Annotated in this window: 47 protein-coding genes and 1 pseudogene (2 of these 48 only partly in view); 24 read left to right on the top strand and 24 right to left on the bottom strand. The window is 63.0% G+C overall.

All coding sequences use genetic code 11. From position 1 onward, the window contains the following. The 8 genes in view from RE429_RS26110 to RE429_RS26075 are tightly spaced (at most 52 nt apart) and all read right to left on the bottom strand, a layout consistent with a single transcriptional unit that may run on beyond the window. On the bottom strand, nucleotides 1-628 hold the 5' portion of the coding sequence (locus RE429_RS26110; protein WP_414474632.1) for a response regulator. The gene continues 80 nt to the left of window position 1, outside the view; only the first 628 of its 708 coding nucleotides appear in the window; its start codon is at nucleotides 626-628; its stop codon lies off the left edge, out of view. Continuing rightward, nucleotides 625-3345, bottom strand: coding sequence for a DUF4118 domain-containing protein (locus RE429_RS26105; RefSeq protein ID WP_414474631.1), 2721 nt, complete (start codon nucleotides 3343-3345; stop codon nucleotides 625-627). Before RE429_RS26105 ends, RE429_RS26110 begins: the two co-directional genes overlap by 4 nt. 52 nt (nucleotides 3346-3397) lie before the next feature. Continuing rightward, nucleotides 3398-4009, bottom strand: a complete 612-nt coding sequence (locus RE429_RS26100) for a K(+)-transporting ATPase subunit C (RefSeq protein WP_414474630.1) — start codon at nucleotides 4007-4009, stop codon at nucleotides 3398-3400. Between the two features lie 11 nt (nucleotides 4010-4020). Further along, a complete protein-coding gene (kdpB, locus tag RE429_RS26095; protein ID WP_414474629.1) occupies nucleotides 4021-6126 on the bottom strand; it encodes a potassium-transporting ATPase subunit KdpB in 2106 nt (701 codons plus the stop codon). A gap of 37 nt (nucleotides 6127-6163) precedes the next feature. Further along, nucleotides 6164-6367: a hypothetical protein gene (locus tag RE429_RS26090; protein ID WP_414474628.1), complete on the bottom strand. Its 204-nt coding sequence runs from the start codon at nucleotides 6365-6367 to the stop codon at nucleotides 6164-6166. A gap of 2 nt (nucleotides 6368-6369) precedes the next feature. Further along, nucleotides 6370-8085 (bottom strand): potassium-transporting ATPase subunit KdpA, encoded by a 1716-nt coding sequence (gene kdpA, locus RE429_RS26085; protein WP_414474627.1) that lies wholly within the window; start codon nucleotides 8083-8085, stop codon nucleotides 6370-6372. Between the two features lie 11 nt (nucleotides 8086-8096). After that, a complete protein-coding gene (locus tag RE429_RS26080) occupies nucleotides 8097-8186 on the bottom strand; it encodes a K(+)-transporting ATPase subunit F (RefSeq protein WP_414474626.1) in 90 nt (29 codons plus the stop codon). A gap of 12 nt (nucleotides 8187-8198) precedes the next feature. Further along, nucleotides 8199-8336, bottom strand: coding sequence for a hypothetical protein (locus RE429_RS26075; protein ID WP_414474625.1), 138 nt, complete (start codon nucleotides 8334-8336; stop codon nucleotides 8199-8201). A gap of 165 nt (nucleotides 8337-8501) precedes the next feature. Here RE429_RS26075 and RE429_RS26070 point away from each other — a divergent pair, with 165 nt between their 5' ends. Next, complete coding sequence (locus tag RE429_RS26070; RefSeq protein ID WP_414474624.1) at nucleotides 8502-9275, top strand: 2-keto-4-pentenoate hydratase; 774 nt, start codon at nucleotides 8502-8504, stop codon at nucleotides 9273-9275. Nucleotides 9276-9335: 60 nt separating this feature from the next. Next, nucleotides 9336-12074 (top strand): UPF0182 family protein, encoded by a 2739-nt coding sequence (locus RE429_RS26065; protein WP_414474623.1) that lies wholly within the window; start codon nucleotides 9336-9338, stop codon nucleotides 12072-12074. A gap of 24 nt (nucleotides 12075-12098) precedes the next feature. Here RE429_RS26065 and RE429_RS26060 read toward each other — a convergent pair whose 3' ends face one another. Beyond that, entirely contained in the window at nucleotides 12099-13949 is a 1851-nt protein-coding gene (locus RE429_RS26060) for a potassium transporter Kup (protein ID WP_414475940.1), read from the bottom strand. Nucleotides 13950-14345: 396 nt separating this feature from the next. Between RE429_RS26060 and RE429_RS26055 the strand changes: the two genes are divergently transcribed. After that, the gene (locus RE429_RS26055; RefSeq protein ID WP_414474622.1) at nucleotides 14346-15017 is read left to right on the top strand and encodes a VWA domain-containing protein; all 672 of its coding nucleotides are present in this window, start codon (nucleotides 14346-14348) and stop codon (nucleotides 15015-15017) included. Then, a complete protein-coding gene (locus RE429_RS26050) occupies nucleotides 15017-15727 on the top strand; it encodes a DnaJ domain-containing protein (protein WP_414475939.1) in 711 nt (236 codons plus the stop codon). The genes RE429_RS26055 and RE429_RS26050 overlap by 1 nt, the downstream gene beginning before the upstream one ends. Before the next feature lie 152 nt (nucleotides 15728-15879). Here the strand turns inward: RE429_RS26050 and RE429_RS26045 are convergent, their stop codons facing one another. Then, nucleotides 15880-16791: a LysR family transcriptional regulator gene (locus RE429_RS26045; RefSeq protein ID WP_414474621.1), complete on the bottom strand. Its 912-nt coding sequence runs from the start codon at nucleotides 16789-16791 to the stop codon at nucleotides 15880-15882. A gap of 173 nt (nucleotides 16792-16964) precedes the next feature. On the opposite strand from RE429_RS26045, the gene RE429_RS26040 reads away from it, so the two are divergent. The 7 genes from RE429_RS26040 to RE429_RS26010 all read left to right on the top strand — a co-directional run bounded on the left by RE429_RS26040 (nucleotide 16965) and on the right by RE429_RS26010 (nucleotide 25262). Then, nucleotides 16965-18497: an ABC transporter substrate-binding protein gene (locus RE429_RS26040; protein ID WP_414474620.1), complete on the top strand. Its 1533-nt coding sequence runs from the start codon at nucleotides 16965-16967 to the stop codon at nucleotides 18495-18497. Nucleotides 18498-18686: 189 nt separating this feature from the next. Next, a complete protein-coding gene (locus tag RE429_RS26035) occupies nucleotides 18687-19604 on the top strand; it encodes an ABC transporter permease (RefSeq protein WP_414474619.1) in 918 nt (305 codons plus the stop codon). A 1-nt stretch (nucleotide 19605) separates the two neighbouring features. Then, nucleotides 19606-20502: an ABC transporter permease gene (locus RE429_RS26030; protein ID WP_414474618.1), complete on the top strand. Its 897-nt coding sequence runs from the start codon at nucleotides 19606-19608 to the stop codon at nucleotides 20500-20502. 3 nt (nucleotides 20503-20505) lie between these two features. Continuing rightward, nucleotides 20506-21480 carry an ABC transporter ATP-binding protein gene (locus RE429_RS26025; protein WP_414474617.1) on the top strand — a complete coding sequence of 325 codons (975 nt, stop codon included), beginning with the start codon at nucleotides 20506-20508 and terminating at the stop codon, nucleotides 21478-21480. Further along, nucleotides 21477-22454 (top strand): ABC transporter ATP-binding protein, encoded by a 978-nt coding sequence (locus tag RE429_RS26020; RefSeq protein WP_414474616.1) that lies wholly within the window; start codon nucleotides 21477-21479, stop codon nucleotides 22452-22454. Before RE429_RS26025 ends, RE429_RS26020 begins: the two co-directional genes overlap by 4 nt. A 37-nt stretch (nucleotides 22455-22491) precedes the next feature. After that, the gene (locus RE429_RS26015) at nucleotides 22492-23892 is read left to right on the top strand and encodes a M20 family metallopeptidase (RefSeq protein WP_414474615.1); all 1401 of its coding nucleotides are present in this window, start codon (nucleotides 22492-22494) and stop codon (nucleotides 23890-23892) included. Between the two features lie 95 nt (nucleotides 23893-23987). Beyond that, the gene (locus tag RE429_RS26010; protein WP_414474614.1) at nucleotides 23988-25262 is read left to right on the top strand and encodes an amidase; all 1275 of its coding nucleotides are present in this window, start codon (nucleotides 23988-23990) and stop codon (nucleotides 25260-25262) included. Between the two features lie 60 nt (nucleotides 25263-25322). Here RE429_RS26010 and RE429_RS26005 read toward each other — a convergent pair whose 3' ends face one another. Both RE429_RS26005 and RE429_RS26000 read right to left on the bottom strand, forming a co-directional pair. Continuing rightward, entirely contained in the window at nucleotides 25323-25853 is a 531-nt protein-coding gene (locus RE429_RS26005) for a gamma carbonic anhydrase family protein (RefSeq protein ID WP_414474613.1), read from the bottom strand. 63 nt (nucleotides 25854-25916) lie between these two features. Beyond that, a complete protein-coding gene (locus RE429_RS26000; RefSeq protein WP_414474612.1) occupies nucleotides 25917-26603 on the bottom strand; it encodes a GntR family transcriptional regulator in 687 nt (228 codons plus the stop codon). A 263-nt stretch (nucleotides 26604-26866) separates the two neighbouring features. Here RE429_RS26000 and RE429_RS25995 point away from each other — a divergent pair, with 263 nt between their 5' ends. From RE429_RS25995 to RE429_RS25985, 3 genes are all read left to right on the top strand, one after another. After that, the gene (locus tag RE429_RS25995; protein ID WP_414475938.1) at nucleotides 26867-27664 is read left to right on the top strand and encodes an enoyl-CoA hydratase/isomerase family protein; all 798 of its coding nucleotides are present in this window, start codon (nucleotides 26867-26869) and stop codon (nucleotides 27662-27664) included. 86 nt (nucleotides 27665-27750) lie between these two features. Continuing rightward, nucleotides 27751-29277 (top strand): malonate--CoA ligase, encoded by a 1527-nt coding sequence (locus RE429_RS25990; RefSeq protein WP_414474611.1) that lies wholly within the window; start codon nucleotides 27751-27753, stop codon nucleotides 29275-29277. Nucleotides 29278-29327: 50 nt separating this feature from the next. After that, nucleotides 29328-30560 carry a CaiB/BaiF CoA transferase family protein gene (locus tag RE429_RS25985; protein ID WP_414474610.1) on the top strand — a complete coding sequence of 411 codons (1233 nt, stop codon included), beginning with the start codon at nucleotides 29328-29330 and terminating at the stop codon, nucleotides 30558-30560. 315 nt (nucleotides 30561-30875) lie between these two features. On the opposite strand, the gene RE429_RS25980 is transcribed toward RE429_RS25985, so the two are convergent. The 3 genes from RE429_RS25980 to RE429_RS25970 all read right to left on the bottom strand — a co-directional run bounded on the left by RE429_RS25980 (nucleotide 30876) and on the right by RE429_RS25970 (nucleotide 34016). After that, nucleotides 30876-32396 carry a tripartite tricarboxylate transporter permease gene (locus RE429_RS25980; RefSeq protein WP_414474609.1) on the bottom strand — a complete coding sequence of 507 codons (1521 nt, stop codon included), beginning with the start codon at nucleotides 32394-32396 and terminating at the stop codon, nucleotides 30876-30878. 8 nt (nucleotides 32397-32404) lie between these two features. Continuing rightward, a complete protein-coding gene (locus RE429_RS25975) occupies nucleotides 32405-32899 on the bottom strand; it encodes a tripartite tricarboxylate transporter TctB family protein (protein WP_414475937.1) in 495 nt (164 codons plus the stop codon). 73 nt (nucleotides 32900-32972) lie between these two features. Next, nucleotides 32973-34016, bottom strand: coding sequence for a Bug family tripartite tricarboxylate transporter substrate binding protein (locus RE429_RS25970; protein WP_414474608.1), 1044 nt, complete (start codon nucleotides 34014-34016; stop codon nucleotides 32973-32975). Nucleotides 34017-34901: 885 nt separating this feature from the next. On the opposite strand from RE429_RS25970, the gene RE429_RS25965 reads away from it, so the two are divergent. From RE429_RS25965 to RE429_RS25950, 4 genes are all read left to right on the top strand, one after another. After that, nucleotides 34902-36095: a pyridoxal-phosphate-dependent aminotransferase family protein gene (locus RE429_RS25965; protein WP_414474607.1), complete on the top strand. Its 1194-nt coding sequence runs from the start codon at nucleotides 34902-34904 to the stop codon at nucleotides 36093-36095. Nucleotides 36096-36196: 101 nt separating this feature from the next. Further along, nucleotides 36197-36628 carry a GlcG/HbpS family heme-binding protein gene (locus RE429_RS25960; protein ID WP_414475936.1) on the top strand — a complete coding sequence of 144 codons (432 nt, stop codon included), beginning with the start codon at nucleotides 36197-36199 and terminating at the stop codon, nucleotides 36626-36628. A 172-nt stretch (nucleotides 36629-36800) separates the two neighbouring features. Continuing rightward, nucleotides 36801-39746, top strand: a complete 2946-nt coding sequence (locus tag RE429_RS25955; protein WP_414475935.1) for an FAD-binding and (Fe-S)-binding domain-containing protein — start codon at nucleotides 36801-36803, stop codon at nucleotides 39744-39746. A 39-nt stretch (nucleotides 39747-39785) separates the two neighbouring features. Next, nucleotides 39786-40451, top strand: a complete 666-nt coding sequence (locus RE429_RS25950; protein WP_414474606.1) for a GntR family transcriptional regulator — start codon at nucleotides 39786-39788, stop codon at nucleotides 40449-40451. A gap of 2 nt (nucleotides 40452-40453) precedes the next feature. Here the strand turns inward: RE429_RS25950 and RE429_RS25945 are convergent, their stop codons facing one another. The 4 genes and pseudogenes from RE429_RS25945 to RE429_RS25930 all read right to left on the bottom strand — a co-directional run bounded on the left by RE429_RS25945 (nucleotide 40454) and on the right by RE429_RS25930 (nucleotide 43823). Continuing rightward, complete coding sequence (locus RE429_RS25945; RefSeq protein WP_414474605.1) at nucleotides 40454-41338, bottom strand: AEC family transporter; 885 nt, start codon at nucleotides 41336-41338, stop codon at nucleotides 40454-40456. A 594-nt stretch (nucleotides 41339-41932) separates the two neighbouring features. Then, nucleotides 41933-42025: pseudogene (locus tag RE429_RS25940) on the bottom strand (hypothetical protein); the annotation flags it as partial. 78 nt (nucleotides 42026-42103) lie between these two features. Further along, the gene (locus tag RE429_RS25935; RefSeq protein ID WP_414474604.1) at nucleotides 42104-43366 is read right to left on the bottom strand and encodes a cytochrome-c peroxidase; all 1263 of its coding nucleotides are present in this window, start codon (nucleotides 43364-43366) and stop codon (nucleotides 42104-42106) included. 10 nt (nucleotides 43367-43376) lie between these two features. Beyond that, nucleotides 43377-43823, bottom strand: a complete 447-nt coding sequence (locus RE429_RS25930) for a FixH family protein (RefSeq protein WP_414474603.1) — start codon at nucleotides 43821-43823, stop codon at nucleotides 43377-43379. A 179-nt stretch (nucleotides 43824-44002) separates the two neighbouring features. Between RE429_RS25930 and RE429_RS25925 the strand changes: the two genes are divergently transcribed. Next, the gene (locus tag RE429_RS25925; protein WP_414474602.1) at nucleotides 44003-44746 is read left to right on the top strand and encodes a helix-turn-helix transcriptional regulator; all 744 of its coding nucleotides are present in this window, start codon (nucleotides 44003-44005) and stop codon (nucleotides 44744-44746) included. A 131-nt stretch (nucleotides 44747-44877) separates the two neighbouring features. On the opposite strand, the gene RE429_RS25920 is transcribed toward RE429_RS25925, so the two are convergent. From RE429_RS25920 to RE429_RS25905, 4 genes are all read right to left on the bottom strand, one after another. Beyond that, nucleotides 44878-45459, bottom strand: coding sequence for a Dps family protein (locus RE429_RS25920; protein WP_414474601.1), 582 nt, complete (start codon nucleotides 45457-45459; stop codon nucleotides 44878-44880). Nucleotides 45460-45687: 228 nt separating this feature from the next. Continuing rightward, a complete protein-coding gene (locus RE429_RS25915) occupies nucleotides 45688-46629 on the bottom strand; it encodes a D-alanyl-D-alanine carboxypeptidase family protein (protein ID WP_414474600.1) in 942 nt (313 codons plus the stop codon). A 286-nt stretch (nucleotides 46630-46915) separates the two neighbouring features. Next, nucleotides 46916-47896: an aldo/keto reductase gene (locus tag RE429_RS25910; protein ID WP_414475934.1), complete on the bottom strand. Its 981-nt coding sequence runs from the start codon at nucleotides 47894-47896 to the stop codon at nucleotides 46916-46918. A gap of 204 nt (nucleotides 47897-48100) precedes the next feature. After that, nucleotides 48101-48910: a Crp/Fnr family transcriptional regulator gene (locus tag RE429_RS25905; protein WP_414474599.1), complete on the bottom strand. Its 810-nt coding sequence runs from the start codon at nucleotides 48908-48910 to the stop codon at nucleotides 48101-48103. 262 nt (nucleotides 48911-49172) lie between these two features. On the opposite strand from RE429_RS25905, the gene RE429_RS25900 reads away from it, so the two are divergent. The 4 genes from RE429_RS25900 (at nucleotide 49173) to RE429_RS25885 (ending at nucleotide 53927) form a co-directional block, all read left to right on the top strand. Beyond that, nucleotides 49173-50690 (top strand): ATPase domain-containing protein, encoded by a 1518-nt coding sequence (locus tag RE429_RS25900; protein ID WP_414474598.1) that lies wholly within the window; start codon nucleotides 49173-49175, stop codon nucleotides 50688-50690. Then, nucleotides 50674-51717 carry a sensor histidine kinase gene (locus tag RE429_RS25895; protein WP_414474597.1) on the top strand — a complete coding sequence of 348 codons (1044 nt, stop codon included), beginning with the start codon at nucleotides 50674-50676 and terminating at the stop codon, nucleotides 51715-51717. The genes RE429_RS25900 and RE429_RS25895 overlap by 17 nt, the downstream gene beginning before the upstream one ends. A 328-nt stretch (nucleotides 51718-52045) precedes the next feature. Continuing rightward, a complete protein-coding gene (locus tag RE429_RS25890; RefSeq protein ID WP_414474596.1) occupies nucleotides 52046-53182 on the top strand; it encodes a DUF1236 domain-containing protein in 1137 nt (378 codons plus the stop codon). Nucleotides 53183-53519: 337 nt separating this feature from the next. Continuing rightward, nucleotides 53520-53927 carry a DUF1236 domain-containing protein gene (locus RE429_RS25885; protein ID WP_414474595.1) on the top strand — a complete coding sequence of 136 codons (408 nt, stop codon included), beginning with the start codon at nucleotides 53520-53522 and terminating at the stop codon, nucleotides 53925-53927. A 1609-nt stretch (nucleotides 53928-55536) separates the two neighbouring features. On the opposite strand, the gene RE429_RS25880 is transcribed toward RE429_RS25885, so the two are convergent. Further along, on the bottom strand, nucleotides 55537-56400 hold the full coding sequence (locus RE429_RS25880) for an IclR family transcriptional regulator (RefSeq protein ID WP_414474594.1): 864 nt from the start codon (nucleotides 56398-56400) through the stop codon (nucleotides 55537-55539). A 184-nt stretch (nucleotides 56401-56584) separates the two neighbouring features. On the opposite strand from RE429_RS25880, the gene RE429_RS25875 reads away from it, so the two are divergent. After that, nucleotides 56585-57671, top strand: partial view of an ABC transporter substrate-binding protein gene (locus tag RE429_RS25875; RefSeq protein ID WP_414474593.1) — the 5' portion only. Its footprint extends 512 nt past the window's final position; 1087 of the gene's 1599 nt are visible here — the first part of the coding sequence; the start codon lies at nucleotides 56585-56587; the stop codon falls past the right edge of the window.

Below are 57671 nucleotides of genomic sequence, written 5' to 3'. Positions count from 1 at the left end.
CGGGATTGGGTTCGATCTTCTGGCGCAGGGCCCGGATATAGACCCGCAGATACTGAGGATCCGAGATGTCCCCCCAAACCTCCCGCAGCATGAACCGGTGCGTCAGCACCTTGCCCGCATGCTGAACGAGCAGCCGGAGCAGGTCGTATTCCTTGGGCGAGAGCTTCACCTCCGCGTCACGGAGTTTCACGATGCGACGCACGAGATCGACGGAAAGATCTCTCGCACGGAACACCGGATGCTCGCCTTGGCTCTGGAGCCGATGGCGCATGGCGGCCCGCATCCGGGCCAGGAGCTCGTTCAAGCCGAAGGGTTTGGTCACATAATCGTCGGCACCGAGATCAAGCGCCTGCACCTTACCGGCTTCATCACCACGGCTCGACAGCACAATGATGGGTGCGGTCACTCCCTGGTCCCGGAATCGCCGGAGCAGATCGAGCCCCTGCATGTCGGGCAGGCCGAGATCCAGAATGATCAGGTCGGGCTTGTCGTCGAGCCTTTCCAAGGCGGCCTGGCCGTCTGGCGCCTCGACCACTTGGTATCCCTGGGTGCCGAGCCCCATCCGCAACAGCTTTCGGATGGGCGGCTCGTCGTCGATGACCAGAACGCGGACAGGAGCGGCACTCATGCGGCAGTATCCATCTGTTGTGTCTCAATCGGCACAGGCAGGCTGATCGTGAACACCGCACCGGAATGGTCGGCGCGGTTTCCCGCCGTGATCGTTCCCCCCATGGCCTCGACGAATCCACGGGAGATGGCAAGCCCCAATCCCGTCCCGGCCCGGACCTGATCCCCCTTCTGGGCGCGGTAGAACTTGTCGAAGATCCGCTCGACATCGTTGGGCGCGATGCCCAGACCTTCATCGAGAATCTGGAGGCGGATCGTGTCCCGGTTCCGCCAGGCGCGCAGGACAACGGTCGTGCCCTCAGGTGCGTACTTGGCGGCATTGTCGAGAAGGTTGAACAGGACCTGCTCGAACAGAATCGCGTCGAGCCTGAGCATGGGAAGGTCGGCCGCGATCTCCGCCTCCACGCGATGCTGCGCCAGGACCTTGCCGGCCCGCTGAAGGGCGGTCCCGACGATCTCGCCCACGTCGTGCAGGGCAAGGTTGGGCCTAACGGCACCGGCTTCGAGACGCGTCATGTCGAGCAGGTTGGCGATGAAGCGGTTCAGCCGCTCCGATTCATCCATGATGGTGGCCAGCAACTCCCCCTTTGCCTCGTCGCCCAACGCATTCGAGAAATCCCGCAGGGTCCCGGCCGAGCCGAAGATCGCCGCGAGCGGCGTCTTCAGATCATGCGAGATCGACGTCAGGAGCGCCTGGCGCAGGCGGTCAGTCTCTGCCGCGAGCTTCGCACGGTCGAGATCCTCGACGAGAAGCACCCGCTCGATGGCGAGCGCGGCATGATCCGAGAGGGCATCGAACAGCCGGCGCTGGTCCGGCGTCAGCAGCGCGCCCGGCTTATCGCTGTCCAACCCGATCACGCCGATGGTGCCGCGCCCCGTGCGCATGGGCAGAAACAGCCGCTTGGCGCCCGGCAGACTATCGGCTCCACGTCCGGCCGGGCGGCTGCTCTCGAAGGCCCACTTGGCAGCCGCCAGGTCAGCCTCGTCCAGCGTGTCCTCCGGGGGATATCCCGACAGGACGGTCAGCACGCCCTTCTCCGGAAGGAGGAGCACCACCCGCAGCTTCAGCATCAGGGCGATCTGGTACGACGTCGCCCACAGCACGTCGTCGAGTGCTCCCGCACCCGCGAGCTTGCGACTGAAGGCATAAAGCGCCTCCGTGGTGCGGGCCCGCGCCTGGGCCGTAACCGCTTGCGCCCTCACGCGGGCCGCAAGGTTGGACACGAGAACCGCGACCACGGCGAAGAAGACCAGCGCTGCGACATTCGCCGGATCCCCGATGGTGAGCGTATAGAGTGGGGGCAGGAAGAAGAAATTGTAGCTGAGAGCCGAAACGACGACCGCAAGCAGCGATGGCCAGAGGCCGAGACGCACAGCGACTGCCACCACAGCCGTCATGAACACCAAGTCGACATTCTGAGCCCCGACAAACGGCTCGATCAATTTGCCGATGCCAAGGGCCGCCCCAACGGTCAGCAGGGTCACGCCGTAGGGAACAGGCTCGAAGGGCCGGCTGGTCTTCTCGGTCCGAACTGTCTTCCTGTCGATGCGATCCTGCGCGACATCGCTGCCACTGATCACGTGGACGCTGATGTCGCCCGACCACCTGACGAGCTCATGGACCACGGATCCGTGCAGGATCTCGAACCAGCGCGAGCGGGCCGATTTTCCGATGACGATCTGCGTGATGTTGTTTTCCCGCGCGAAGGCGATCACGTCGTCGGCGATTCCGTGCACTCCACCCGGCACGGTCATGGCCTCGCCGTCGAGCCGCTCGGCCAGGCGGAGCGTATCGGCAATGCGGTCGCGCTCCTCCTCGGACAGCTGTGCACTCCTGCGGCTCTCGATGTAGAGCGCCGTCCAGTGGGCATGGAGGCGGTCCGCGAGGCGCTTGGTATAGCGCACGAGGCCTGCGCATTGAGGGTCTTCGCTGATGCAGACCAGCACCCGCTCGCCGGCGGCCCACGGCCCCGGAATCGCGTGGGCCTTCATATGCGTCAGCAACTGCTCGTCCACGCGCTGGGCGGTGCGCCTCAGGGCCAGTTCCCGCAGAGCCGTCAGGTTTCCGGACGAAAAGTAGTGATCGAGAGCCTTCGCGGCGGTTTCCGGAACGTAGACCTTGCCTTCCTTCAGGCGCCGGATCAGGTCATCCGGGGTCAGGTCGATCACCTCGATGTCATCGGCGCGGTCGATGATCGAATCGGGAACCGTCTCCCGAACCCGGATCCGGGTGATCTGTGCGACGACGTCGTTCAGGCTCTCCAGGTGCTGGATGTTGACCGTGGTGTAGACGTCGATCCCGGCGCTGAGGAGTTCCTCGACATCGAGATAGCGCTTGGGATGGCGGGTTCCGGGCGCATTGGTATGGGCCAGCTCGTCGACGAGGACGAGTTGGGGCTTTCGCGCCAGGATGGCATCGAGGTCCATCTCCTCGAGTTCGTGGCCCATGTAAGGGATCCGCCGGCGGGGGATGACCTCCAGCCCTTCCAAGAGGGCCTTGGTCTCCTTGCGCCCATGGGTTTCAACAACCCCGACCACCACGTCCATGCCCTCGCTGCGCCGCGCCTGGGCCGTGACGAGCATCTCGTAGGTCTTGCCGACGCCGGGAGCGGCGCCGAGAAAGACCTTGAGGCGGCCACGGCGGCCCTCCTCGCGACGGGCGGCCTCCAGCAACGCTTCCGGCGACGGCCTTTGTTCCTCACGCCATGGCTCAGGCATCGATCACAGCTCCTGTCCGGATTATCCTCCTGTCACGGATCCGCCGACTATTCTAGCGGGGCTGCGCCGCCATGCGGTCGAGCGCCAGGTTCAGGGCCAAGACATTGAGCCGGGGCTCCCCGATGAGCCCGAGCTGCCGCCCTTCGACCAGCCCGTTCACCACCTGGCGCAATGGCTCCTCCGGCAAGCCCCTGGCCCTGGCGACGCGTGGGACCTGGACCAATGCCGCCTCGGGCGAAATGTGAGGGTCGAGGCCGCTGGCACTGGTGGTCAGGAGGTCGGCCGGCACAGGAGCCGAACCGTTCTCGGCCTGCAGCCTTTCGAGGGCGCCCTGAACCCGCTCCACAAGTGCCTTATTGGTGGGGCCGAGGTTCGAGCCGCCGGAGTTCGCGGCATTGTAGGGGGCAGGCACGGTCTTGCTCGGGTCGTTCGGATCCGCTCCCAGCGTTGCGGACGGCCGCCCATGGAAATAGCGGTCGCTCGTGAAGGCCTGGCCGATCAGGTCGGATCCTATCACCTTGCCATCCCGCTCGATCAGGCTCCCTTCAGCCTGTCTCGCGAACAGCACCTGAGCGAGCCCGGTCACGGCAAGGGGATAGGCCAATCCGGTGATGGCCGTCAGCAGCACCACGAGAACGATAGCGGGACGAACTTCTTTCAGCATCGCTGTTCTCCTCACGCGAGGCGCAGGGCGGTCACGATCAGATCGATCGCCTTGATGCCGATGAACGGCACGGCGATGCCGCCGAACCCGTAGATGAGCAGGTTACGCCTCAGGAGCGCCGCCGCTCCCACGGCGCGGAAGCGCACCCCCCGCAGCGCCAACGGGATCAGAGCCATAATGATCAGCGCATTGAAGATGATCGCCGACAGGATCGCGCTCTGCGGGTTCGCCAGGCGCATGACGTTCAGGGCCTGGAGCTGCGGATAGATGATCACGAACATCGCCGGGATGATGGCGAAGTACTTGGCCACGTCGTTGGCGATCGAGAACGTGGTCAGCGCGCCGCGAGTGATGAGAAGCTGTTTGCCGATCTCGACGATCTCGATGAGCTTGGTCGGATCGGAGTCGAGGTCGACCATGTTGCCGGCTTCGCGGGCCGCAACTGTGCCGGTGTTCATGGCCACCCCGACATCCGCCTGGGCCAGCGCCGGGGCGTCGTTGGTGCCGTCGCCGCACATGGCCACCAGCTTGCCCTTGGCCTGCTCGTCCCGGATGAGCTGGAGCTTGTTCTCGGGGGTGGCCTGGGCGAGGAAATCATCCACGCCGGCCTCGGCCGCGATAGCGGCTGCCGTCATGGGATTGTCGCCCGTGATCATGACGGTGCGAATGCCCATGCGGCGCAGCTCGACGAAGCGCTCCCGGATCCCGCCTTTCACGATGTCCTTCAGGTGAATGACGCCGAGCAGGCGCCCATCGCGGGCCACGGCCAGCGGGGTCCCGCCGGTTTTGGCAATCTCATCCGCGATCGCCTGGATCTCACGGATCGCCTCGCTGCTGACGAGAGGCTGGAGGGCCTGAACGGCGGCGCCTCCCGTCGCGGCAATGGGTGGTCTCGATGCACCGACATGATTCAGGATCGCATCGACCGCCCCTTTTCGGATCGAAGAGCCCTCCACATCGACCCCGCTCATGCGGGTCTGGGCCGTGAATGGGACGAAATGCGCGTGGAGTTCGTTCATCTCACGACCGCGGATGCCGTACTTTTCCTTCGCCAGCACCACGATGGAGCGGCCTTCGGGCGTCTCGTCCGCAAGGGATGCGAGCTGGGCGGCATCCGCCAGGTCCCGCTCGGAGACGCCGCTCACCGGCCGGAACTCCGCGGCCTGCCGGTTGCCGAGCGTGATCGTGCCAGTTTTGTCGAGCAGGAGCGTATCGACATCTCCGGCGGCCTCGACCGCCCGACCCGACATGGCCAGCACGTTGAAGCGTACCAGCCGGTCCATGCCGGCGATGCCGATGGCCGAGAGCAGCGCGCCGATGGTTGTGGGAATAAGGGTCACGAACAGTGCGACCAGTACGATCACCGGGATCGAGCCGCCGGCATAGGCGGCGAAGCTCGGGATCGTGACCGTCGCGAAGACGAAGATGATCGTCATGCCGGCGAGCAGAATGTTCAATGCGATCTCGTTGGGCGTCTTCTGCCGCTCGGCACCCTCGACGAGACGGATCATGTGATCGAGGAAGGTGTGGCCTTGCGCCGCCGTTATCCGCACCTTGATCCAGTCCGAAAGCACCTGCGTACCGCCCGTCACGGCCGAGCGGTCTCCTCCGGACTCGCGGATGACCGGAGCAGATTCGCCGGTGATCGCGGCCTCGTTGACCGAGGCGACGCCTTCGATCACCTCGCCGTCCGACGGAATGATGTCGCCCGCCTCCACGAGCACGATGTCGCCGGGCCTCAAGCGCGGCCCGGGCACGAGCCTGTAAGGATCGGCGCCGGTGGCTTCGATCAGCTTGGCCTGGGTTTCCGTGCGCGTCCGGCGCAGGGACTCGGCCTGGGCCTTGCCTCGCCCTTCGGCAACGGCCTCGGCGAAGTTTGCGAACAGAAGCGTGAACCAGAGCCACAGGATGATCTGGAACGCGAAGCCGAGGTTAGCACCGCCCCCCGTCGCCAGATCGCGGATGAAGAGAACCGTCACAAGGGCACTGACGACCTCGACCACGAACATGACCGGGTTCCTGATCATGAGCCGTGGGTCGAGCTTCTGGAAGGACGCGCCAATCGCCGGAAGGAGAATGCGGCGGTCGAAGAGCGATGTCTGCGTTGCTTTAGCCATCGGAGAGTGTCTCCAGAGCCTGTCGGTCGAGGAAGTTCTATTGGGCGCCGCCGAGATGCGGCGCGATCATCGAAAGGATAAGCCCTGCAAGCATGGCCGCCGCGGTCAGGGCGAGGACGAGCGTTGAGGCTCGTGGCGCCGACCCGAGGCCCGGGCGGAGGCGCTCGATGAGCGCTCTCCGGAGCCGCCGCGTATGGTCGCTTCGGGCCCGCCGGGCATGTTTCGGAGTGATCGCGACCATGATCAGCTCCCCGATGCGAAGGTCTGACCGGCGATCATCGCGAGATGCTCGACGATGGGCCCGAGCGCGAGGGCCGGGAAGAACGTCAGCCCACCCACGATCAGGATGACCCCGACCAGAAGACCGACGAACAGCCCGCCATCGGTCGGGAAGGTACCGGCCGAGGCCGGAACGGTCTTTTTCGCCGCGAGCGATCCGGCGATCGCCATGGCCGGGATGATCACGAAGAAGCGCCCCACCAGCATCGCGGCGGCGCCGCTCAGGTTGTACCAGAGCGTGTTCCCGGTCAGGCCCGCGAACGCCGAGCCGTTGTTGGCGGTCTGCGACGTGTACGCGTACAGAATCTCGGAGAACCCATGCGGCCCTGGATTGGCGATCGACGCGACGGCCGAGGGCAGCACCGTTGCGACGGCCGTCCCGCCGAGCATCATCAGCGGCAGGCACAGGATGGCGAGCATCGCCATCTTGACCTCCCTGGCTTCGAGCTTCTTGCCGAGATATTCTGGCGTGCGGCCGACCATGAGGCCGGCGACGAACATCGCCACGATGACGAAGATCAGGATTCCGTAGAGGCCTGCGCCCACGCCCCCGACGATGATCTCGCCCAGTTGCATGTTGATGAGGGGGATCATGCCGCCGAGTGCCGTGAAGCTGTCGTGCATGGCGTTCACGGCGCCGCACGACGCCGCCGTCGTGACGGTGGCGAAGAGCGCCGACAGAGCAATGCCGAAGCGGACCTCCTTGCCCTCCATGTTGCCGCCATCGAGCCCCAGAGCAGCAAGGCCCGGGTTGCCGGCCGCTTCCGACCAGTACGCCACCGTCACGCCGGCGACGAACAGCACGCCCATGGCGGCCAGGATCGCCCAGCCCTGACGCTCATTGCCGACCATTCGGCCGAACACGTTGGTGAGTGCTGCTCCGATGGCGAAGATCGACACCATCTGGACCAGGTTCGACAGAGCCGTCGGATTCTCGAACGGATGCGCCGCGTTGGCATTGAAGAAACCGCCGCCGTTGGTGCCCAGCATCTTGATGGCGACCTGCGAGGCCACCGGACCGACCGCGATGGTCTGCTTGGCGCCTTCCAGCGTCGTCGCATCGACATAGGCTCCAAGGGTCTGGGGAATCCCCTGCCAGACCAGGAACCAGGCATAGGGGACGCAGATCGGCAGGAGCACATAGAGGGTGCAGCGGGTGATATCGACCCAGAAGTTGCCGATGGTGCGGAACGAGGCCCGCGCGAAGCCCCGGATCAGGGCGATGGCCAGCACGATGCCGGTGGCTGCCGACAGAAAATTCTGATGCGTCAGCCCGAGCATCTGCACCAGGTAGGACAGCGTGCTTTCGCCGCCGTAGTTCTGCCAGTTGGTATTGGTGACGAAGCTCGATGCGGTGTTGAAGGCGAGAGCCTCAGGCACTGCGGTCATCCCCTGAGGATTGAACGGCAGGAAGCCCTGGAGGCGCAGGAGGCCGTAGAGGATCAGGAATCCTCCGACATGGAAGAACAGCATCGCGACCGTGTAGGTGAACCAGTGCTGCTCCAGGTCCTCCCGGATGCCCGCCAGCGCATACAGGCCGCGTTCGACCGGCCTCAGGATGGGGGACATAAAGGTGCGTTCTCCGGCGAAAACGCGCGTCATGTACCAGCCGAGCGGTTTCACGAGCGCGGTCACGATCAGGATGAAAAGCAGGATCTGCAGCCATCCATTGAGGGTCATGGCTTTCTCCGTCAGAAGCGTTCAGGCCGCAGCAGAGCGGATGCGAGATAGACGAGAAGGCCGGCGGTCACGATGCCGCCGAGGGCATAGTCGATCAGCATGGCGCCAATCCCTTAGAGCCGTCCGCAGGCCACGGCGTAACCCACGGACAGAGCAAAGAACCCAAGACCGAGCAGCAGCATGGCGATATCGAGCATGAGAGCCCTCCTGGCCAGTAAAATTCCGGCGCGCATCAAGCAGTGCGCGCTCATTCGCCCTGCGCATCGTTCATGAGCGAAAGGCGTTGCTTCGAACCATTGTATGAAATCATGATTGGGCGTAAAAATTCGAGACGGAATGACTTTCGTCAAAATAAAAAAATCATAAAAAATCGGGGCGCATCGCTGAGTCCAGGCTGTATGTAAAGGTGCCAGACCATGTCGCCGGATCAGGTTGAGGAGTTGGGCGCTGCCCTGGCCCGATGCCGTCAGAGCGGGACCGTGTCTCCGTTGCGGCTGGACCGGATCGCCTCCGCGGAGGACGCGGAAGCGGTTCAGGCGGCGGCTGTCGAAGCCTATGGCGGCGTCCAGCGAGGTTATGCCCTTCGCGCAACGACAGCCCTGTCCCGACGCCTGCTGCGCTGCGACGAGCCGTTCTTCGGCCCCCTCCTTGATTCCGACCTGGCGCTGAGCGGAGGCTCGTTGCGCCTTCCGTACGGCGTTCTTGGCGCCGGATGCACCCTGACGTTTGCCATTGGCGAGCCATATCCTCTGGACGACGGCGAGATTTCCCGGGAGACAGCCTCACGAGCCGTCGCGGGCTGCCGGCTGGCGATCGAAGTTCTCGGCCGGCGCGTCCCCGGATCCGTGCCGTTGAACGCCAATACGGCGACTGCCGATTTCGGCCTGGAGGTCCTGCACGTGCAGGGGCCGTTCATCGGGCGCCGCGGCAGTCTGGATCTGGCGTCCAAGCGAGGCTCGGTCCGGCTCAATGGCGAGCTGGTCGCCAACGGCTGCCTCAGGGATGTCCTCGGACACCCGCTGGAGGCGATCGCTTGGCTCGCTCGCCTCCTCAAGGCCCGCGGCCAGGGGCTCGATGCGGGAGACTTCGTGTCGACGGGGACCTGTACCGGTCTCCTCCAGGTCGTGCCGGGACAGACCTTCGAGGCCGAGTTTGGTGGGCTGGGGTCGGTCAAGGTCAGCTTCGAGTAAGGCCGTGCACGGCGATTGGAGGGGGCCTCAGTGGCATCGTGGAAGCAGCAGAGGTGGGCTATGTCGTGGAGGAGCACGGCGGTCGCGGCAATCGCCATCGTGGCCGGCTTGGCGGTCTCGAACCTTGCCGTCGGGTATCTGGTCGACTGGCTCTGGTTCTCCTCGCTCGGATACGGACAGGTTTTCTGGACTGTCTTCGGAACGAGGCTCATTCTCTTCCTGACCGCCCTCGGGGTAACGGCGCTCGTCGTAGGCATGAACGGATGGCTGGCATCACGGCTGGCTCCGCAAAAGACAAGCCGGCAACTCATCTACCCCGCGGGAGAAGGAGCGCCGCCTTCGACCCCACCCGGCCCGCATGATTTCCTGCGAAAGGGTCCGGCACTCCTGGTCGCCGGCTCTGCGCTTGTCGCCGGCACCTTGATCGCCGCATTCGAAATGACCAACTGGGCGGTGCTTCTCCGGTTCTTCTATCAGGCTCCCTACGGGCAAAGCGATCCCATCTACGGCAAGGACATCGGGTTCTACCTGTTCTCCCTTCCCGCCTACCTTGCCCTCAACAACTGGATGTTGGTAACGGCCAGTCTCAGCTTCGTCGTCATGGCGGCGATGTACTGGTCCCGCGGTCATATCGTCGTGGACGGCCGGAATTGGTCGATCCACCCGACGGCCATCCGTCATGGCTCCATCCTGCTCGGAATCGTCTTCATCGTGCAGGCGTGGTCTTACGGGCTGGATCGCTTTCTGCTGCTCTACCAGGACAACGGCGTGGTGGTCGGCGCCGGCTACACCGATCTCCATGTGCGGCTGCCTGTTCTCTGGCTCCTGATCGGTCTCTCGATCGTGGCCGCCCTGGTCTGTTGGTTCAATATTTGGCAACGCACCTATCGATTGCCGCTGATTGCGATCGCGTTGGTTCTCGCAAGCTCCTGGGCTTTCGACGGCATCTACCCTGCTCTGTTCGAGCGGGTGTATGTGAGACCCAACGAACTCCAGCTCCAGAAACCCTATATCGAGCGGAATATCGTGTTCACGCGGCAGGCTTACGGACTGAACAGGTTCATCCCCAAGCCTTTCCCGGCCGAGTCCAACCTGACGTTTTCGTCGCTGCAAGCGAACCAGGCCACCATCGACAACATCCGCCTGTGGGACTGGCAGCCGGCGATGGACACCTATGCCCAGCTGCAGGAGATCCGGACCTACTACAAGTTCCACGATGTGGATGTGGACCGCTACTGGCTCGATGGCGCCTACCGGCAAGTGATGCTGTCGGCCCGCGAACTTCAAACCGCGCTCCTCCCACCGAATGCCCAGACCTGGGTCAACCGGCACCTGCTGTTCACCCACGGCTCGGGGGCGGTCATGAGCCCGGTCACCCGCAAAAGCCCGGAAGGATTGCCCGTCTTCTATCTCCAGGACGTTCCACCCATTGCGACCGGCGGGCCTTCGATCGAGGAGCCTCGGATCTATTTCGGGGAATTGAGCGACAGCTATGTGGTCGTGAAGGCGAGCACACCGGAATTTGACTATCCCAAGGGGAAGGACAACGTCTACGCATCCTATGCCGGCGCGGATGGAATTGCCGTCGGCGGGTCCGTCAGGCGCGCTTTGTTCGCCTGGTATTTCAACGACCTGAACTTGATGTTGACGGACTATATCACCCGCGACAGCCGGATCCTCTTTCGCCGAAACATCCAGGATCGCGTTCAGGTAATCGCACCGTTTCTCCGCCTGGACCGAGACCCTTATCTCGTGATCAGCGGCGGGCGTCTCTTCTGGATCCAGGATGCCTACACGACGAGCGACTATTTCCCTTATTCCTTCACCTCCATTCCGCCGCTCCCGGACGCGGAGTTCAATTACATCCGCAACGCGATCAAGGTCGTGATCGACGCTTACAACGGCTCGGTCGATTTCTATGTCGCCGATCCGTCCGATCCGATCGCGAATACATATCAGCGGATATTTCCCGGCCTCTTCAAGCCGATTTCCGCCATGCCGCAGGATCTGCAACGGCACATCCGCTACCCCGAGGATCTCTTCCAGGTTCAGGCTCGGGTCTATCGATCCTACCACATGGAAAACCCGGAGGTGTTTTATAACCGGGAGGATCTCTGGCAGTTTCCGCGCCAAGCGGCAGACGGAACGACAGCTCCGATGGATCCGTCCTATATGATCATGCGTCTGCCCGGCGAACCGCAGGCGGAGTATATTCTCATGCTGCCGATGGCGCCGAGCCAGCGCGAGAACATGATCGCCTGGTTGGCGGCACGCTGCGATCCGCCTCACTACGGCGAACTGATCGTCTATGAGTTTCCGAAGGACAAGCTGGTCTTCGGGCCCTTTCAGATCGAGGCTCGCCTCAACCAGAACACGGCCATCTCACAACAGCTGTCTCTTTGGAACCAGATGGGCTCCCGTGTCATCCGAGGGAGCCTGCATGTCATCCCGGTCGAGACCTCGCTCCTGTACGTCTCGCCTCTGTATCTGCGCGCGGAGAAGGGACAGATTCCCGAACTCAAGCGGGTCATCGCCGCCTACGGCGATCAAGTGGTGATGGAGGAAACGCTCCCTGACGCCTTGGCAGCCCTGTTCAAGCCAACGGCGAACCTATCCCCGCTCCCGGAGCCGGAGACGGGATCCACATCGGCGGGTCTCAGCCGGGCCCAGGAGGCTCTTGACCATTATAATAAGGCGCTGGAGCGGCTAAGGGCCGGGGATTGGGGTGGCTTCGGGGCCGAATTGACCAGGTTGAAGGTCATTCTTGAGGAGGCCGCGCGGCCCGCTGACACCCGGTAACGAGTTCCGGATCGAGAGGGTCTCTCAAATCTCGATTTCCGTTCCCACCTCGACAACCTGCCGGGCAGGAATCTGGAAATAGGCGGCCGAGCGCTCCGCGTTGCGCTGCATGAAAGCGAACAGCGCCTCCCGCCATACGGCCATGCCGCGGACCCGCTCCGTCGGAATGATCGTCTCCCGCCCGATGTAGTAGGAAAGATCGTCTGCATCGATCCCGGCGATGAGCCCGCGTTCGATCGCCTGGCGCACGCCATCCGGGATGCAGGGGCTTTCCATGAAACCGTAACGCAGGACGACCCGGCAGACATTCGGGGCAATCTCCGTCACCTCGACGCGATGCTCGTCCGAGACGCGCGGCACCTCCTCGACCAACGCGGTGACCAGCAGCAGGCGTTCGTGAAGGGCATGGTTGTGCCGGACGAAATTCGTCAGCGGCAGCGGGATGCCGCGCGGCGACGCCGTCAGATAGACGGCCGTTCCGGGCAGGCGGATCGGTGGGTTGCGGGCCAGCGCGTCAAGAAACTCCGCCTCCGGCTGGCGCATATGGGCGCGGGCCGCCTGGACGAGGTTCTGGCCCCTGCGCCACGTCAGCATCAGGAACGCCACCGCGGCGGCCAGCAGCAGCGGGAACCAGCCGCCCTCGAAGAGTTTCGTCGTGTTCGCGGCAAAGAAGATCAGATCGACGAGCAGGAAGAATCCGTTGACGGCAATGACCAGCAACGGATTGTAACCCCAGCGCAATGCGATCATGGCGGCAAGCAGGGTCGTGATCGCCATGAGCATGGAAACCGCAATGCCGTAAGCCCCGGCAAGGGCATCGGACGAGCGGAAGAAGAAAACGGCTCCCAGGGTCGCCACGGCGAGCAGCCAGTTCACCATCGGTACGAAGATCTGGCCGATCTCGTGGCTTGCCGTATGCTGGATGTGGAGCCCGGGGCAGAGACCGAGCTGGATCGCCTGCTGCGTCAGTGAGAAGGCCCCCGAAATAATCGCCTGCGAGGCGATCACGGTCGCCACGGTCGCGAAGGCGACAAGCGGGTAATGGGCCCAATCAGGCGCAAGCTGGTAGAAGGGGCTCTCGGCGAATTCCGGATGGTTGATCAGGAGAGCCGCCTGGCCGAAGTAGTTGAGCACGAGCGCCGGCAGCACGAGGCAGAACCACGACAGCCGGATCGGCACCCGGCCGAAATGGCCCATGTCGGCATACATCGCTTCACCGCCCGTGACGGCCAGGAAGGCAGCACCAAGAATGGCGAAGCTGACGCCGGGCCCGGCCGAGAGCAGGAAATCGAGGGCCATGAGAGGATTGATCGCGGCCAGAACGGAGGGCGAAAGCAGGATCCCGCGAATGCCGAGCAGGGCAAGCACCGCGAACCACCCCAGCATGATCGGTCCGAAGATTCCGCCGATGTAGCCTGTGCCCTTGCGCTGCATCAGGAACAGTCCGATCAGCACCGCGGCGGTCAGGGGGAGCACGAGAGGAGCAAGGCCTGGCGCATCGACCTTCAGGCCCTCGATGGCGCTGAGCACGGAAATGGCCGGGGTGATCGCCCCATCGCCGTAGAGCAACGCAGCCCCGACAAGCCCCACAACCAGCAACATGGCGCGCCATGTGCCCGGCCGGGCCCGGCGGGCATGCAGCAGGGCCAGCATGGCAACGATGCCGCCTTCGCCGCGGTTGTCGGCGCGCAGGATCAGAATCGCGTATTTCAGGGAGATGATGAGGATCAGGGCCCACAGGATCAGGGAGACGACGCCGAGGACGGCATTGGGCGGGAGCATGCCGTCCGGACTGGCCGCTCGCACAGCCTCTCTCAACGCGTAGAGCGGGCTCGTTCCGATGTCGCCATAGACCACTCCCAAGGCCCCGAGCATGGCGGCTGCGGGAAGAGCCGCGCCTGTCCCGGAAGCAGGGTTTGCTTTCGCTTGCCCCATGGCCGTCCCTCTCATGAGCTTTGCCTCCTCCATCCCTGCGGAGAGAGGCTGCTCCCAAGCCAAGCCGGATTTGGGACAAGAGTTCCAACCTCGTCGTGGGAGAGAAAGTCATGCCCGGCACATTCCATGCCCGCTCATGAAGTGCAGCTTGGACATGACCGCGACGTGACCTGTTCTCCCCGTCCTCGCGGATCTCCAGGCCAAGCCATCCCAAGCTGTGCCGTTGTTCCAGGGATTTACAGCCGCTCCTTCAAGCCCCACATCCATAGGGAGGGACATACAATGACCGACGAGAAGGATCTCACACGAACGTCTGCTGCTGGAAGCCCGGCTTCGATGATTGATTCCTTCCTGGCGAGGGCAAAGCGTCTGGGACCGCTGACGAGCAACGCGCCCCGCGCGCGGCTCGTGTTCGCTCTCGACGCCACGATGAGCCGACAGCCGACTTGGGATCTCGCCTGTCGTGTTCAGGGCGAGATGTTCGCTGCAGCGAGCGATGCCGGAGGCCTCTCGGTGCAACTGGTCTACTTCCGAGGCTTCGGGGAGTGCCGCTTTTCCCGCTGGGTCGCCGATCCGCGGGCTCTCACCGATCTCATGACAAAGATCAGCTGCCGCGGTGGGCAAACCCAGATTGGGCGGGTGCTCCGCCACGTCCGGACAGAGGCGCGCCGAGCCCCGCTGAAGGTGCTCGTCTATGTCGGCGATGCCATGGAGGAGCCGATCGACGATCTCTGCGCCGTCGCGGGCGAACTCGGCCTGATCGGGGTCAAGGCCTTCATGTTCCACGAGGGGCATGACCCGGAGGCGGCGCGGGCCTTCCGGGAGATCGCCCGTTTGAGCGGCGGCGCTTATGCCCAATTCGACGCAGGGGCGCCCCGGATCCTGTCCGAGCTCCTGCGTGCCGCCGCTACTTACGCGACCAGTGGGGTTGAGGGTCTCGCCCGGTTGACCGCCAGCAGCGCGCAAGCCCGTGGCCTGCTCACCGCCATGACCGGACACAAGCCGTGATGCTTCTGTATGGCATCGCGGCCGTTGCGGTGCTGTGGTTCATCCTGAGCAACTTTGCACATGCGAACCCTGCCGCCCTTGCAAAGGTCCTCAAGGTCATCGGCGCCATTGTGGCTCTCGGCATTGCCGGGCTGGTCGCCGTGCGAGGCCGGATCGACCTCGCCCTGCTGGCCGGAGGTCTCGGGGCCTGGCTTCTCGGGTGGAGCCGCCTACCTTTTCCAAATTTTCCTGGGCGAGCGCAGCGGACCTCCGGCGGCGCTTCGCGCGTCCGCTCGCGATTGCTCGAAATGACGCTCGATCATGACACCGGCGCCATTGAAGGCTGCGTGCTTGCCGGTGCTTTCGCAGGCAAGCAGCTCGCCTCTCTCGATGCTGCACATTTGCGGGACCTTCTCACGGAGTGCCATACCGGCGATCCGGACGGCGCTCGCCTTCTCGCGGCCTATCTCGACCGTCGGTTTCCTCATTGGAGTGAAGATTCACGGGATCAGGATCAGCCACGGTCGGACACCCGGTCCGCATCAGGCGTCATGACACCGGAGGAGGCCTACCAGATCCTGAACCTGCATCCGGGCGCGACCCGAGATGAAATTCGGCGGGCGCACCGGAGCCTGATGAAGAAGCTCCACCCCGATCAGGGCGGTTCGACCTATCTCGCGGCTCGCGTGAACCAAGCCAAGGACATTCTGATGAGCCGTCACGGAAAGTGATCGATCGCTCCCTATTGCCGGCCATCCGAGGATCTGCGTCTCCAGGCTGACGCCCAAGGGGTTGCCTCCTGTCCGGTGTTGTTCCGATCGAAGCGTCCCATTTGATGCGGCAACGAGCGGCGCCGGGTCGATTTCGTTGCCCACCTTTTGCGTTACGAAGGCTGTATTGCGCCAGGCGTCTCCAGCTCCGCAATGAGAAATCCGATGAAGTCCTGCGTCGTCTGCGGCAGGGTGCGCCCCAGCATGGTCTGGATCTGCATGTTCCGCTCAAGAAAGCTCGCCTCTTCGAAGGGAACGATCGATAGATGGCCGTCGCGTACCGCCCTGCGGGCCGAAAGATAGGTTGAGAAGGTTATGGCGCCGCCAAGTTGGCAGAGAGTAAATAGGCTGGCGACGTTTGTGGAACTGACGACAGGTTCGAGGGAGATGCCCTTGGTCGCACAGAAGATATCGAACACCCTCCTGATGGTTGCGGCATCGTCCAGTATCGCGATGGGATATTCGAACAGCTCGGCAATCGAGACACGCCCCCGTCCGATCAGGGGGTGATCCGTGCTTGCCAACGCATAGGCCGGCATGGCCCGCTGCCACTGAATGCGCACCCCGCCCTCGGGAGACAATGAAAACGTGATGCCGATATCCACCTCCCCCTCCTGAACGCTGGCCACCACGTTGGCTGGGCCTAGAACCTTGGTGTCGAACAGGACATGCGGACGCTCCTTGCGAAAGGTGTGGATCATTTCCGGAACGAAGCTCACCGCGAACCCCTCGGTCACGCCGAGGCGGATGAGGCCGCGCGTTGCGCTCTTGAGTTCTCTGATCTCCTTTTGGATCTGATCGCTCTCGAGCGCGGCGCGTTGCGCGTAGGATGCCAGAAGACGTCCTGCATGGGTCAGGACCATACCTCGTGAGCGTCGCTCGAACAGGGGTGTCTCGTATTCCTCCTCGAGCTTCGCCACCTGCCGACTGATGGCCGATGCAGCGACCCGCAGCCGTTCGGCCGCCGCACTGATGGACCCGGTCCGAGCAACTTCAAGGAAATAGCGCAAGGCTGACTGCTGCATGGTTGGACTCACTGTATTGCCGCTTCAGCAACGATCCTTTCTAATCATTCTAATTGAAGCAAGCCCCTATTCTTGGCAGGTTTGGAATGGTTCCGCGCTGGTTTTTGATCGGAAACGATCGCTGGCGCGGGTGATGAGAAACACAATAACAAGCAGCATTCCAGAGGATTAAGATGAGTTTGATACGTAAGGCGGCCCTGCTCAGCCTGGCTTCCACCGCGCTCCTGACCAGCGTCTTCGCAGCCCCTGCCCTCGCGGGCAAAGCCGACAATACCATCCGGTTCGCCTATGATCAGGCGCCGGAGAGCGTGGATCCGTTCTTCAACAATGTCCGCATCGGCGTCATCATCGGTCAGCACGTCTGGGACACGCTCGTCTACCGCGATCCGAACACCAACGAATACAAGGGCCAACTCGCGACCGCCTGGCGTCAGATCGATGACCGTACGCTCGAGTTCGACCTGCGACAGGGTGTGAAGTTCCACAACGGCGAGGAGTTCGATGCGGACGATGTCGTCTACACGATGAACTTCATCTCCAAGCCTGAGAACAAGGTCGTCACCCAGGCCAACGTCAGCTGGATCGAGAAGGCCGAGAAGATCGACAAATACAAGGTCCGCATCACGACCAAGCAGGTCTTCCCGGCCGCCATCGAGTATCTCGCCGGTCCGGTCGTCATCCACCCGAACGAGTATTACGAGAAGGTTGGCCCAAAGGGGCAGAACGACAAGCCCGTCGGCTCCGGACCCTACAAGGTGACGAACTACGTTCCGGGCAAATCGATCACGCTCGAAAAGAACACCGACTATTTCAAGGACTCGCCGAAGCCCCAGCCGAAGATCGCCAAAATCGAGATCCGCTTCATTCCGGACCGTCAGACCCAGATGGCGGAAGCTCTCTCCAACGGCCTCGACTTCATCATGAGCGTGCCGAAGGATCAGGCGGAACAGCTGGAAACCGTTCCCACCCTCCAGGTTGTCTCCGGCGAAACCATGCGCATCGTGTTTATGCAGATGAACACGCTTGAGGGCACGCCGGCTCCGGCCCTGAAGGATGAGCGCGTGCGCAAGGCCATCGTCCATGCCATCGATCGTGAAAGCATGGTGAAGCAGATCGTCGGCGCAGGCTCGCGCGTTATCCACACCATCTGCTTCCCAAGCCAGTTCGGCTGCACCGACGACGGCGCCGCGCGCTATCCGTACGATCCTGCCAAGGCGAAGCAGCTCCTTGCCGAGGCCGGCTATCCGAATGGCCTCGATCTCGATATCGTGGCCTACCGTGAGCGCAACCAGACCGAAGCCCTGATCGGCTATCTTCAGGCGGTCGGTATCAAGACCAACCTGCGCTTCCTGCAATATGCCGCCATGCGCGAGCAGGTCGCCGGCAACAAGGCGATGCTCACCCATCAGACCTGGGGCTCGTTCTCGGTCAATGACGTGTCCGCGGCGACGTCGAACTATTTCGCTTTCCGGACCGAGGACATCACCCGCGACCCGCAGGTACGCGATCTTCTGACCAAGGGTGACACATCGGTCGATCCGGAGATCCGCAAAACGTCCTATCGGGAAGCCCTGAAGATCATCGCCGACAAGGCGTACGCCGTGCCGCTCTACTCGCTGCCGGTTTACTACGTCGCCACATCGGACTTGAACTTCAAGGCCTATCCGGACGAGATGCCCCGCTTCTGGGAAATGAGCTGGAAGTAAGCCGAAGAAGCCGGGGCGGCCCTCAGGGATCGCCCCGGCAATCCGCTGGCGAAAACGCGGGCACGCGTCCCTCTTGCGGCGGCGCGCCCGAAATCCTCGGCTTGAGCGGATTGCATTCCGGCTCCATGTGCCGCTGTTGCGGCCATACGGGCGATTTGTCCCATTCTTTAGGCCTCTACGGAGAATGCCGTGATCGGCTACATCCTCAAACGCTTGGGTCTGGCGCTCCTGGTCGCGCTGGCGGTCTCGGCGATCGCCTTCTTTCTCCTGCGATTGTCGGGCGATATTGCGGTGGCCATTGCGGGCGAAGGTGCGCAGAAGGCGGATCTCGATATCATCCGCAAGACCTACGGCCTCGACCGGCCGGTCATCGTGCAATACCTCGATTGGCTCTGGCAGACGATCAGGGGCGATTTTGGAACGTCCCTGTACTTCAAGACCGAGGTGAGCAAGCTCGTTCTCGACAAGCTGCCGACGACCCTCATTCTCGGCTTCACGTCGCTCGGGTTCGCGCTCCTCATATCCGTTCCCCTGGGCGTGCTGGCCGCCGTGTACGCGAACAGCTGGATCGACCGGGTGGCGCTGGCTGTCGCCGTGGTCGGTCAGGCGCTTCCGAACTTCTTCTTCGCCCTGATCCTCGTGATGATCTTCTCCATCACGCTGCGCTGGCTGCCTGTCTCGGGTTCCGGCACGTGGCTGCACTTCATCATGCCGACAATTGCTCTCGGCTACTACGTCGCTCCGGCCTTCATGCGGCTCATCCGCGCCGGAATGATCGAGGTTCTATCCTCCGATTACATCCGGACCGCCCGGGCCAAGGGCCTGCCGGCCTACAAGGTCATCTTCAAGCATGCCCTGCGGAACGCCGTCGTGCCGGTTGTGGCGCTCACCGCCGTGCAGCTCGGCTTCCTGCTTGGCGGGTCGGTCGTCATCGAGACGATCTTTGCCCTCGATGGTCTCGGCTATCTGGCCTACCAGAGCATCACCTACAAGGACTTCCCTGTCATGCAGGTCGTCGTCCTGCTGCTCTCGGTGGTCTATGTCCTTCTGACGCTTGCCTCCGACATCGCCAACGCGTGGCTCGATCCCCGCATCCGGGTGGCCTGACATGACCGACACTCCGCTCTCCATCCCCGCCATCGCGGAACCCTCGCCCGGCATGCGCCTCGTGCGCCGCTTCCTCGGCCAGAAGGCCTTCGTGATCGGCACCGGGATCCTGGCGGTCATCGTTGCGCTGGCTCTGCTTGCGCCCCTGATCTCGCCGCACGATCCCTATGTGCAGAACCTCGCGCTCCGCAACGTCCCCCCTGTCTGGTACGCCAAGGGATCGTGGCTGCATCCGCTCGGCACCGACCAGCTCGGGCGCGACTATCTGTCCCGCGTGCTCTACGGCGCGCGCATCTCCCTGCTGATCGGCGTCAGCGTGGTTCTGATTTCCGGCATCATCGGAACGGCGATGGGCTTGGCGGCCGGCTATTTCGGCGGCAAGGTCGACCTTCTGATGACCTTCATCGTGACGACGCGTCTCTCGATGCCGGTCATCCTTGTGGCACTTGCCGTGGTGGCGATGGTCGGTGGCTCCCTGTGGGTCGTCATTCTGGTGCTCGGCTTCCTCAAATGGGACCGCTTCGCCGTGGTGATGCGCAGCGCGACCCAGCAGGTCCGCTCCCTCGACTACGTGGCGGCCGCACAGGCGGCCGGAGCGTCGACCACGCGTATCGTTCTCCAGGAGGTCCTGCCGAACATCGCTCCTCATCTGATCGTCATTGCGACTCTCGAGGCTGCGAGCGCAATCCTGCTCGAGGCAGCCCTCTCCTTCCTGGGCCTTGGCGTGCAGCCTCCCCTGCCCTCCTGGGGGCTCATGATTGCGGAGGCAAAAGCCTACATGTTCTTTTCGTTCTGGCTCATTGCAATCCCGGGATCGGCGCTGGCGCTGCTGATCTTCGCCATCAACCTGGCGGGGGACGGCCTGCGTGACGTGATCTCACCGGAAGGACGGGCCTGACCCATGAGCGACGTTATTCTCGAAGTCGACGGTCTGAACGTCGACATCGCCACTCCCCGCGGCGCCCTCCACGCCGTTCGCGACATCTCGTTTTCCGTGAAGCGCGGCGAGACGCTCTGCCTCGTGGGCGAGTCCGGCTGCGGCAAGTCCATGACCTCGCTCGCGATCATGGACCTTTTGCCCAAGGCAGCCACCCGGAAGGCCCGGCGCATCGCCTTTGCGGGCGAAGATCTCGGCAAGGCGGGCCGGAAGCGAATCAACGCCCTGCGTGGCGACCGCATGGCGATGATCTTTCAGGAACCCATGACGGCGCTGAACCCGGCCTATACGATCGGCAATCAGCTCGTGGAAGCCTACCGCCAGCACCGCAATGTGAGCGAGGCGGAGGCGCGGGAACGGGCGGTCCATCTGCTCGGCAAGGTCGGCATCGCTTCGGCGGCCCAGCGTCTCGGACAATACCCTCACCAGCTCTCGGGCGGCCTGCGCCAGCGCATCATGATCGCCATGGCCCTGATGTGCGGCCCCGACCTGCTGATCGCGGACGAGCCGACGACAGCCCTTGATGTGACGATCCAGGCACAGATCCTGCACCTTCTGGCCGACCTGCAGCGCGAGCTCGGCATCGCCATGGTCCTGATCACTCACGATCTCGGCATCGTGGCACGCATCGCCGATCGGGTGGCCGTCATGTATGCCGGGCAGATCGTTGAACAAGGGCCGACCGCATCGCTTTTCGCCAATCCGCAGCATCCCTACACGAAGGGGCTGATCGACTGCATTCCCGTGCCGGGCCGCACGGTTCGAGGCGGAAAGCTCGGCGTCATTCCCGGGGTCGTACCCTCTCTGGTGGGTGAGATTCGCGGCTGCAGCTTCCGCGACCGCTGCAGCCATGCCCGCGACATCTGCGCCATGGCACCGCCCGTGAACGAAGCTGCGGAGGGCCATCAATGGCGTTGCATTCTGGAGAACGCAGCATGACGGCGATCCTCGAAGCCCGAGATCTCACCCGCTCCTTCGAGGTCAGTCAGGGCATGTTCAAGTCCCGGCGAACCCTTCATGCGGTCAACGGCATCAGCCTCGATATCCGCAAAGGGGAAGTGCTGGGAATTGTGGGCGAATCCGGCTGCGGCAAGTCCACGCTTGCCCGCATGCTGCTCGGCCTCCTGCCGCCCACGGGCGGCGGCATCACGCTGGATGGAACGGATATCCGCTCGCTCAGCCGCAAAGGCATGGCCCGGCGCGTGCAGCCTGTTTTTCAGGATCCCTATTCCTCGCTCAACCCACGCCGCACCATCGCGTCCATCGTGGCCCTGCCGCTGGAAGTGCACGGCATCGGCACGGCGGCGGAGCGGCGCAGGCGCACGCTCGAGACCCTCGACAAGGTGGGGCTGCCACAGCGTTTCGCCGACCGCTATCCCCGCGAACTTTCAGGTGGTCAGCGTCAGCGCGTCGCCATTGCGCGGGCGCTTGTCATGAATCCGGAGCTTGTGGTCTGCGACGAGCCGACCTCCGCCCTGGACGTCTCGGTTCAGTCGCAGATTCTGAACCTGCTCATGGATCTGCGCCGTGAACTCGGCCTGACCTACGTGTTCATCAGCCACAACCTCGCCGTGGTCGAGCACATCGCGACACGGGTGGCGGTGATGTATCTCGGCCGCGTCGTCGAATTGGCCGAAACGGAAACCCTCTTCAGAGCGCCCCGGCACCCTTACACCAAGGCGCTCTTGGCATCCGTCCTGACACCTGAGCCTGGACAAGGCATTCCGGAAACCGGGCTCGGCCTCGCGTTTCCAGATCCGCTCAACCCGCCCCCGGGATGTCCCTTCCATCCGCGCTGTCCGGCGCGGATGGCTCAGTGCAGCACATCTGAACCGCGCCTCGTCCGGTTCGAGCGGGATATGGTTGCCTGCCATCTCCATGATCCCGGACAGGACACTCCCGCCAACCTGTGACCCTGCCGATCGGATTGTCAACAAAAGGAATAACCCAATGACTCGCGAGACAGCCATCGCAAAGGCTGAGAACTATTTCGACTCGGGCGCCCTCAAGACCGATCTGGCCCGCCTCGTCGCGATGCCGACAGAGAGCCAAAATCCAGAACGGGCTGAAACGCTCACGGCCTATATCGAAACCGAGATGCGCCCCCTGCTCGAGAGCCTCGGCTTCACCTGCAGGACGCTCCATCATCCCAAGGCGAAGGGGCCGTTCCTCTATGCCGAGCGCATCGAGAGCCCTGATGTCCCGACGATCCTCGGCTACGGCCATGGCGATGTGATCCGGGGTCTCGACAAAGACTGGAACCAGGGCCTTTCCCCCTGGGCGCTCACGGAAGTCGGAGACCGCTGGTATGGCCGCGGCGTCGTCGACAACAAGGGTCAGCACGTCATCAATATCGCCGGCCTGAAAGCCGTCCTGGAGACCCGCGGCAAGCTCGGCTTCAATGCCAAGTATCTGATCGAGATGGGCGAGGAGATGGGCTCTCCCGGCCTGCGCGAGCTGTGCGCAGAGCAGAAAGACCTGCTGAAGGCCGATGTTCTCATCGCGTCCGATGGGCCGCGTCTCAATGCCGAGCGGCCGACGATCTTTCTCGGCTCGCGTGGCGGCGTCACCTTCGATCTCTCGATCAACGCACGCGACGGAGGGCATCATTCAGGCAATTGGGGAGGCATTCTCTCGGACCCGGCGATCCAGCTCGCCCATGCGATCGCCAGCATCGCCTCGCCGACAGGCCAGATTCGCATCCACGAATGGGTTCCGAAGGAACTCCCCGCGGCAGTGCGCCGGGCGCTCGCGGATTGCGAGATCGATGGCGGCCCCGATGGCCCGACCATCGACCCGGAATGGGGTGAGCAGGGGCTGACACCGGCTGAGCAGGTCTTCGGCTGGTGCTCCTTCGATGTGCTCGCCATGAAATCCGGCGTACCGGAAACTCCCGTCAACGCCGTGCCGCCGAGCGCCTGGGCACGCTGCCAACTGCGTTTCGTGGTCGGCATCGACCCGGACGAGGTTCTGCCGGCCCTGCGTCGTCACCTCGATCGTCACGGCTTCACGATGGTTCAGATTGCAAAGAGCCGCGAAGAGATCTTCCACGCGACGCGCCTCGATCCCGAGGACCCTTGGGTGACCTGGGCCCTCGCTTCTCTTGCCAGGACGACCGGCAAGAAGCCTGCGCTTCTGCCCAATCTCGGCGGATCGCTCCCGAACGACATCTTCTCGGAGATCCTGAACCTGCGCACCATCTGGGTCCCGCATTCCTACCCCGGCTGTTCCCAGCATGCCCCCAACGAGCATCTGCCCGTCGCCATCGCCCGCGAGGGTCTGTCCGTGATGGCGGGGTTGTATTGGGATCTCGGCACCGGCGACACGCCTCCTCTCGACCGAGAGGCATAGGAGCCAGGGACGGGGCAGGAGCGGCCTGCCCCGCTTTTGCCTTGCGGAGCAATCCAGCGGTAGGGATACACGGATATCGTTGAGGATGGGTTCGAATGACCAGGATTCCGACCGCTCTCGAGGCCCTCCGGCGTATCGCCGATGGCAGCATGACCTGCGAAGCCCTGGCCCGCGCCTGTCTGGAGCGGATCGTCGAGCGGGAACCTGCCGTGCAAGCATGGCAGCATTTGGAGCCGGATGCGGCGCTCGACACAGCGCGCCGCATCGATCGCGCCGGCACGGGGCCCCTGAAGGGGCTGCCGATCGGCGTCAAGGACATCATCGATACGGCGGACATGCCGACGAGTTACGGCTCGCCCATTTACGCGGGACACCGACCGGCGCGGGATGCCGCCTGTGTGGCACTGGCACGGCACGCTGGTGCATTGATCCTCGGCAAGACCGTCACGACTGAATTCGCCTATTTCCAACCCGGCAAGACGCACAATCCGCATGAGTACGGCCGGACCCCAGGCGGCTCATCCTCAGGTTCGGCCGCTGCGGTCGCCGATGGCATGGTGTTGCTGGCTCTCGGGACCCAGACAGCCGGCTCTGTCATCAGACCAGCGAGCTATTGCGGCTGCGTCGGCTATAAGCCGACACATGGCCTGATCGACCGTACGGGTGTGCGGCCGTTTGCCGATAGTCTCGATACGGTCGGGGTCTTTGCCAGAACAGTCGAGGATGCGGCCCTTTTCGCCTCCGTCCTCGCAGGGCGGCCAGGACTGCGCATCGAGAACCGGTCTGTGCGCCCACGTATCGGCCTGTCTCGAACCCATGAGTGGGATGCAGCCGAACCGGCGACGGCGGCAGTCCTGGAAGAAGCGGTCAAGCGCCTGCGAGCGTCCGGACTGGAAATACGCGAGGTGGTGCTTCCGGAATGCTGGCGAGGTCTGTTCGAGGCGCAGAAGACCATTATGGCGTATGAGGGGGCGCGAGCCTGTGCGCCCGAGATGCTGACCAGCCCGGATCGCCTCAGCGCCAAGCTGCGTGAAATCCTTCAGATCGGCGCAGCCATCGCGCCCGACGATTACGACGGCGCCAAATCTCTTGCGGCAGAGGCACGGGCCGGCATGGCAGACGCGCTGGACGGCCTGGATGTATTGCTGACACCCAGTGCGCCGGGTGAAGCGCCCCAGGGAATGGAGGCGACCGGCGATCCGGTGTTCAACCGCGTCTGGACGTTGCTGGGAGGGCCCTGCGTCAATGTGCCGGGCCTGACCGGGCCATCTGGAATGCCGATCGGCGTCCAGGTTGTCGGTCGCATCGGCGACGATCAGCGCACGCTGGCGGCGGCAGCCGCAATCGCCCGGGTTCTATCGGTGCGATAGGGCTTCGGGCCCAAAAACCGGAATCACTTCCCGCGTCAGATGCTCGAGGATCGAAGGTCGCTATCCGATCACCTTCAAGCCCTTAGCGAACCGCCGCCAGTTCGCCACGTAACCCAAAGCGGATGCACGCAGCCTCTCGGCAGCCTCCGCGTCCAGCGTCCGCACGGCTTTCGCAGGCGCGCCGACAATGAGGGAGTTGTCAGGGAACTCCTTGCCCTCGGTCACAAGCGCATTGGCTCCCACAAGGCAGTTCCTGCCGATGCGCGCGCCGTTCAGAACGGTTGCCCCCATACCGATCAGCGAATTGTCACCGATCGTACAGCCATGCACGATGGCATGGTGCCCGATTGTGACGCCCTCGCCGATGGTCAGAGGAAATCCCTCGTCGGCATGCAGCATCGCTCCTTCCTGAATGTTGGTCCGATCGCCGACGATGATCGTGTCATTGTCCGCCCGGATGACGGCGCCGAACCAGACTCCCGCCTCATGTCCCAGACGAACGCGCCCAATGACATGGGCGTCAGGTGCGATCCAATACTGGCCGGCCGGCGGCAATGCGGGTTTCTCACCATTCAACTCGTAGATCGGCATCCCAATTCCCCTCGTTCCTCTCGTTGACCAGGCCGGCCTGCTGAACTTGAACGATCCGCACACCTAGGCCGAAGCGGTCCGTGGCATTCTCCTGGTCTGCGGCTGTGCATCTTCTGCGCTCTCTGCGAAGCCGGCACGCTCCACCTCTTGACGCTTGTGCCGCAGATGCCGGCGAAGAATGTGGGAGAGCCCCCCACCATCCCGCCGCTGCAGGGCGTTCAGGATTGCCTCGTGCTCCTGCACCGCCAGCTCCCAGTGGCTCGGAGGCATGGGGGCCACGAACCGCGCCCGCCGGATGCGCGCCGTCACCGACTCGTAGAGGGAAGCCAGCACCGCATTGTCGGCCGCGTCCACGATTGCTTCATGGATCGACCGATTGCAGCGGTAGTATTGCAATAGGTCCCTGTTGCGGTAGTGCGAGACCATTTCGTCGTGCAGACACGCAATTCGCCGGACCTGGTCGTCGGTGATGCGCTGACAGGCGAGTTCCCCGGCGGCAGCCTCCAGGCTTTCGCAGACCTCGAAGAGATCCTGCACGTCCTTCTGTGTCAGCTTGGCCGCTCGCGCGCCCCGATTGGGCAACAGAACCACATAACCTTCGGCGGCGAGGACTTTCAGCGCCTCGCGCAGAGGCGTCCGGGAAATTCCCAGCGTCAGGCATAGGTCCCGCTCGGGGACGCGCGCCCCGGGAGGAATCTCACCCTCCATCAGCATGTGCCTCACCCGGGACACCACCTCATCATGCAACATTGCGCCTTAATCCTTATGCGTCACCAGCCTCGCACGGTGTTTCCGACGGTATTGGATAACGTCAAGGTCCACTCAATTTGAATGCAGTTATGCCACATGGATCTCGAATTTCGCAATTGCAATCTTGCGTTATGGACTTTTTGAATTCAAACTAAGCCTGCTCTCCATCGCGCTTCCGGAAAGCTCCTGCATTCCGACGAGACTGGGATTCAGGGATTGACGGAGCGGAGATGACAGGATCGAAACTGCCAATGGACACGACAATGATGCCGACCACCACGCCGAGCGATGAAATTCTCTATGAGCGACGCGATGGGGTGGCGTTCGTCACCTTCAACAGGCCGCAGGCCCGCAACGCCTTCACCTTCGCCATGTACGAGCGCCTTGCGGAAATCTGCGCCGAGGTCCACGAGGATCGCTCGATCCGGGCCATGGTGCTCACCGGAGCGGGGGGCAAGGCCTTTGCGGCCGGTACGGACATATCCCAGTTCCGCGCATTCGACAGCCCGGAGGACGCCCTCGGCTATGAGGGCCGCATCGACCGCGTGTTGAACGCCCTTGAGACCTGTCGCGTGCCGACGATCGCTGCGATCGCCGGGGCCTGCACAGGCGGCGGGGCTGGCATTGCAGGCTGCTGCGACTTGCGGATTGCCGCCGATAACGCGCGCTTCGGCCTGCCGATTGCTCGGACACTCGGCAACTGCCTTTCCATGTCGAACTACAGCCGGTTCGCTGCCCTGATCGGCCCTGCCCGCCTGAAGGAAATGATCTTCACGGCCCGCTTGGTGGAGGCTCCTGAAGCGCTCGAGATCGGCTTGGTCAGCGAAGTCGTGGCCGATCCGGCCGCACTGATGTCGCGCGCCGAGGAGCTCGCCCGCACCGTCGCGAGCCATGCTCCGCTCACCCTCCAGGCCTGCAAGGAGGCGTTGCGCCGGTTGCGGCCGACGATTCCTCCGGGCCAAGGCGACGACCTGATCCTCATGTGTTACATGAGCCAGGATTTTCGCGAGGGCATCGACGCGTTCCTCAACAAGCGCCCTCCGAATTTCGAAGGCAAGTGAACTTCGAAGGCGAGTTAAACTTCGAAGGCAAGTGAACCGTCCTTCGCTTTCTCATTCCACTCAACGAACGACAGATTGATCCTGACATGACAACGACGCTGCTTCCGCTTTTCCATGTACGACCCGAAATAGCGGACACGATCTTCCTGGAGACGGCGGACGGCAGCACACTCACGTATCGGCGCTTCTTTGCGATCACGGCTCGCCTCGCCCACGCCTTGAGAAGCTGCGGGGTGAAGCCCGGCGATCGGGTCGCCGTTCAGGTCGACAAGTCTCCTGAAGCGCTCGCCCTTTATGTCGCCTGCGTACGAGCCGGAGCCGTCTACCTGCCGCTGAACACGGCCTATACCGCAAGCGAAGTCGATTATTTCGTGGGAGACGCGGAGCCGCGCCTCGTCGTCTGCCGCCCTTCCGCCCAAACCGAGATTGGCGCCATTGCCGCCAAGGTCGGCGGCCAGGCCGAAACCCTAGGCACGGCTGGCGACGGAAGCCTTATCGCGCTTGCAGCCGATCAGCCTGAAACCTTCGAGGATCACCCGGCCGGCCCAGACGATCTTGCGGCAATCCTCTACACCTCGGGTACGACAGGGCGCTCCAAGGGTGCCATGATGACCCACTATAATCTGGCTTCGAATGCTCTGACGCTGGTCGATTACTGGCGCTTCACGGCGGACGACGTGCTTCTCCACGCTCTGCCGATCTATCACACCCATGGATTGTTCGTGGCGACTAACGTGGTGCTCGCCGCCCATGCCTCCATGCTCTTCCTGACGAAGTTCGACGCCGACGAGGTGATCCGGCTTCTGCCCCGAGCCACCACCATGATGGGCGTTCCCACCTTCTATACGCGCTTGCTGGAGCATCCGGATTTTACGCGCGAACGCACCGCGCATATGCGCCTTTTCATCTCGGGATCGGCGCCGCTCCTGGCAGCGACCCATGACGAATTCTCGGCGCGCACTGGCCATGCGATCCTTGAACGCTACGGTATGACCGAAACGGGTATGAACACCTCCAATCCCTACGACGGGGACAGAATTGCCGGAACCGTGGGTTTCCCCCTGCCCGGTGTCGAATTGCGCATTGCCGATCCCGAAACGGGCCGTCTGCTCGGCACGGGCGAGATCGGCATGATCGAGGTGAAGGGCCCCAACGTGTTCAAGGGCTACTGGCGCATGCCGGAGAAGACTGCGTCCGAATTCCGGCCGGACGGCTTCTTCATCACCGGCGACATCGGGAAAATCGACGAGCGCGGCTATGTCCATATTGTCGGACGAGGCAAGGATCTCATCATCACGGGCGGCTTCAATGTCTACCCGAAGGAGATCGAGCTCGTCATCGACGCCGTCGAAGGCGTGCAGGAATCGGCGGTCATTGGTGTGCCGCACCCGGATTTCGGCGAGGGCGTGACAGCCATCGTGGTGCCTGTGAAGGATGCCGATCTGACCGAGGAAACGATCATGGCGAGCGTGCGTGAGAAGCTCGCCAAATTCAAGCAGCCCAAGCGCGTGCTCTTCGTCAACGAGCTGCCGCGCAACACCATGGGCAAAGTCCAGAAGAACGTGCTGCGCGAGCAGTACAGCACCCTTTACGACCGCCGCCAGGCCGGCTGACAGGGACGTATCTGTATCCTGAAGCCAGTGTTGCGACAACAGACGAGGATATGATGGGTCCGCTCAATGGAATGAAGGTCATCGATCTGACGCACGTCATGGCGGGTCCCACCTGCACGCTCATGCTCGCCGACATGGGCGCAGACGTCATCAAGATCGAGAAATCTCCGGATGGTGACGATACGCGGCGCATGCTGCCTCCCAAGATTGGAGACGAGGCGGCCGCCTATATGATGATGAACCGTAACAAGCGAGGTATCGTTCTCGACCTCAAGACCGAGGGCGGCAAGAAGGTCCTGCGCCAGCTCGTGCAGACCGCCGACGTTCTCGTCGAGAACTTTGGTCCGGGCGTGATGGAGCGCCTTGGGTTCGGATACGAGGATCTCAAGAAGGAGAATTCCGGCCTCATCTACTGCTCGCTCTCGGGCTTCGGCCGGACCGGTCCCTACAAGGATCGGCGCGGCTTCGATCTTGTGGCTCAGGCCATGAGCGGCATCATGAGTTTCACGGGAGAGCCGCGTGGAGCACCCGCCAAATGCGGTCCGCCACTCTCGGACATCACAGCAGGCATTCTTGCTGCCATGGGAATCCTGGCCGCTTACGCTCACCGTCTCAAGACTGGCGAGGGTCAGTGGGTCGAGACCTCCCTTTTCGAAGCGGCTCTCGTTCAAACCTACTGGCAATCGGCGATCGCGCTCGCAACCGGTTCCGTCCCAAAAGCCATGGGCTCGGCGCATCCGCTCAACGCTCCGTACCAAGCCTTCCAGACGTCGGATGGCTGGATCGTCGTCGGCGGCGCGAACCAAAAGAACTGGTTGCGTACGCTCGACGCCATCGGCGCACCCGAGCTGGCCGATGATCCCCGGTTCCGGACCGGCGCTGACCGCATGGGACATCTGCCCGAGCTCGAGGCGAAACTCGCGGAGCGTTTCCGCACCAAACCGGCAGCGTACTGGCTCGGGATCCTCGACGAGAAGGGCGTGCCCTGCGGACCCGTCTACGACATGCTGCAGGCCCTCAACGATCCTCAGACGGCCGCCCGCAGGATGTTGGTTGAGGTTGAACATTCGACACTCGGTCCCGTCAAGACATTGGGCCTTCCGGTGAAGTTCTCCGGCACGCCGGGTGATGTCCTCAAGGGCGCTCCCGTCTTTGGCGAGGATACGCGGGAGATTCTTGCGGAAGCCGGGTTCTCGGACCAGGAAATCGAAGCCTTCCAGGAAGAGGGCGCCATAGTTTGCGCCGATCTCGAAACTCGGACAGAGTCGCGGAGAGTGAGCTAGGATCCGGAGAGGATCCCGAAGGAAGCCAGCTTCCGCCCGATCTATGGGATAGTCCCGCCGGGATTATCTTTTCGGCTAGAGCCTTTTCCGCAAAAGTGGATGCCGGTTTTGCGAAGAAAAGGCGTCTTTCTCAAACAACAAGAGCCTTTTTCGATGAGAACGGAGATCTAATCCCTGCATGATCTCCCGCGATGCGTTGGCGCCGGTTCTATGTGGTACTCCCTCGGCGCATCGAAGATAGCAGGAGCAATCCGCTCTGTAGGACAGGCAGCATGCCGCTCCGAGCCGTCACCCGGGACGGCATGTCCTCTTCCATCAATTCACTGTCTTGACTTGGCCAAGGCGCAGTATGTTCGCGCGCCTGATCAGCCTGGCCAGAAGCGGCCAAGTCAGGAGGAGCGTCGCCAGGATGGTGATCGTGCTCACGAGCGGGTTCGAGACGAAGATGCTCAGGCTGCCCTGCGACATCAGCATGGACTGGCGGAAGGCATCCTCGGCCTTGTCGCCGAGCACAAGAGCGAGCACGAGCGGGGCAATCGGGTAATCGAGCTTCTTGAACACGTAGCCGACGACACCAAAGATGAAAGCAATCCAAAGATCGGGCTTCGATGAGGCAACTGTCCAGGCGCCGATGAAGCAGATCACAACGATCAGGGGACCGATGATCGCGAAGGGTATGCGCAGGATCGACGCGAAGAGAGGCACTGTCGCAAGGACAAGGATCACGGCCACGACGTTGCCGATATACATCGACGCGATGAGACCCCAGACGAAGTCGGGCCTCTCGATGAACAGCATGGGTCCGGGATTGAGCCCCCAGATCATCAATCCGCCCATCATCACGGCAGCGGTGGCGGAACCGGGAATGCCCAGCGCCAGCATCGGCAGCATGGCGGCTGTGCCGGCACCGTGATCGGCCGTTTCGGGCGCGATGATACCCTCCGGTTCACCGGTCCCGAACCGGTCACGCCGCCGCGAGAACCGCTTGGCCAGACCATAGCTCATGAACGACGCCGCAGTGGGTCCGCCCGGCGTGATCCCCATCCAGACGCCGACGAGGCTTCCCCGCAGCAGTGCAACCCAGTACCGCGGCATTTGGACGAGTGTCTCCATGACGCCAGCAAGGCTCACCTTGGCCTTCACACCATCGAATTTGAGCCCCTCCTCCATCGTGAGCAGAAGTTCTCCGATCCCGAAGAGGCCGATCACGACGATCAGGAAGCTGATACCGCGCAGCAGTTCGTCAAACCCGAAGGTGAGTCTCAAACTGCCGGAAATCGTGTCCATTCCGACCGTTGCGAGCGCGAAGCCCAGGAGAATGGACACGATCGTCTTCGAGGGCTGTGCGCTCGACAGGCCGACAAAGCTCGCGAAGGCCAGGAAGTAGACGGCAAAGAACTCAGGCGATGAGAACTGCAGCGCGAAGCTCGTCACCCAGCCAGACAGAAGCGTCGTGACGATAACTCCCATCATTGCGCCGAACCCGGCTGACAGGAAAGCGAAGGAGAGTGCTTGGATAGCCTGCCCCTGCTTGGCCATCGGATGCCCGTCGAAGGTTGTCGCGACGGAGGACGGCTCGCCTGGAATGTTGAACAGAATCGACGTTGTGGAGCCGCCGAACAAGGCCCCCCAGTACATGCTGGTGAGAAGGATGATGGCTCCAACCGGATCCATCGAATACGTCAGAGGCAGCAGGAGCGTCACTCCGTTCGGAGCTCCCAGCCCCGGCAGGACGCCGACCAGAATACCGAGCAGCACGCCGATCATCATCAAGAATACGTGCTGGAACGTCAGCGCAACCGCAAAGCCATGGAATAGCGACTCGATATTGGCCATGAAACACCTCAGTAAAGCCCGAGCAGAGCTTCGAGCGGGCCCGTCAGCAGGGGAACCTTGAACCAGATCGGAAATAAGAGCCGCATCGCGACCGCAACGGCGAGCGCGAATCCAATGGCGTAAACGGGGCGATAGCCCCCCTGGAAGATCATGACGAGTGCAAGGTAAAGGATCGTCCCGACATAAAGACCAAGAAAGGACGAGACGATTACGAAACCCAAGATCGGCAGTCCGAACGCAAGAACGCTCCGCATCTGCACATTCGTGACGAAGGTGGAATGATCGGCGCTGCGGCGCCGGAGAGCGATGACGAGATTGATGAGGCTCGCCAAGACGATGAGTACGCCGATACGGAACGGGAAGTAACCTGATGCGGGCCCGGAGTCTCCCCATCCGATGTCGTGCTCGACGGCGCCCAACAAAACGGCTGCGCCGGCGATCCCGGTGACAAGCGCCGTTGCCACCTCCATGCTTGTGCGCGATATGAGCGCCCGTTCATTCATCACCGAACCAACCTCCTGTTTGAAGGATGAAAGGCACGGTTGCTGCCCGTGCCTTTCACACGGACCTGACGGTTCAGTTCACGAGCCAGCCTTCCTCTTCATAGACCTTGCGGGTGCGCTTCTCGTCCTCATCGATGAAGGTCTTGAGCTCGGCACCGGCAATGAAGCGGCCCGTCTGTGCCGTCTTGGCGAGGTAATCCTTCCACTCGGGAGTTTCGGTTACCTTTTTCAGGACGCCCGCCCAGTAGTCGACGGCCGCCTGAGGCGTGCCCGGCGGAAGCGCGACCGTGCGCGGCATCTGATACGACTCGATGCCCGCACCCTGCTCCTTGCAGGTCGGAATCTCGTGCCAGCTCTGCGTCTCCGTAACCTTCGGCCCCGACGCCATGCGTTCCTTTGAGAACACGCAAAGCGCCTTCAGTTGGCCGGCCTTCCAGTGGCCCACGCTTTCGCTTGGATTGTTGACATGGGACTGTACGTGCCCGCCCGTGAGTTGGACCGATGCCTCGCCACCGCTTTTGAAGGGGACATAGATAAACTTCGCGCCTGTATCCTTCTCGATCAAGCGGGTGAGGGTCTGGTCCGTATCCTTCGACAGAGCCCCCGCCATCTTGAAGGTGCCGTTGGCGTCCTTGGCGGCCGCGGTGTAGGATTTGTAGTCGTTGTATGGAGCGTCGCCCTTCGTCCAAAGGACGAACTCGTCGAACACCATCGCGGCCACGGGCATGAAGTCCGTGTGCTTGAACGCCACTTTGGCAACCATGGGAAGCGTGTACAGGTTCGACGTTCCGAATGCGAGCTTGTGGCCATCCCCCTCGGCCGCCTTCACATAAACAAAAGTCTCGGCTCCGCTGCCGCCGCCTTTGTTCGACACCAGGACCGGCTGGTCGATCAGATGGTTGTTCTGGATCGCCACTTGCACTGCACGTGCAAAGATGTCCGTACCGCCACCCGGACCGGCCGCGCCGATAAACTCCACCGGCTTGGTAGGTTTCCACTCGGACTGCGCCAATGCCGGCGCGTTCCCCAGCGCCAGCGCCATGGCAGCGGACGCGAAGATGCCGAGCGCGCGCGGCGCATCAATACCCTTTGGGATCATACTTTCCTCCTTGCGCATGCGCCGGTGTGGCGGACGCAACGTTACGTTCCCCACTCGCCACCTTCTTTGGGTGACTTTGCAGTTATTGTTATTGTTGAAGGAATTATGAATTCAAAATTGCGCATGTGACAAGCCTTTTCTCCCAAAGCTGGTCCTGCATGGCCGATTTTGTTTTCAGTTCCTCGGTGCTGCCCATGACGAGCGCTGTCTCACAAAGCATCTTTTGGGCTTCAGCGCGCCCGTGGCGTAGACACCCAGGAGCGGCAACCGGCATCGGCTCCAGAGCCTCGATGCAAGCACCACTGCACTCGGAATATTCAGACTCCGGGCTCCATGGGCCCTGTTGCGCAATGACGCCGCAAGGCCAGTGCCAGCCCGTCTTTCCATCCTCGAGGAGTGCGCAGGCAGAAATTCAGTCGGACGATTCGGATCCTCTGCATTTTCTCGCAAGTCACACGGCGAGGCTCCGTATGGAGCCTCGCCGTTGCATGATGGGGACTGCCCTCGATCGGGAGCAGTCGTGTTGTGAATGAGCATGCAGATTGTCGTCGCATTGGACGCTCATGCGTGAATTCAAAGGCCACCTGCGCTTCATCCGGTTCCGAATGACTGCACCGTCATGATGCCGGAGCTTGCAAACGCGAATACGGGCAGCGCCGCTCGCCAACAAGGAAATATCACCAGAATTGCAGCAATTTACTCTCTTTGCAGCGCCGGCGAGCGGCAAAGACCGACCCGGCGCGAGATCGTCCGTTATGGACGGCGATCTCAGCGGACGGGCTGACATGGAGGAATCCGGCGGTTCTCCGGCCGACGAATTGACTCGACCATTTTTGCATTCATAATACATAAATCAGAATTCAAACGGGCAGGTCGACGAAGCCCGCATTGGCGGAGGATCCCATGAGCTATCAGGCCGGTCGGCACTTTCTTCAGATTCCGGGGCCGACCAACACTCCGCTGCCGGTGCTCGCCGCCATCGCGAAACCAACCATCGATCATCGTGGACCGGAGTTCGGCCAGCTCGGCCGGGAGGTGCTCTCGGACATCCGCTCGATCTTCAAGACGGCCCAGCCGGTGATCATCTATCCAGCCTCCGGCACCGGCGCCTGGGAGGCCGCCCTCGTCAATACCCTCTCGCCCGGCGACAAGGTCCTGATGTTCGAGACGGGATGGTTCTCGACCCTCTGGAACAAGATCGCCAAGCGGCTCGGGATCGAGGCGGAGTTCATCGAGGGCGACTGGCGCTCCGGCGTGAGGGCCGATGCGATCGAGGCACGACTGGCTGAAGACAAAGCCCACACGATCAAGGCCGTTGCCGTCGTGCACAACGAGACATCGACAGGCGTAACCTCCAACATCGCCGCCGTGCGCCGCGCCATCGATAACGCCGGCCATCCAGCCCTGCTCCTCGTCGACACGATCTCGTCCCTAGGCTCCATCGATTTTCGGCACGACGAGTGGGGCGTGGACGTGACCGTCGGCGGATCGCAGAAGGGCCTGATGCTTCCTCCGGGGCTGTCCTTCAACGCCATTTCCGAGAAAGCACGCGCAGCTTCCAAGAAGGCAAAACTCCCGCGTTCTTTCTGGGACTGGGAGGACATGCTCGCCATCAACGAGAAGGGTTTCTTCCCGTATACCCCGTCGACGAACCTGCTGCAGGGGCTGAAGGTCGCGATCCGGATGCTGCACGAAGAAGGTCTCGAGAACGTCTTCGCCCGCCACGACCGCGCCGCCGAAGCAACCCGGCGCTGCGTACGTCACTGGGGGCTTGATATCCAGTGCCAAAACCCGGCGGAGTATTCGTCGTCATTGACCGCAGTGCGGCTTCCTGATGGGCACTCTGCGGACAACCTGCGGGCGGAAATCCTGACCCGCTTCAACATGTCCCTCGGCAATGGCCTCGGCCCCCTCGCCGACCGTGTCTTCCGGGTCGGCCATCTCGGCGATTTCCACGATCTCATGGTCACGGGCGCGCTCACCGGCGTCGAAATGGGTCTGCGCGTGTGCGGCATTCCCCACCGTTCCGGCGGTGTCGAGGCGGCCATGAATTACCTGAGTGGCAATGCCGGGCCTGCGGCGCAGGCCGCCGAATAGGGCATCTGCCGATTGAGGGACTGCGAGCGGCGGAAACGCCGAGCGTGTCCTATCCCTCGAAACGGTTACTGTAGACTCAGGAACAAACGCATGTCGGAGCGCTGTCCATGCTGACGCTGAAGGTTGCCCAGGATATCATCAATGCCGCCCTCGACGAAGCTGACAGGCGCGGGCTGAAGCCGCTTGCCGTCGTGGTTCTGGACAGCAGGGGCAGCACCAAGGCATCGGCGACCCAGGACGGCACATCGTTGTTGAGGGAAAAGGTCGCTCACGGGAAGGCGTTCGGAGCCTTGGGCCTTGGCCTCGGCTCACGGGCGATCTTCAACCGCGCCCAAGAGCAGCCCTACTTTGTTTCTGCCGTCAATGCGATCGCGGGCGGCTCGCTCGTTCCCGTACCGGGCGGCGTTCTTATCAAAGACTCCTCCGGCGAAACCCTCGGCGCCGTAGGGATCTCCGGCGATTCCTCCGACAACGATGAAGCATGCGCTGTCGTATCGATCAACGCCGTGTCCTTGCAGCCGGATGCAGGCTAGGCGGCGCCCGGGTAAAACGCACCATCCGACGCCGGGTCATGCAGTGAATTATCCTCACCTGCAGGAGTTTCTCCGAAATTGAGCACCCATCGCCGGACGGCTTCAGACCGAACGTCGAATCCGTGTTCGGTAGACGCAACTTCGGAACGCCTTGACGGCAGTTGGTCATTCCATGCAGGGAAATTTCTCGTCTCCTATCACGTCTGCATCGCCCCGCGGACGAAACCTAGGCCTGGAGCGGCAGCTCGCCAAAGCCCTCAAGGGAAGCGTCGGCTTCGACGCTTTCACGCGCGGGAGGTATGCGACAGACGCCTCGGTGTACCAGGTCATGCCCGTCGGCGTGGTGTTCCCGAAGGGTCCTGCGGATATCGAGGCGACCCTCAAGATCGCTCGTGAACATGGGGTTCCGGTCATCGCCCGCGGCGGCGGAACATCCCAGAACGGACAACCGATTGGAGCCGGGCTCATCCTGGACTGCAGCCTGACCTTCAATGCGATCACCGCCTATGATCCCCAGGCCCGGACCGTCACGGTCGAACCGGGAATCGTGCTGGAGCATCTCAATGCGCAGCTCAAGGCTGACGGCCTGTTCTTTCCGGTAGAACCCTCGACGGCAAGTCGCTGCACGATTGGCGGGATGACCGGCAACAACTCTTGCGGCGCGCGGTCCCTGCGCTACGGCAAGATGGTCGATAACGTCCTTGCCGTTTCGGCTCTCCTGCCCGATGGAGAGGCGTTCACCGCCGATATCGTCGGCCTCGCCGGATCCGAACGTGCAACGCGTCTGTCGGCTGAGATGATCGCTCTCGCCCATCGTGAGCGTGACGAAATCGAGCGCATGTTCCCCAAAGTGCAGCGCCGGGTCGGCGGATACAACCTCGATGCATTGCTGCATGGACAGCCTAACCTGGCACACCTGCTCGTCGGCTCCGAGGGCACGCTTGCCGTCACGACGGGCGTGACCCTGAAACTCTCGACGATCCCGACGCACCGGGTCATGGGCGTGTGCCATTTCCCGTCTTTCAGGGGGGCCATGGAGACGACCCGCCACCTCGTCGCCCTCGGCCCGACCGCCGTTGAGCTCGTGGACAACAACATCCTGGTCCTCGGAGCCGACATTCCCCTCTTTCGGCGAACGCTTGCCGACATCACGAACGGAACGCCCAACTGTCTGCTTCTGGTCGAGTTCGCGGGCGACGACCTCGATGCGCTCACGATGGACTTGAAGCGCCTGGACCAATGCATGGCGGATCATGGTTTTCCAGATGCCGTCGTCGAGGTCATCGAACCGCCTCGTCAGCGCCAGGTCTGGGAGGTCCGCGAAGCCTGCCTCAACATCATGATGTCTATGAAGGGAGACGGAAAGCCCGTCTCCTTCATCGAGGATTGCGCAGTCCCGCTGGAGCATCTCGCCGATTACACGGATGCGGTGACGGCGTTGTTCGAGCGCCGGGGCACTCGCGGAACCTGGTATGCGCATGCTTCTGTCGGCTGCCTGCATGTTCGCCCCATCCTCAACATGAAGGACGAAGCGGATATCAGGTCCATGCGCGCCATCGCCGAAGAGGCCTGCGACCTGGTGCGGCGTTTCAAAGGCTCCCATTCCGGCGAACACGGGGATGGCATCTCGCGTTCCGAGTTTCACGAGCGCATGTTCGGAACCCGCCTGGTCCAAGCGTTCGAGACCGTCAAGGATGGATTCGACCCGGCCAACCAGCTCAATCCCAGAAAGATCGTCCGGCCCTATCGCATGGACGATCGCAGCCTGATGCGCTTCCCGCCTGATTATGATGCTGTAGAGCCTGCTGCGACAGCTCTCGATTGGTCGGAATGGGGCAGCTTCGGCCAAGCCGTCGAGATGTGCAACAACAACGGCACCTGCCGGAAGACGCTAAGCGGCACAATGTGCCCATCCTACCGCGTCACCCGCCAGGAGCAACACGTCACCCGTGGTCGCGCCAACTCCCTTCGCCTGGCCATATCGGGCCAGCTTGGACCGGATGCGTTTACCTCTCCTGAGATGAAGGAGACGCTCGACCTGTGCGTTTCATGCAAGGGCTGCAAGCGCGAGTGCCCCACTGGCGTCGATATGGCGAAAATGAAGATCGAGTTTCTTCATCACTACCATGCGCGCCACGGCCTTGCGCTCAAGGAGCGGCTGATCGCTCACCTCCCCCGCTACGCCCCCTTCGCCGCACACGTCGCGCCGCTCCTCAATCTGCGTGATTCGCTCCCCTTTCTCGCGAAGGCAACGGAGCGCTGGCTCGGTTTCAGCGCGCGGCGCACGCTCCCGAAGTGGCGCCGCCCCTGGAGGCAGTCGGGCAAAGTGGCGTCGCCGGATGACGTGGTCGGTGACGGCCGTGACCTCATTCTCTTCGGTGACACCTTTAATCGCTATTTCGAGCGCGAGAACCTGGAAGCTGCGGAACGCGTCCTTTCGGCGGCCGGCTATCGCCTGCATCACGTCCTGCCGTCGGGAGGCGGACGGCCTCTTTGCTGCGGCCGGACCTATCTCTCCACCGGACTGGTGGACGATGCGCGCAAGGAAGCCAGGCGCTCCCTTGACACCCTTGCACCTTATGTTGCCCGGGGCGCCCGGGTCATCGGCCTCGAGCCATCCTGCCTCCTGACCTTCCGAGATGAATTTGCGTCCCTGCTCCCCGAGGAGGAGGCCGAATCGCTGGCAAGAGCCGCCTTCCTGCTGGAGGAGGTGCTGGCGACGGACCTGGAGACCGGTACGGCCTCTCTGGCGTTGAAGGACCAAGGCCGGCGAACCGCCCACCTGCATGGTCATTGTCATCAGAAGGCGTTTGGAATCATGGGACCGACCGAGGCCGTCCTGCGCAAGGTTCCTGGCCTCAACGTGCGAACCATCGAGTCGAGCTGCTGTGGCATGTCCGGGGCGTTCGGCTATGGCGCCACGACGATTGACACCTCTTTCGCCATGGCGGAACTGTCGCTGTTGCCGGCTGTTCGCACGGCCCGAGCCGATGACCTCGTGGTTGCCGACGGTACGAGCTGCCGCCATCAGATCTACGATGGCGCCGGCCGCAAAGCGGCTCACGTCGTCCGCGTACTCGACAATGCGCTCGCAAACAGGGGGTTAAACACGCCATGAACGTGATATACTGACTCAAACAAGTGGTTCGGTGACCCCATGGAAGCTTCTCTCAGTATCAGCCGTCGCTACCTTCATGATGAGGTGGCGGAGCGCCTGCGGGACCTGATCCGCTCCGGCGAGCTTGAGCCGAAGTCGCGGGTGAATGAGCTTGAACTCGCAGAGCGCTTCGGAATATCGCGCACGCCGCTGCGCGAGGCGATCAAGATCCTGGCGACGGAAGGACTTCTCGAGCTGTTGCCCAATCGTGGCGCTCGCGTTGCCAGCATCACGAACCAGGAAATCGACGAGATGATCGAGGTTGTGGCGGGGCTTGAGGCCACCGCTGCCGACCTTGCCTGCAAACGCATTACCGATGCCGAGATTGCCGTCATCGAGGGACTACATCAGCGGATGGTCGCAGCTTGGAAGCAGAAGGACCACTCAGGCTACTTTACGCTCAACCGTCAGATTCACGAGGCGATCATGACGGCAAGCCGCAATGCGACGCTGCAAGGGATTTACGAGAATCTGTCGGGACGCATTCAACGGACCCGCTACTCGGCCCACAAGACACCCGAACAATGGCGCAGGGCCGTCACTGAGCACGAGCAGATGATCAAACTTCTGAGAGCCCACGACAGCGACCGTCTCGCAAAGCTCATGCGCGACCATATCTACGGGAAAAAAGAAGTCATCTTGGCCGCCTACGGGGAAAATACCTGATGTTAGGCTGGAGAACTCAGCCAGGCCAAGAGGAGTGGGACCGTCACGATCGAGGCTACGGTCGACAGCACGACCACGCCGGCCACCTCCTCAGGCTCATTGTTCCAGCGCTGAGCGAACAGGTAATTATAGACCGCGACAGGGTTCGCTGATTGCAGGATCAGAACGGCCTTCATGGCTCCGGACAAATCGAACAGCGTTGCGACCAGAATTCCGATCAGCGCCCCTCCCCCGATCCGAAATGCCGAAACCGCAGCCGCGCGACCAAATGAGGCCACCTTCAATCGGCTCAAGGAGGCACCCAGCATCAACAGCATCAGGGGAACCGTCAGGTTGCCGATCAACGCAAGGGTCTTGGCAATCGGCGCAGGCAGATCGATCCCCCAGAAGGACAGTGCGATTCCGATCGCAACAGCATAGAGCAGCGGCAAGCGCAGCAATCCTCGCCAGTTCGCCTTACCGGCCGCAATGGCTTGGCCGAACGTGTAGTTGGCGACCGAAGAGATCGAGAAGAACGCAATGGCATAGCCCAGTCCCTCGGGCCCGAAGGCGTAGAGCGAGAGCGGGAGGCCGAGATTGCCGGCATTGGGAAAGGCGATGGACGGCAGGAACGTCCGGAGGCGCAGTCTCGTGGCCCTCAGGAGCAGCGCTCCCGCGCAGGCAAAGAGGACGATGGCGGTTGTGGCAGCCGCTGCAACGGCCGTAAAAGCCTCGAACGAGAGACGCGACGTCTGGAATGTGCTGACGACGAGGCAGGGGGTCGCTACGTCGGCAATGAGAGCCGTCAGATCTCGTGATTCCAGCTTGTATCCCAGGCGCGTCCACACGAACCCGACCCCGACCGTGATCAGGATCGGGAGAACCACTGACGCGATCAGCAGGAGCAAAGGAATATCCGGCTCACGACCGAGCGAGCGGAAAGGGCAGAGCCCGACGAACGGTACTGCGGAACTGTCCGACTGGCTGCGTGCGGCAGAGGGCGGAGCATGGAAGATCCCGATGCAGGAGCGAGAGTTCAGGCCTCAAAACGACGGATGGCGTGATGCGAACCTTGGTATGCGCAAATATTGTCAGACATCCCAGAGCATGTAAATGCCCGCGCTACCGGATCATAAGCGGGTTTATTCACCTTCAATGACGAGCCCGTGATCAGACGACTTCGCGACCTTTGTCGGCTGACCGGGATGTCGATGCTGGTGCATCGTGCGAAGAAGGGGCACCGGTTTTTCGCACGATGCGCTCTTTCCAGGAAGGGAGCATCGGATTCAATCCCAAAAGTGCAAATCCACTTTTCACGTCCGATGCTCGAACGGCTCCCGCATTACCCTTTGAGTATCTGCTGGCGGTTTCCAGTCGGACCACTCGTCCGTGCAGGATCGGGAGGAGAAAGGATGCAGCATAGCGCGCGAGATAAGCGGCGACTTCGTCCCGTGTCGGGTATCCGTTGGGATCCCCGGCATAGCAAGGCCAGTCAACGCGCTCTAACGAAGGATCGTGAACAGCACGAGCCAGTCATAGCGCTCCCGCCAAGATCCGCCGACACGGGCATTGGCGTCCAACAGCATGAGAGAGAAGCCGCTGTTGCGAAGATGGTACCCGGCGGCAGACCGGCCTAGCCCGCTCCGATGACCAACACATCCAGGGAGCCTGTGTCAGAAGCCATTTCGGCTTTCGTCGTCCGGTCTCGGGATGAGGGTTGCAAGGAAGGCGACCAACTGCCGCCGCTCGCTCTCGCTCAGGATGAGCGGGCGGAGCTCGCTGTGACCGGCCGGGGCCTCCGGCGCGGCGCTGTAGTGCGCTACCACGTCCGCCAGCGTGCGGATCTGGCCGGCGTGCATGTACGGCGGACGGCTCGCAGCGCCTCTCAGCGAGGGAGTCTTGTAGGCGCGCAGGAGTTCGTGCCCGTCCGCCGCCATGAAGCGCAGCTCCGTGCAATCGCCCTCGCCCGCATCGCTGTAGGGGCCGAGGCAGTTGAACGGATCCTCCCGCACCAGCTTCGCACCCGATGCCCGGCCCCGGTCCTCCGGCAACCCGGGTGCCGCTGGGACGCCCGTGTTGTGGAAGTGGTTGTCGGTCAGCAGCGGGCCGTTGTGGCAGTTGACGCATTGGCCCCTGCCGATAAACAGGCGCAGGCCGGCAATCTCGTCGTCAGTGAGAATTTCGGCACCATTGGCGGATCCGAGCGCAGACGCATAAGCGTCGAATCGCGTCGGGGCCGGCTGGATCCTGCGCTCGAAGGCGGCAATCGCCTTGCCGATGTTGGCGAACACCCGGTTCACCCTCTTGCGGTCCGCCTCCGCCATTGCCTCCCAGGCTCTGGCCGCTTCCAGCTCGGTGGCGGCGTCTGGATCCGCGACAGGCCCCGCATGGAGGGGCATACGGACCATGTCGGGCAGAGGCCCGAATACGGCCTCATAAGTTGCGCGATAACTCTCGGCGATCAGGCGGGCATGCTGCGTGCGGTTACCGCCATGCTCGACAGGGCTCTCAAGTGGCCCCAGCGCCTGCGACCAGAGACTGTCCTTGCGGCCATCCCAGAACAGGAACGGGCTGTGTGCCATACCGGCAATCGGCATCGTGCGCCGGGTGGTGGTGCCGATGGCATGTGCGAGCGGCTGGTCGTCCTGGAACTGGCGTCCGGGCAGGTGGCAGCTGGCGCACGCGACCTTACCATTGGCGCTCAATCGCGTGTCGAAGAACAGAGCGCGGCCGAGCTCCGCGGCCTGGGGATCGTCGGCGACCCGATTCGAGGGGTCCTTGGGCAGCGGTGGCAGCGCATCCAACGCGAGTGATCGAATGACGGCGCGCTCCTCCGCCCCCCACCGTGCGTCGGGCGCGGAGAGGGCCTGCAGCCCGGCCGCCAGAAGGCCGCCGCCAAGCAACACCGATGCGAGAATGGTGGCCTCCGTGCGCATGGCAACCTCCTCAGAGTACCAGGTTGAAGCTGACGGTGTCGGGCCCTTTGGGGCCGTCGATGGCAAGGTCGAGCGTCCACCAGCCGCGCATGTTGAATTTCATGCCCTCGATCAGGTAGCGGCCATCGCCGAGGTCCTTCGTCACCTGGGGTGATGTCGGCAGGCCATGGCCGTGCTGGGGCATGCCGCCGTTGATCCCGATCTTTGCCGCCTTCACCGGCGCGCCGTCGGCCGTCTGAAGCGTCACGGTCCAGGCATGCATTGAACCGACCGTGATGGGCGTGGCCTCCGGCGTGATGGCCGTCTTATAGAGGCCCCCGGCCGTAGGCTTGTCGAGCGCCAGATCGACGTTGTCGGGAACGGATCGCATCATCGCGCCGGCGGTGACGATGCCGCCGGCGAGCACGAGTGCGGGAATGCCGAACAGGAGCGCACGGCGCGAGGTGAGGGTCGGCATGATGGATCCTTGTACGGCGTCATGTGGGGGGCGGTATTGCAGGGGCGCAACCTATACTCGGAGCCGGCAGGGTACTTGAACGATTCTGCTAACTTTGGCCTGAGCGCCCAATGTGGTAATGACGTGACAGCAAGAAACGGCTGAGCGACAAGATGAGGACCGTAGTTCCTGGCAGGATAGTGCTATGGGAAGGTGCCAGCCTCTGGTCCTTCGATGTGCCGGCTGAGTTGGCGGGCCAGCCGACAAACCGCGTCCACTCCCATCACGCCATCCAGGTTACCCTCTCGGCCGGCGGTCGCTTTACCATCCAGACCCAGGACAAGCGCTTGGATGGACCCGCCGTCCTCATCGCCTCGAACGTGCCCCATGCATTCGAGCCGGAGGGCAAGATCGCGCTTCTCTTTGTGGAGCCCGAAAGCCGGCTGGGCAGATCGCTGTCGTGCACGATGATGGGAATTCCTGCGACTCGCCTCGACGCCTCGCTCCTCGGAGACCCATCGAGCAATCTCGCCGCCATCTGGGCGGACCGGAGGCCGGACCATGCGACGGTTGAAGCTATGGGCAGGTCCGTCCTGCAGCACATTGTCGGCGAGACTCCTCCGATGAGCACGCTCGACCCGCGGATCGCGCGAACGCTCGAATGGCTTGCCGCGCGCCTCAGCGGCCGCATCATGCTTACGGACGCTGCATCCATCGCCTGCCTCTCGGACAGCCGCTTCAGCCATCTCTTCGCCGCCGAGGTCGGTCTGCCCTTCCAGACTTACCTACTCTGGCGGCGCCTTATGACCGCGGTGGAGCGGATCGCTTCCGGGACATCTTTGACAGCTGCTGCATACGAGGCCGGGTTTGCGGATTCCGCGCATTTCAGCCGGACGTTTCAGCGAATGTTCGGGATTCCTGCTTCGTCCCTCCAGCTGGCATAGGCACTTTGATCACACGCTGTTAGACTGTCGCTGTGCATCCAATCAAACGATGCGCTCCTTGAGGAGGGAGCATCGGATTCAACCCCAAAAGTGCAAATCCACTTTTTGCGTCCGATGCTCTGGGCTCACGCTCAGTGTCCGGAGGTCTGCATTCCGCGGCTCGTCTCGTATAGGAACCAGATGCGTTTCTCGGTCTGGTCGATGAACTCCTCAAGAAGGCTCTCGGTCGCGACATCGTCATGATCGTCGCACAAATCGTGCGTCTGGCGCATGAAGGCGGCGAGCTGTTTGTTGTCGTCCATCAGCTCGGCGAGCATGTCGGCGGGCTCGACATAACTGGCGTCGTTGTCGAGAAGGCGCTGCACGCGTCCAATGTGACCGATCGACCGCAAGGTGGTTCCGCCGACCTTGCGCGCCCGCTCCGCCAGGGGATCGGTCATGGCGAAGATCTCGTCCGCCTGATCGTCGAACATGAGGTGATAGTCGTGGAAATGGGGGCCGCTCACATGCCAGTGGAAGTTCTTGGTCTTGAGGTACAGAGCGAAGGTATCCGCAAGAAGTGCGGTCAGCGCCGCCGCGATTTCCTCACTGGCTTGGGACGACAGAAAGGTTGGAGTTTCAAGGCGGGGTGCAGGGCGGCTCTTGCGCTCTGCCGCGATACTGGTCGCGCTCTTTGTCTTGGTGGATTTACGTGAAGAGAGGGCCCTGGCCATGCGCAATCTCCGATGTTGGACTGACGCTCCGAAGGTCGGCATCTGCTGGCGACGGGACGATGGAGCACCGCAAGCTGAACCCTTGCGAGCCTGACAAGTTCCCCGGGGCGGGAACGGGATCCGCCTGCCGGAATGGGCTGATCGAAACGCACACGCCTCAAGTGTGTCCCCGCCTCACATCGTGCAGGCTCGTCGACTCGGCGACCGATCGGCTCCCCCATGGAAGCGTCAGCGACGAAGCGGCGAGGATCCCGCCCGCTTCACATCGCCACCGGTGGCGACGGTGGTCCCGATCACAGGCTCCTCTCGACCGCACTTGCGGCGACGCAGATCCGTCCCCGGCGCAAGCGCCTCTGCCTTCACCGTGCTCAGATGGCCGAGGGGCCCTGCCGTTCCCGACAGGCCTGTGTCGAGGAGCTCCCGCATGATCCGCGTTCGCGCTGCCGCACTGGGAGAGCCCAGGACCACGCCGACAACCCGCCGGCCTCCGCGGACGGCCGAGACGGCCGCATTGAACCCGGAGGCACAGACGTAGCCGGTCTTCGTCGCCTCGAGGCCGGAATAGTCCTCGACCAGCTTGTTGGTGTTCTTCAGCGTCCGGCCGTCGACCGTGACCGCCGACGTCCGAAACAGTTCGGCATGGTCCCCATGGTAGCTCAGAATAGCCAGCATCAGCACGGCCATGTCCCGCGCGTTGGTCACCTGGCGGTCATGATGCAGGCCGCTGGCATTCACGAAATACGTCCCGCTCATGCCGAGACGCCTCGCCTCCGCGTTCATCGCGGTGACGAACGATGCCTCGCTCCCGCTGATGGCTTCTGCAATGGCGACCGCCACGTCGTTGGCGCTTTTGACCAGCATGACGAGGAGTGCATCCTCCAGCCGGAGCGAGGTCCCTGGTGGGACGCCCAGTTTGGACGGCGCCTGAGCAGCGGCCCGGGCACTCAGGACGATGGAGCTGTCCATGGTGAGGCGGCCCGATTGAACTGCCGCAAGGGCAAGATGAGCCGTCATCAGCTTGGTGAGCGAGGCCGGATGCCAGGAACGGGTCGCCTCCTGGGCCGCGAGGATATCGCCCGTGGAGGCGTCCACCAGCAGCAGGGGCGAGGCGCCGGTCGGCGCGGCCGCCAGGATCAGTCCAGCGGCAAGCAGGAGCGAGGGCAGTTTCATGAGCCGATGGTTGACCGAAGCGCGGCCGTGCGCAAGCCTCAGATCGCGAGGCCCTCCGACCTCGGTACTCCCATCGGGCCGCAGACGCCGGACCGCCTCGACGGCTTCGATCGGTTCATGCCGTCCAACGATGTGACCGGACAGGAGACGAATGGCCCGTGCGGGTCCGCGGCCTGCCCTGCTGATCCCGACGGGAATATAGAGCAACGCCCGGGATCATCCTCCTGGCCGCCAAGGCCAGGGACCGCGGGGGAGGCGGAAGTCAGTCACCCCTGCAGGTTGCTCATCAGACCGGAGTTGGAACGTCGGCCGGAATGAGCCCCTCCCGATTCAGGTCCTCCCAGAGAGCCTGCGGAATCTTCGCCGCCATCAACCGGGCGTTCTCGCGCACCTTGTCGGCGTGCTTGGCACCGGGAATGATGGCGGCGACGACCGGATGGGCAGCACAGAACTGAAGGGCTGCCGACCGCAGATCGACGCCATGGCGGCCGCAGATTTCCGCCAGGCGGTCCCGCTTCCGGATCATCTCGGCGGGCGCCTCCCGGTATTCGAAGTTCCGCCCTCCCGCGAGCAGACCGGAATTGTACGGACCGCCGACGACCACATGCACGCCCCGATCCGCACACATCGGAAAAAGCCGATCCAGCGCCGGCTGATTGAGGAGACTGTAGCGTCCGGCGAGGAGGAACACGTCAGGGTCGGACATCTCGAGGGCCCGTTCACAGGGTTCGGTCAGATTGACCCCCATGCCCCATCCCTTGATGACACCCTCGTCGCGGAGGCGGATGAGAGCCCGGGCGGCGCCGTTCATCGCCACGTCGAACAACGCCTTCCACGCGTCGCCGTGGTGATCGGCGGCGAGATCGTGGATGTAGACGATGTCGATCCGGGCCAAGCCAAGGCGCTGATAGCTATCCTCGACCGAGCGCATCGTCCCGTCATAGGTGTAATCGTATTCACCTCGAAACGGCAGGCCCCCGACGAAAGGCGGATTCTCCGGCGCGCTGGGGTCAGGCCGCATGATCCGGCCGACCTTCGTGGAAAGGACGAACTCCTCACGCGGGTACCGACGCAGCACATGGCCGAAGCGGTGCTCGGACAGGCCACTGCCGTAATGAGGCGCGGTGTCGAAGTAGCGCACCCCTGTGTCCCAGGCTGCACCGAGCGCGGCCTCTGCTGTTTCCTCGGACACCACGCCGAACATGTTACCGAGGGGGGCACCACCGAAACCTAAGGGGCCAGGCGGCGCAAAATGAGACTGGGGCATCATCTCTTCCTTCCGATCCAGGGGCATCCGTCGCCGTGCGTCAAGCACCGGATGCAGGGAAAAGCGGCTCAACTGAATTGGGTGCCAAAAAGCCGCACCCCATACTCCTGTTCCCGGCGGGGCCGCTCCGCCTCGCCTTGAAGCGTAGCTCCGGGGCGCAGAGCTGAAGCAAGACCACAGATCGGCTGCGCGGATTTCGGGTCCTTACGCCTTCATCCGGGATCCAGGGCGGCTGCTACCGGCTTCAGCCTTCTGAGCCGAACTTTCTTCGACCGTTGGATAGACCCCCGCCAGGACCTGGTCGAAATGGCGGCGCAAGGCGTTGTTGCAGCCGCAGGACAACGTATCCAGCCTCTCAAGATCCCGCACGCGCACGCCGCCTCTGCGGGTCTCCAGGAGATGGCGGCGTTTCAAGGACTGAATGACCCGGCTCACGTAACTCCGGCCGACACCCATCATGCTGGCCAACTGCTCCTGGGTCAGGGGGATGTCGTGATCGCCCGTTCGATCAATGGCGGCCAGCAGCCATTTCACCGTTCGCTGCTCGATAGTGTGCACCGCATTGCAGGCCACCGATTGGAACACCTGTGCCAGCATGCAATCCGCGTAGCGGGCGAACAGGTGCCGCAGGCTCGGCGACCGGGTTTCGAACTCCTCGAGATCCGCGGTCGAGAGGCGCAGGAACGGACCCGGAAACTGAACCTCGGAACGGGCAAAGGCCGGCAGGCGTCCTTGGCTCACGATCCCGCCGACGGCGCCCTCGCGTCCGATCAGGGCAGTCTCCACCGTGAGGCCGTCCTCGAGTTCGACGACGAACGAGGCGAGACTTGGCCCACAGGGAAAGTAAACAAATCTGACCTCATCTCCCGGCTGATACAGCTTAACTCCGGTTTCGCCCTCCCACTCCTGCAGCGAAGGCGCCACGATGGCGAGGTCTTCCGGCCTGAGAGCACTCAGCAGGTTGTTGCTGGAAATCCTTTTCCTGAGGTGCGACGAGATCATTGCGGGCTGCATCAGGCGTCTTTCCTCCACTTTCCTCCACCGCTTCGCCAGTTCCAACGCGCCAGGGCAACTTACGTTCAATTGTGAACATAACCCCGATCCTGTGTGCACATGTGCACAGACAGGCCCGTTGCTCCTGTCTACAAGGACACGCGAGCGTCCCCTCCATGAGGGACACACCAGAGACAAGCGCCCGTGTCGTCCCGATGTGTCGGATGAGGATCGAGGCGCCAACTCGGGCTCTGTCGAAACCGTTCACCCGTTGAGGCTTTCCATGACGCTTCAGACGCATTCCGATGCAGCCCCGATCCCAACAGGCATTGCAGGGCTCGACGACATTCTCGCCGGAGGATATGCCGGCAACCGCGCTCACCTCATCGAGGGGCGGCCCGGCTCCGGAAAGACGACGTTGGGGATGCAGTTCCTTCTCGCGGGCGCAAAGCAGGGAGAGACCTGTCTCTACATCACCCTGTCCGAGAGCAAGCGGGAACTCCTGTCCGTAGCATCCCGCCATGGCTGGTCCCTTGATGGCATCGAGATCTTCGAACTGGTGCCGCCGGAACTCAGCCTTGATCCGCAACAACAACAGAGTCTTGTTCACTCCTCCGATCTGGAACTCGGCGAGACGGTGCACATGGCGGTGGCGGAGATCGAGCGCGTCAAGCCGAGCCGGGTCGTGTTCGACTCGCTCTCGGAGATCCGGCTTCTGTCGCAAGGGTCCCTGCGCTATCGTCGGCAGGTGCTGGCGCTGAAGAGCTACTTTCTGCTCAACGATGCCACGGTCCTGATGCTCGACGACCTCACGTCCGAGCAGGATGACCTTAATCTGCACTCGATCAGCCACGCGGTAATTCGTCTCGAGCAGGTCGTTCCGGCCTATGGGTCGGAACGGCGCCGGCTCAGCGTCACCAAGATGCGCGGCACCGCCTTCCGGGGCGGCTATCACGATCTTAAGATCCAACGCGGCGGTCTGCGGGTCTTTCCCCGTCTCGTGGCAGCCGATCATCACACGCCATTCGCACTCGACGCGATTCCCAGCGGCATCGATGAGCTCGATAGCATCCTGGGTGGGGGCTTGAGCCGCGGAACGAGCACCCTTGTCGTGGGCCCCTCGGGCGCAGGCAAGTCCACGCTCGCGCTAGGCTATCTCTGGGCCGCGCTGGAGCGGGGCGAGCCCGGCCTGATGATCAGTTTCGACGAGACCACCGGCATCCTCCTGCAGAGGGCGAAAGGCGTCGGGTTCGACCTGACACCTCACGTGGAAGCCGGGCGACTGCGCATCGAGCAGATCGATCCGGCCAACGTCTCGCCCGGCGAGTTCACCTACCGGGTGCGGGATGCTGTCGAGCAGGGTGGTGCGAAGACAGTCGTGATCGACAGCCTGACCGGGTATCTGAATGCCATGCCGGAGCAGCCCTTCATCGTGCTCCAGATGCACGAACTGCTCACCTATCTGAACCAGCAGGGCATCGTGACGATCATGATCCTGGCGCAGCACGGGATGGTCGGCCAGATGGTTTCGCCGATCGATCTGACATATCTGAGCGATGCGGTCGTGTTGCTTCGTTTTTTCGAGGCCGGCGGGCGGATCCGACGGGCCTTGTCGGTCGTCAAGCGGCGGACGGGCCCGCACGAGGACACGATCCGGGAGTTCCGGATCGACAGCCAGGGGTTGCGCGTTGGTCCGCCACTGGAGCAATTCCGGGGCGTGTTGACGGGCGTACCGACATTCGAGGGCCAGCGCGCCTCCCTTCTCGAGGAGCGTGAGGCCGGCGATGAAGAAGGCCGATGACGGATCCGTGCTGATCCTCGCCCCGCATGGGCGGGATTGCGCGGTGGCGGGGGCCATCCTTAGCGAAGTCGGGATCAAAGCCGAGATCTGCCCTAGCCTCCAGACGCTTGTCGGTGGCTTGGATGCGGCAGCCTGCGCGGTGGTCACGGAGGAGGCGCTTCTCAACGCCGACCGGCGGGAGCTCGCCGGGTGGGTCGAACGGCAGCCGCCCTGGTCCGATTTTCCCTTTATCCTTCTCACCCATCGCGGCGGCTCACCGATCGAGCGCCTGACCGAGCTGCTTGGGAACGTGACGGTGCTGGAGCGTCCGTTCCATCCGGCCGTGCTGGTCAATGCCGCCAGGTCTGCTCTACGGGCGAGGCAGCGGCAGCGAGAGGTGGAGCTGCATCTCGAGGACCGTCAGCGAACCCATGAGCGCCAAGCCCTGTTGATCCGCGAACTGCATCATCGGGTGAAGAATACCCTTGCGACCGTGCAGGGCCTGCTCGGGGCCACGGCCCGCTCGACACACTCTGTCGATGAATTCTACCGCTCGTTCGCGGACCGGATCGTTTCCCTGTCCAATACGCACAATCTCCTCACGGAGGACTACTGGCAGACGGCACCGCTGATCGAAATGTTCAGGAATGAGCTGTCGCATTACGACGATGGCGCCCAGCGGCGGATCACCCTCGATGGGCCGCCCGTGGAGCTCTCGGCCGATCTCGCCGTTCCGATCGGCATGGCGGTGCATGAGCTCACCACGAACGCTGCCAAGCACGGGGCGTTATCGGTTCCAGGTGGGGAGATCTCCGTGGTCTGGAGGGTCCGGGATCTGAAAGCAGAGCGTCGGCTCGCCATCGCGTGGGTAGAGCGCGGCGGCCCGCCTGTCGAGACGCCGCGGCGAAAGGGTTTCGGCTCGACGCTCCTGCACCGGGTTTTGACCCATCAGTGCCATGCGGAAATCAGTATCTCGTACGAGCGCGAGGGATTGTCTTGCCATATGGACATTCCCCTCGTCGAGGAACGCCTTGTGCCCGAATATTGATCGTGGAGGGAACACGATCTCGACCGAGCCTATTCGGCCGCGACGGTGGCCTGCTGGGAACAGGGACATCCTGCACAGCCCGGCCCCCGTCACCAGATCTCGTCCTCGCAGCCACCCCGGAGGAGAGCGCTCGCGATCCCGGTCGGAATCCACCTTTGGCTTCGGCCCCCATCCCGCAAACTGGCATCGGGACAGTCCATAGGACACCGCGCGGTTTGCCCCATGGCGTGCAAATGATTGCGGTATCCTGCCGATCATCATGGGAACGGAAGCTGTCAAGCTCCGTTAGACAATTCCCGATTGGAATTGATCTAAAGGAGCATGTTCGATGCGTTCAACCCTGCTTTCGACGGCCGCCGCCGTAGCGTTGGTCCTCGGGGCCGCTCCGGTCCTCGCACAGGCCGAAGCCCCCGGCTCGTCGGGCACCTCGCGTGCTCAGATTACGCCACCGGCGTCTTCAACGGAAGCATCCGGTACTGCGGAAGGCGCTTCGGGCCGGGATCATCCCCGTTCCGTGACCACTGACCCGAAGCGCAGCCAGAACTCGGCTCCCTCCGGATCATCGACCGGTCAGGTGCAATCGCGCCAGGGTTCATCCTCGCAAGATACGTCCAGCACCGGTTCGGCGACTTCGCCTGAGCGGACCCAGCGCCCGACCGTCTCCGGCAGCTCGACCCAATCCTCGGATCACAAGCAGCGTCCGCAGCAAGGCTATTCTCAATCGACGAGCAGTTCGCAAAGCGCTACGACAGGCTCCAGCGCCACATCGCAGGCCCCTCGGGAAAGCCAGCAGCGCTCGACCACCGGCTCCTCGCAGCAGCAGAGCACCCAGTCCGGTTCGAATGCGGCCGCGCAGCCCTCGGGCTCCGCTGCCCGGCAGAGCAACCCGCCATCCACTTCCGCCTCGTCGAACACCTCGACGAACGCAGTTGCGAGCCTGAACACGGAGCAACGCACCGAGGTGACGCAGGCATTCAGCAGGACCAGCGTCAACACGGTTTCGAACGTGAGCTTCAACGTGTCGGTCGGCACCACCATCACCGAGGAGGTGCGTCTGTCGCCCCTGCCGCCGGAAGTCGTGCGGATCGTGCCGCAGTACCGGACCTATCAGTACGTGGTGGTGCGCGATGAGATCGTGATCGTCGAGCCGAAGACGAAGAAGATCGTCGAGGTGATCCATAAATCGGGCAGCTCGCGCAAGTCTGCCTCGGTGAGCCTGAACAGCGAACAGCGCAAGAAGTTCAAGAGCACCGTTGAGACCACGGGTTCGATTCGGCCGTCCACGTCGACCAGGATCGAGATCCGCGAAGGCGCGACGCTTCCGCAGGACGTCGAAATCATGGAGGTGCCGGAAGCCGTCGTCAGCGAAATGCCGGAGCTCCGGACCTATCGCTACGTGGTGATCGGTGACGAAGTCGCGCTGGTCGAGCCCGAGACCCGCCGCGTGATCGAGGTCATCGAATAAGTCATTCGGTTGGAGGGAGGCACCTCCCTCCAACCCCTCCGTTCAAGCGGCGGAACCGACCAGCCGCTCTGGATCGAGTGACAAAGCCTCCGGCAACCACCGTGGCTCCTTCAAGACGCGGCTCTAGGAATGCGCCTCGAAAATATGGAATTACAGTTCACGGCCCGAGCCATCTCCGACAATCGACAAGATATTGGAGATATTAATGCAGCATTCATCTTCATGAATATTATGGGAACACGCTAAATTATACCGCCGCTGGCGAAACTATTCTCGCTAATAGACGTTAAGTGAACAGCGGGCCAAAAACCCGAGCTAGAAATTCAGGAGAAAATCCATGTCGAAGAAGCTTCTTCTTGCTGGCGCCGTCCTTGCATCCCTCGCCCCCGCGGCAGCCTTCGCCCAATCCGGTGGCGCCGCGGCCGGTGCGGCGACCGGTGCGGTCGGCGGCGCCATCGTGGGCGGTCCTGTCGGTGCTGCGGTGGGCGGCGTGACGGGCGCCATCGTGGGCGGCATCGCCGACCAGCAGCAGCCGGAGTTCCGCCAGTACGTCACCACCCAGCACGTTCCCTCCTACACCTACAAGGAAGAGGTGCGCGTGGGCGCCGTGCTTCCGGAATCCGGCGTGACCTTCCACGAGGTTCCCGCTCAGTACAAAGTGAAGGGCTATCGCTACACGGTGGTGAACGACACTCCCGTGCTGGTCGAACCGGGCACCCGCAAGATCGTCCAGGTCATCCGCTAAGCGACATACGTGGACACTGGAATGGGCGGCCCAGCGGGGCCGCCCTTTTCGTATGAAATCTCGATACCAACCGCATTCGGACAATGGTTGCTGTCGTCATGACGGCTTAGCCCTCGCGCGAAACGAGGGGAATTCCCGACACGGGCGGATGGGCCCGCGCGCTGTTGGGAATTCACGCTCCTCGAATAAACTCGTTTCACGCCCGATGGCCAATCCGCCACATCGAACCATCAACTCGAATATAGGCTGCTCCGACATGGACCTCCGGTTCCATTGGAAGGAACCCGATCGAGCCTGACTGCAATAAATCGCTTCGATGTGAAATGCCGAAGACGATTCATGAGGCCCTTTTTTGCGCGATCGGCTTACCGCTGTTTCGCCACGCTTCCCAAATTGACGCCGGAGCCCTCCCGAGCGAAGCTTGGCAGACAAGGCGGGAGGAAATGGTGAAGCTTGAACGCTGGCTCCTTGCGAGCACCCTGGCCCTGAGTGCTGGTCCTGCAGTGGCGGATATCATCGTGGAACAGGCCATGATCACGGCAGGCGAGTTGCGGGTCGTCGGTCGGCTCAACAAACCGCGTCAGACGGAAATTACCCTCGACGCCGACCACCAGACGAAAACCGACGCGAATGGACGCTTCGCATTCCGGGTGATCTACCATCCTGCCAACTGCATCGTCACGCTCCGGGCCGATGAGGAGCAGCGCGAGGCGGTGGTCGGGTTCTGCGGCCAGAGGGGCCCCGAGGGGCCGCGCAACGAGACGATGCCGCAACAGGCGTCACTCGAGCAGGCTGTGGCAGGCCCGCCTGGACCGGCCGGCACTCCCGGGCCGGAGGGTCCACTCGGCCCCCAAGGACTAAGCGGGCCGGCCGGAGCCGACGGCGCCCAGGGCCCGCCAGGACCTCCCGGCCCGCTCGGTCCTCCAGGACCTCCTGGACCGGAGGGATCCGCCGGACCAACGGGACCGCAGGGACCCCAAGGGGGCGCGGGACTCCAAGGGCCGCAAGGACCGCAGGGAGCCCCTGGCCCGAGAGGGGACTCGGGCGCGGTGGGACCTCTTGGACCGGAAGGTCCGGCCGGTCCAGGCGGGCCGGCTGGACCGCAGGGAGAAGCCGGACCGCCCGGCCCTCCTGGCCCAGCGGGTCCCGCCGGAACGGCTGGCCCAGCGGGTCCCGCCGGAACGGCTGGCCCCTCGGGGCCTCCTGGCCCGATAGGGCCGGAGGGACGACCAGGAGCGGCCGGAACGATCCTTCGGGTGCTCGTGCAGCAATGCGCGCCGGGAGGGCGATGCGCCGCCCGCTGCGACGAAGACGAGTTTCCGATCGGCGGGACATGCAACCGCAACGACCATTTCGCCATGGACGAGAACAGCGTCTATTGTTTCTCCGTGCACGAGGATGAAAGCAGCACGCGGGCCAGGGCGATCTGTGCCAAAAAATAATGAAGTGACGTCAGTGAGGCCGGCACCGTCGCCTTGACCGCGGCCGTTTGACCGGAGCGGCCATTTACAGCGTCGGATGTGAGATCGAACTCACGTTCGACGCTTTCACATTGTGATCTTGAGCATCTTTTCACGCAAAACCGGTTCTCACTTTTTCGCACGATGCTCTAGAATGGCTTCCAGCCTTGAAGAGAACGTGAGATCAGGCGTGCCGTTTGCATGACGATCGGAGCAAGCTTCTCGCGCGCCGCTTCAGCCGTCCAATCTGCGGTGGATGTCGAAACGCCGACCGCTGCCAGCGGGCGTCCGCTTCCATCCAGAATCGGCGCCGCGAGTGCAATCTCACCGTGATTGACCTCCTCCTCCACGAGAGCGAAGCCATCACGTCTCGCAGCTGTCAGGCGCTGCTCCACCGCTGCGCGGTCGATAAGCGTATGTGGGGTTCGTGGCTGGAAATTCGTCTTGTCGAGAATGAGCTTTACCTCCTCGGCCGGCAGCCAGGCGAGTTGCGCCCGGCCCCCGGCCGTGCAGAAGGCCGGCAGCCTGCGCCCGATCGTCGATGTCGGATTCATCAAGCGGCGGCTCGGCATGCGGATGACGGCAACGACCTCCGGGCCATCGAGTTCAGCGACGTTGATCGTCTCTCGGCAATCGTCCCGCGCTGAGGCCACGAACGGGATTGCGACCTCGTACAGCGGACTGGCGTGAAAATAATGGTATGCGAAATCGAGCATGCGCACCGCGAGGCGGTAGCGGCGCGTCCTTTCATCCTTGTGCAGATAGCCGAGACGGACCAGCGTATGCGTGATGCGCTGGGCGGCTCCCATGCTGATTCCCGATCGCCCTGCGATCTCGCGCAGGCCAAGGGCATCCCAACTGTCATCGAAGGCCTTCAGCACCCCTAGGCCCTTCGCGAGGGAGTTGATGAACAGCGGGTCTTCCCGGGACGTCCCGCTAGTCACGCCCTCGGCACGCAGAACGTCCGGCATCTCTGCCGGATCCTTGATTGCGACGGACCGTCTCGGCGCCATGACGGCTTCCTCCATGCGTTCAGCCAGGGTCCGCTTCGCGGCAGATCCCTTGACAAGCTAGGCAATTCTATCTGAAATAATCGCGTTGCGCTACTCTCCTATCGCATTGCGATAACAGATATCTGTTTTCAAGTAACAAAAGCTCCAGGCCGACCGGCTCAGGAGCGACCATCAGAGAGAGACCATGAAACAGCCAATAAGCGTCCTTGCCGGCGTCCTCGCCGCGTCGTTCCTCGCCAGCCACGCATTGGCGGCGGAGATCAAGATCGGCACCGCTTCTGAGCCGAGCTCCCTCGATCCGCACTACCATAACCTCACACCCAACAATACGGTGCGCCGGCACATCTTCGAATCGCTCGTCGATCAGGACGCCAAGCAGCGCCTGATCCCGGCGCTGGCGGAATCCTGGCGGACGGTGGATGACACGACCTGGGAATTCAAGCTGCGCAGGGGCGTGAAATTCCACAACGGCACGGAGTTCACGGCACAGGACTTCGTCTATTCGGTCTGCCGCATCCCGAACGTGGCCAACAGCCCGTCGTCGTTCACGCTCTACACCAAGGGCATCGACGCCATCGAGACGCCGGATCCTTACACCATCGTCATCAAGACGGCGGCACCCTATCCCCTACTGCCCGTGGAATTGACCACCTTCGGCATCATCTCGGCCAAGGCTGCCGGCGGCGAGAAGGTCGCGTTCGACAAGGCGGGCTGCAAGGCTGATTCCTGGCCGACGACGCAAGCCTTCAACGATGGAACGCTCGCCATCGGCACCGGCCCCTTCAAGCTGGCCGAGTACGTCAAGGGTGAGCGGATCGTGCTTGCTCGCAACCCCGACTACTGGGGCCAAAAGCCCGAGTGGGAGAAGGTGACGTTCCGCCCGATCACCAGCGACGGTCCGCGTGTCGCGGCACTGCTCGCAGGGGACGTCGACCTGGTCGACGAGCCACCGCTGCAGGACCTGGAGCGGCTGCGCAAGGACCCCAAAGTCTCGGTCGTCGAAACCATGTCGAACCGCGTGGTCTATCTCGCCCTCGATCAGGCCGAACCGACGCCGACGATCAAGGGCACCGACGGCAAGAACCCGCTGCGCGACATCCGCGTTCGTCAGGCGCTTTCGCTGGCCATCGACCGCAAGGCCATCGTTCAGCGCATCATGAACAATACCGCGGAACCCGCAGCTCAGCTCCTGGCGCCGGGCCTGTTCGGCACGAACCCCGACCTGACAGTCGTCAGCGATGCAAAGAAGGCCAAGGAGCTGCTGGCCGAAG

Origin of the sequence: Microvirga sp. M2 (assembly GCF_047497095.1) — a bacterium.
GTDB lineage: Bacteria > Pseudomonadota > Alphaproteobacteria > Rhizobiales > Beijerinckiaceae > Microvirga.
Note: the sequence above shows the minus strand (reverse complement) of the source record. Positions and strands in the feature narration are given on the sequence as shown.

Coding starts and splice junctions, on each gene's coding strand:
- RE429_RS25895 (WP_414474597.1), top strand. CDS start 50,674: ATGAAGAAGGCCGATGACGGATCCGTGCTGATCCTCGCCCCGCATGGG.
- RE429_RS26050 (WP_414475939.1), top strand. CDS start 15,017: ATGCTTCTGTATGGCATCGCGGCCGTTGCGGTGCTGTGGTTCATCCTG.
- RE429_RS25995 (WP_414475938.1), top strand. CDS start 26,867: ATGATGCCGACCACCACGCCGAGCGATGAAATTCTCTATGAGCGACGC.
- RE429_RS26060 (WP_414475940.1), bottom strand. CDS start 13,949: ATGCTCGGGGCCTTGGGAGTGGTCTATGGCGACATCGGAACGAGCCCG.
- RE429_RS25975 (WP_414475937.1), bottom strand. CDS start 32,899: ATGAATGAACGGGCGCTCATATCGCGCACAAGCATGGAGGTGGCAACG.
- RE429_RS26015 (WP_414474615.1), top strand. CDS start 22,492: ATGACTCGCGAGACAGCCATCGCAAAGGCTGAGAACTATTTCGACTCG.
- RE429_RS26020 (WP_414474616.1), top strand. CDS start 21,477: ATGACGGCGATCCTCGAAGCCCGAGATCTCACCCGCTCCTTCGAGGTC.
- RE429_RS26030 (WP_414474618.1), top strand. CDS start 19,606: ATGACCGACACTCCGCTCTCCATCCCCGCCATCGCGGAACCCTCGCCC.
- RE429_RS26005 (WP_414474613.1), bottom strand. CDS start 25,853: ATGCCGATCTACGAGTTGAATGGTGAGAAACCCGCATTGCCGCCGGCC.
- RE429_RS25990 (WP_414474611.1), top strand. CDS start 27,751: ATGACAACGACGCTGCTTCCGCTTTTCCATGTACGACCCGAAATAGCG.
- RE429_RS25955 (WP_414475935.1), top strand. CDS start 36,801: ATGCAGGGAAATTTCTCGTCTCCTATCACGTCTGCATCGCCCCGCGGA.
- RE429_RS25900 (WP_414474598.1), top strand. CDS start 49,173: ATGACGCTTCAGACGCATTCCGATGCAGCCCCGATCCCAACAGGCATT.
- RE429_RS25880 (WP_414474594.1), bottom strand. CDS start 56,400: ATGGCGCCGAGACGGTCCGTCGCAATCAAGGATCCGGCAGAGATGCCG.
- RE429_RS26105 (WP_414474631.1), bottom strand. CDS start 3,345: ATGCCTGAGCCATGGCGTGAGGAACAAAGGCCGTCGCCGGAAGCGTTG.
- RE429_RS26055 (WP_414474622.1), top strand. CDS start 14,346: ATGATTGATTCCTTCCTGGCGAGGGCAAAGCGTCTGGGACCGCTGACG.
- RE429_RS25905 (WP_414474599.1), bottom strand. CDS start 48,910: ATGCAGCCCGCAATGATCTCGTCGCACCTCAGGAAAAGGATTTCCAGC.
- RE429_RS25935 (WP_414474604.1), bottom strand. CDS start 43,366: ATGCGCACGGAGGCCACCATTCTCGCATCGGTGTTGCTTGGCGGCGGC.
- kdpB (WP_414474629.1), bottom strand. CDS start 6,126: ATGGCTAAAGCAACGCAGACATCGCTCTTCGACCGCCGCATTCTCCTT.
- RE429_RS26010 (WP_414474614.1), top strand. CDS start 23,988: ATGACCAGGATTCCGACCGCTCTCGAGGCCCTCCGGCGTATCGCCGAT.
- RE429_RS26090 (WP_414474628.1), bottom strand. CDS start 6,367: ATGGTCGCGATCACTCCGAAACATGCCCGGCGGGCCCGAAGCGACCAT.
- RE429_RS26080 (WP_414474626.1), bottom strand. CDS start 8,186: ATGCTGATCGACTATGCCCTCGGCGGCATCGTGACCGCCGGCCTTCTC.
- RE429_RS25920 (WP_414474601.1), bottom strand. CDS start 45,459: ATGGCCAGGGCCCTCTCTTCACGTAAATCCACCAAGACAAAGAGCGCG.
- RE429_RS25950 (WP_414474606.1), top strand. CDS start 39,786: ATGGAAGCTTCTCTCAGTATCAGCCGTCGCTACCTTCATGATGAGGTG.
- kdpA (WP_414474627.1), bottom strand. CDS start 8,085: ATGACCCTCAATGGATGGCTGCAGATCCTGCTTTTCATCCTGATCGTG.
- RE429_RS26075 (WP_414474625.1), bottom strand. CDS start 8,336: ATGAGCGCGCACTGCTTGATGCGCGCCGGAATTTTACTGGCCAGGAGG.
- RE429_RS25890 (WP_414474596.1), top strand. CDS start 52,046: ATGCGTTCAACCCTGCTTTCGACGGCCGCCGCCGTAGCGTTGGTCCTC.
- RE429_RS25970 (WP_414474608.1), bottom strand. CDS start 34,016: ATGCGCAAGGAGGAAAGTATGATCCCAAAGGGTATTGATGCGCCGCGC.
- RE429_RS26045 (WP_414474621.1), bottom strand. CDS start 16,791: ATGCAGCAGTCAGCCTTGCGCTATTTCCTTGAAGTTGCTCGGACCGGG.
- RE429_RS26070 (WP_414474624.1), top strand. CDS start 8,502: ATGTCGCCGGATCAGGTTGAGGAGTTGGGCGCTGCCCTGGCCCGATGC.
- RE429_RS25985 (WP_414474610.1), top strand. CDS start 29,328: ATGATGGGTCCGCTCAATGGAATGAAGGTCATCGATCTGACGCACGTC.
- RE429_RS26065 (WP_414474623.1), top strand. CDS start 9,336: ATGTCGTGGAGGAGCACGGCGGTCGCGGCAATCGCCATCGTGGCCGGC.
- RE429_RS26040 (WP_414474620.1), top strand. CDS start 16,965: ATGAGTTTGATACGTAAGGCGGCCCTGCTCAGCCTGGCTTCCACCGCG.
- RE429_RS25930 (WP_414474603.1), bottom strand. CDS start 43,823: ATGCCGACCCTCACCTCGCGCCGTGCGCTCCTGTTCGGCATTCCCGCA.
- RE429_RS25885 (WP_414474595.1), top strand. CDS start 53,520: ATGTCGAAGAAGCTTCTTCTTGCTGGCGCCGTCCTTGCATCCCTCGCC.
- RE429_RS25980 (WP_414474609.1), bottom strand. CDS start 32,396: ATGGCCAATATCGAGTCGCTATTCCATGGCTTTGCGGTTGCGCTGACG.
- RE429_RS26025 (WP_414474617.1), top strand. CDS start 20,506: ATGAGCGACGTTATTCTCGAAGTCGACGGTCTGAACGTCGACATCGCC.
- RE429_RS26000 (WP_414474612.1), bottom strand. CDS start 26,603: ATGTTGCATGATGAGGTGGTGTCCCGGGTGAGGCACATGCTGATGGAG.
- RE429_RS25910 (WP_414475934.1), bottom strand. CDS start 47,896: ATGCCCCAGTCTCATTTTGCGCCGCCTGGCCCCTTAGGTTTCGGTGGT.
- RE429_RS26100 (WP_414474630.1), bottom strand. CDS start 4,009: ATGCTGAAAGAAGTTCGTCCCGCTATCGTTCTCGTGGTGCTGCTGACG.
- RE429_RS25915 (WP_414474600.1), bottom strand. CDS start 46,629: ATGAAACTGCCCTCGCTCCTGCTTGCCGCTGGACTGATCCTGGCGGCC.
- RE429_RS25965 (WP_414474607.1), top strand. CDS start 34,902: ATGAGCTATCAGGCCGGTCGGCACTTTCTTCAGATTCCGGGGCCGACC.